The following is a 57,671-nucleotide window of genomic DNA, read 5'->3' as shown; positions in this document are numbered from 1 at the left end:
CGTCTTGCTTTCCTTAAGCCATGAGCTGATCGTACCCTTTTCCTTTTTAACCGCACCTTCTACCAAAGCGACATAGATTCGCTCCTGTACCGTATCCTGCCAGCTGTTTTGGAGCTGCTGCTGAACAGCCTCGCTCTTGGCAAACATCATGACACCGGAGGTGTCGCGGTCAAGTCTATGCACAACGAAGATTCGGTTTTTTGCGTTCTCTTGCCGCACATGCGCCATCAGCTGGCGGTAAGCGGTAATTTCATTCTCCGGCGCGGCGTCTGACGAGATCGAAAGCAGGCCCGAGTCTTTCTTGATGACGATAATATGCTCGTCCTCGAAGAGGATCGATAGACCTTCCAGCGGAAGTTTCTCTTGCGGACGGTCTTTGCCTACCGTAACGGTTTGGCCGGGCTGGAGCGGGTAATTATAGGCCGTGGTTGATTTTCCTCCTACGGATACCTGGCCATGGGCCAGAATCGACTTGACGACATTGCGTCCAGCACCTGATATGTTTTTTATAAGAAACGGGAGCAGCTCCATCGGTTCGGTAACCGGATAAGACTTGCTTTTATCCGCTTGTGATTGAGGAGCGCCGCGCTTTTTCCCCCTGTGCATGCTAAAAAACCTCCTAGATTCAATGTTCCTACTATACCACGAGTGCAGCCATCAGTTCTAATGTTCAATTTGCTTATGCAGCGGTACTCTATCAAATCCATTCTAATAGACAAAGCGTTAAGAGGAATGGTAGGATAATTGGTAGAATAACCAAATGGTGAAAATGGAAAAGGCTGGAGGAAACAATCGCGTGAATACAAAATTAGTAAAGTCTTTGCTTAGCCCCTTGCTTGTAGCGGGCTTGCTGTTTGCTCCTTTACAAGGGTTTGGCGACAGTTCCGTAGCGGCAGCGAGTGCTACGAATATGGCGGTTGCCTCCGCAACCGAGCAATTGCAGGTCGTCGTTGACGGGAAGAAGCTTTCTCTATCTGCAGCAGCTTATGCAGAGAAAGGCGTTACCTTTGTTCCGATGCGTGATATTTTCACGGCGTTGGGCGCTTCTGTAACTTGGGAGGGCAAGACGGGGACGATCATTGGCCGTAAAGGCAATATTACGATTTCTCTACAAGTTGGCAACAAGCAAGCGGTGATTAACGGAAAATCCGTGAAGCTTGACGCGGCTGCGGTCGTTCGCAAAGGGGTTACCTTTGTGCCGGTTCGTTTTATTTCCGAATCTTTGAACGCGACGGTCAAGTGGGACAGCAAGGCTAACACAGTAAGAATTACTTCGGTAGAGGCAGGAGAAGAAGCGGAATATCAGGAATGGCTGGAGCAGCAGAAAAATCTGCCTACGATGACAAGCAAAGAAATCGTTGATAAGTTTGATGCAAGCGTCGTGCTCATCATGACTAATCGTGCGCAAGGCAGCGGCGTAGTCATTGGCGATAATCTGATTCTTACGAATTACCATGTCATCTCGGATGCTTCTTCCGCAACCGCGCTTACGCTGCGGGGCAAGGAGCTGAAAATCACGGGTGTGGTCAGCTATGACGAAAATGCTGATCTGGCGATTGTCAAAACAGAAGCATCGCTTAATCTCCCTGTGGTAGAGCTGGGCTATGGCTTTAATTCTTATAAGGGCAGTAAGGTTGTTGCGATCGGAAGCCCATTAGGACTGCAAAATACGGTTTCGGATGGTCTCGTTAGCAACATTGCTTACGAGAATAGCATTCGCTATATTCAAACAAGCGCTCCCATCGATCACGGAAGTTCAGGAGGAGCATTGTTTAATGAATATGGAGAGCTGGTAGGCATAACTACGCTTGGATATTCCAATACGAACGCGGATCTCAACTTTGCCGTGTCCGTTATTCATGCAGCAAGCTTGTATAGCGAGGTCACGAAAGAAACGATTGCCGCTGCCAAGTTCTTGCCATCAAGCTTGCCGGATACGTTAGTTGGAGTGCCTGAGGCGGATATCGAGAAGCTGCTTAAGGATCAATATTCCGCAATTTCGACGACCGAGGGAGAAGCGAAAATGACCAATTGGTCGGCAAAACGCGACTCTGCCGGCTGGCTCGTGCTAACGGCTGATATCGATCCATTGTTTTATATGTACTATGGTCCGGCAACCGCGCAAGAGCTGCGGATGTGGACGATTAATTTAGGCTACGAGTTCCACGAGCTGCTGCCTGACGACAAAATTCAGGTCGTCATCTCGTTCCAACGCGATTATGGCTTTGAACCACGCGGCTTTGCTGCGGGCGAGGTAACCTCGCTTGGCAGCGATAAATGGCGGGTAAGGTACTCGGTCATCGATATGCAGCTGAAAAACGAGCTGTATATCAAGCTTAGAGGCTAGTCATTCAAAGAGGTATCCAGCAGAGGCGACCGCCGGCAAAGGATGCCTCTTCTTTTTTTCTTTTTTTTTCTGTACAATAGAAGGCATCTTGCTAGAAGCGACTAAGGCTACAAGGCTGTGTTGCTGGCTGGGCAAATGCTTATGTTAGAGAGGTTATGCTATGAAAGTGGTATTGTCCACCTTAAATGCGAAGTTTATACACACATCACTTGCGCTGCGCTGCTTGAAGGCGTTCAGCGGCGACAGATTCGATATCGATATTGCAGAGTATACGATCAAAGACCCGGTCATGAACATCGTTTCGGATATTTTCTCACGAAAGCCTGATGTCGTAGGGTTCTCCTGTTACATTTGGAACATCGAGGAGACGATTACAGTCATCAATATGCTGCGCAAAATTATGCCTGAAATTAAAATCATTCTTGGGGGTCCCGAAGTCAGCTACGATATGGATTATTGGATGGAGCGCGTCCAAGAGGTTGATTTCATCGTGGTGGGCGAGGGCGAAGAGACCTTTCATCACTTGCTGACAGAAATTGAGGGTGACGGCAAATATCACATGGTCTTCGGAGTGACCTACCGGAAGCAGCGCGAAGACCGCGTGGAGGTTCTCATCAATCCGCCGCGTCCGAAGCTGAATTTGAACGAGCTGCCTTCACCGCATCGCTTCGAGGAGGATATTCCTCATTTGGGCAGCCGGGTGGTCTATTTCGAGACGAGCCGCGGCTGTCCGTTCAGCTGCCAGTTTTGCCTTTCCAGTATTGAGGTTGGCGTGCGCTACTATGATATGGAGCGGACCAAAGCGGATATTTTGTATCTGATTGAAAAAGGCGCCAAGCTGATCAAATTCGTTGACCGTACATTTAACATCAAACGGGATTATGCACTTGAAATCTTTGAGTTTTTGATTAAAAATCATCAAGGCTGTGTGTTCCAATTTGAGATTACGGCTGATATTATGCGGCCTGAGGTGCTGGACTATTTGGCGGAAAACGCGCCTGCCGGGATCTTCCGCTTCGAGATCGGCGTACAATCGACAAATGATCCGACGAATGAAGCAGTTCAGCGGCGCCAAAACTGGATGAAGCTTGTGCGGACGGTCATGAAAGTGAAAAATTCGCAAAAGATCGACCAGCATCTCGATTTAATTGCCGGACTTCCGCTGGAGAACTATGATACGTTCCGTGGAACGTTCAATGACGTCTTCGAGCTTCGGCCAGAGGAGCTGCAGCTTGGATTTCTCAAAATGCTGCGAGGAACGGGCCTTCGGCGAGAAGCAGACAAATGGGGCTATATTTACATGGATCGCTCCCCGTACGAGATGCTAGGGAATGACCTGATGCCATTCGGCGATATCGTTCGGATCAAGCGGGTAGAAGATGTATTGGAGAAGTATTGGAATGCGCACCGGATGGACCATACGCTGCTTTATTTGGTTGACCGCGTCTTTCCGTCGCCATTTGATTTCTTTCAAGCATTCGGTGATTTCTGGGAGCGCAGCGGTTGGCAAAAGATTGGGCATCAGTTGGAGGATCTATACTCGCGGCTCTGGGCATTTCTTGAATCGCTGCCGCGCTCGGGTAAGAACGCAATCGGTTCATTGCCTACACTGCAGGAGGATTCGGAGAAGGTTTCCTTTACGTTTGACGAGGTGCTTGCCATTGCAGGCTCGCGCCTAGATTCAGACATTGTGCTGGGGCTTATGAAATATGATTATTTCCTTAACCATAATTACAAGCCGCGTAAAACCTGGTGGGAATTTACGATGGACAAGTCCATTTGGAGCGGTTGGATGCGCCGCTTGGCGGAGCGTCCTGAAGAGGTATCGCCAGCATTCGCCGCGCTTGGCTTTGGAGAGAAGGAACTGCAAAAACATGCGGTCATCGAGAAGCTTCCATTTGATCTCGCAACGTTCCTTGCAACCGGCGAGGTCGTGCGGGAGCAGCATACGCTGCTCGTTGTCTTGTATGCCTTGGAATCGGGCAGCACGAAGCCGAAGCCTCGTCCGTTCACGCTGACGATAGAAGCAAGCCGCGAGGTGCTTCAGGGCTAAGGCATGTTCAATTTCCAACTGGCAATGTTGTGATATTGGAATGAAAAAGAACCTTCAATTCCGCGTAACCGCGGAGCTGAAGGTTCTTTTGTTGCGTCCTTTAAAATATAGGGAAGTATATCATTCGCCATACGATCTCTATATTTCTCGGAATGAATCGCGCATCGCTGCCAAAGGACGGAGACAGTCGTTTCACCTTGTTCGATAGGTAAGCTTTACCTAGTTGCAGATTTACGCAGGGACTACGCTGCGAAGTACGGTGAAGCTGCCCGATAGCTCGTAGTCGCCAAGGTTAGCGGGTAGAAGGAAGCATTCGCCTGGTTTGATGGAGTGTTCGCCGTCTGCCCATTTCAACTGGCCTTCGCCTTCCGCAACAACGAGAATGACAAAGCTTTCAAGCGAGGTGGAGAGCTTCCAAGGCGCAGCTACGATTCCTTTTTCAACAACGAAATAAGGGGAGGTTGCGATCGTCAGCCACTCTCCTGCAATGGCACCATCGGTTGTCATTCGCTGTGCGCCAGCGCCTTCATAGGCGATGACATTCAGTGAATCCTCAATATGAAGCTCGCGAAGCTGTCCATCAAGGCCTGAACGGTCGTAATCATGCAAACGGTAAGTCGTATCGGAGTTTTGCTGAATCTCGGCAACGACAACGCCGGAGCATAGCGCATGCACCGTTCCTGCCGGAATGTAGAAGGCATCACCAGCCGATACAGACACTTCTTGAAGCGTGTCCATAATGCGGCCCTCAGCAATTGCGGCTTCCATCGCCGTACGGTCAACGCCGTCTTTTAAGCCATAAATGATTTTTGCGCCCGGCTTAGCGTCCAAGATGTACCACATTTCCGTTTTGCCGAGTTCTCCTTCGGGAAGGCCTTCATAAGCATCCGTTGGATGGACTTGAATGGACAAATCATCATTGCAATCGAGCAATTTAATAAGAAGCGGGAACCGTCCGTTTTTCTCGGAGAAGCCCTTCGTGCCGAACCAAATGCGGCCATAGGTTTCGCGAATTTCGTCAAGTCCTGTGCCAGCCAGTTCGCCGTTCATGACCTTTGTTGTACCATTCGGGTGATCGCCAATCATCCAGCCTTCGCCAATGGAGCCTTCCGGAAGCTCAAGTCCAAAGCCCTCCAGCGCTCGTCCTCCCCAAATGCGTTCTTTCATTTCTGGTTTGAATTGTAATGGATAAGGTTTTACTGTCATTTGATATCTCTCCCATGTCTATAATATGTAGTTAAATCGATTGTACCCTTTGTGGCTTCACAAGGATAGAGGACTCGCGACTAGATCAAAAGCCCATCCGGCTGCAGCCTATCGTTTCTCGACAGCCACAAGATAGGGAGCAGTTGACCGCTGCAGTTGACGATAGATAACCGTCTGAGCCGAGGTTTGCGGCTGCTCGGCTGCCCATTTCTCAACGGCGGCCGCCTCATCGCTGCCTCCGCTGTGGCCCGGATATAATACGCAAGTGACGATACCTCCCGGTCTTAGCAGCAGCATGGCGGCATCCAGCGCGGCAATCGTTGAGGCAGGCTCGGTTATAATCGTAAGATCACTGCTGCCTGGCAAATAGCCGAGATTGAACATGACCGCTGAAGCTTTGCTGATAACGTTAGGAGCAACAACCTTTGCCATATTGGCATGTGATTCTAGCAGCAGCTTGACTGAGGGACGCTTGTCCACGTCAAGCGCAGAGAGGCGTGCCTCCGTCCGATCAAGCGCTTCCTGTTGAATATCGAAGGCATAGACGGTGCCTTTAGGCCCGACAAGCGTTGCTAATGCCAGCGTATCGACACCGCCACCCGCGGTTGCATCAATAACGATATCGCCTGGCGCGGTACGCTCGGCAATCCACTTGTGGGCCATGCTCAGCATGGATAGGAAGCCCATAGGTTACCTCCATTCGGACAGAAAGTATAGGTTAAAGCCAAAGGAGGCAGAAGGAAAGCAGTTGTCTTAACACATATGCCCATTTATTAAGCCCCCGCCTTCCAGTGCTTGCCTTGCCATGTATTGCGGCGCTTAAGCTCATCGTCAAAGGCATTAAGCACTTCCCATTTTCTCATGCTCCACAGAGGGCCGATCAGCAGGTCGCGAGGCGCATCGCCGGTCAGGCGGTGGACAATCATCTCCGGCGGCAAAAATTCGAGTGTGTCTACGATCAAGCTGACATACTCATCCTTCTCCAGAAATTGCAGAAGCCCGGCTTCGTATTGACGAACCATCGGCGTTTTGCGCATCAAGTGAAGTAGGTGAATTTTGATTCCCTGAACATCCATGTTGGCAACGGCACGGCCGGTATCGAGCATCATTTCATGCGTTTCCTGCGGAAGCCCGTAAATAATATGCGCACAGACGCGAATGCCGCGTGCGCGCAAGCGGCGGACGGCATCCTCATAGCAGGCGGTATCATGCGCTCGATTAATCAGCTCGGAAGTTGATTCATGCACGGTCTGCAAGCCCATCTCCACCCACAGATAGGTGCGCTCGTTCAGCTCTGCCAAATAATCAACTACGTCATCGGGCAAGCAGTCGGGACGGGTGGCGATCGATAGACCGACAACGCCGGGCTGCTGCAAAATCACTTCATAATATTCGCGAAGCTCCTCTAAAGGCGCATAGGTATTGGTATAAGCCTGAAAGTAGCCGATATACTGGGCGTCCGGCCATTTCTGATGCTGGCGGTCACGTATCTGATTGAACTGCGTGACGAGGTCGTCCCGTCTGCTGCCTGCGAAATCACCTGATCCGCGTGCGCTGCAGAACGTGCAGCCACCCTTGGCGATAGAGCCGTCCCGGTTCGGGCAAGTAAAGCCGGCATCGAGCGTGACTTTAAATACTTTACCGCCGAATTGCTCCCGCATTTCGTAATTCCATGTATGAAATCGTTTATCGCTCCAAAGTTTGGGCAGCGCAGTCTGTGAGTCAATCATTATTTTCCCCTTCTTTCGAAACATACACCCTATATTTTAACGAAAAATGAGTGGAAAAGCCACGTTTGTTACACGTATGTCTAGGGAACGTTCGGGAAACGCTTTAATTGGAAATTATTTTTGAAATGGTGCATTTTGGGCTTGCATAACCTTACATGAAGTGTTATATTAAAAGTGCGACAAAACAACAAATAAACCTAACATAACCCAATTGCACTTGCATTCATGAAACGTCGATAAAATGGAAATACTTTTACAATAAATCGATGAGGTGATTAGAGATGAATCATGCAACGAAAATACCAAACGGCGACAACACAGTAACGGTTGAGCTTACGATCAAAGAATTAATGGCCCTTACGGGTGTCCGTTTTCACAATAACCATGGCGTAGAAATTTCAGCTCGCAAGAAGTTGAACGAAGTGCTGGTTGAGACGTATGAGCGTGATCAGCAAGAAAATGGTCCGATTGCTTACCAACTGCTGCTCTAAGCTTGACAGAGCATCGTATATACAGGAACAAAGCCGCAGTGCCGAACAAGGGCCGCGGCTTTTTTTAATCCAAGCACGCGGTTTTGTAGTGAAAGTGAGATAATAGCGGGCAGTGAAGCAGAATGACTTCTCAAATGTATAGAAGTTGGTTGCCATTCCTCTTTACATTGCGTCATTTCTTGGGCACAATAGGGACTAGTCTATTCGTTGCATCGTCTACGATAAATGGAGGAATCACTGCATATGCGTTTAAGAGGAAGAAAAGGGATACGTGAGAGTTTAGAGGGACAGCCGGAGCTGGTCGTGCTTGATGCTGCTCCGCACAAAGGCAAATGGCGTGAATTTTTTGGCAATGACAATCCGATTTACGTTGAGCTTGGCATGGGCAAAGGCCGCTTCATTAGCCAGATGAGCGCGCGTTATCCGCATATCAATTTTATTGGTGTGGACATGTACGATGAGCTGCTTCGCCGCGCAAGCGAGAAGGCACGTATTATTTGGGAGCAAAAAGGAGAATCGCATCCGCCGAACCTCGCTTTGCTTCGGGCCAATATTGAAAATATTGAGACCATGTTTGAACCGGGAGAACTTGAGCGCGTTCATCTAAACTTCAGCGATCCATGGCCAAAAAGCAAGCATGCCCGCAGAAGGCTAACTCATCCAAGGCTGGTTGCTAAATATATCGAGCTGCTTAATGAGCGCGGTGAGATTCATTTTAAGACCGATTCGCAATCGTTGTTTGAGTTTTCTTTGAATAGCTTTGCGGAAATGGAGCTGGTCATGCGTAATATTTCGCTCCACCTGCACAAAGAAGGCCCTCGAGAGGACCTTGTGTTTACGGAATATGAAATGAAGTTTATGGAAAAAGGTCAAAATATTTATCGCGTAGAAGCGGTTATCGGTGCCGAAGCTTTAAGGAAGCATCGTGAGGCGAAGCAGGAAAAGTTGATATTGGAAGAGGCTGAGGCCAGCGACACGGAATCGAATGATTCCGCAGACGAGGACAATTAGTTGAGTCCTGCGGCTGAGCTGACCCATGAATAGTTGACCGCAAGAGCTGTTACCGTTCCAATGAGTGCGCCTGCCGCAACATCGGAGGGGTAATGCAAGCCTAGATACATCCTTGACCATCCGACCGATACCCCGATAATCATGGCTGCTGGAACTAAGACAACCATCCATATGCCGCTAGTCAGCAGAATCGGGACAAGCCACGCGAAGATTGCTGTCGTATGGCCAGACGGGAAGGATGAGTCGACAAGTGGCTTATGGCCAATGTTCACATCAGGCATGGCCTGGTAAGGCCGAAGCCGCTTGAATTTTCTTTTGACGATGGCTACGGGCAAGTGGCTAATGACGACCGCGGTCAAACATTGCCAGCCCGTTAAGCTCCAAGGCGCAGGTGCCAATAGTGCATATAAGAGGGCGGTTGCTAGCGTGAAGGTGGCGCCGCCCATATGTGTTACTATGCTTAACCATCTACCAAGGAGTCGATGTCCTTTGCCCCCTGTAGGTCTCCGATTTGCCCAAATCAGCATCTTTTGCTCACTTGTTTTCAGCCAGCCTATCATTCGTTCCATCGCTGTTTTTCCTCCTTACGGTGGCTTTCTTTATCCCAGTAGATCTAAGTATTAATTATAAATTCTGTTGTTCTACACAGACAGAACCGGATTTTTTTTGCGAAATATAAGTGTGTTCATCGCAACCACTCTTATATTGTAATCTAATCAATTTTAACATGTTTTTGTTCGCGGGGCGTAAACTATTTCTTGTCCTATTATTAAAATAAGAAGTCAGTATTGTATCACATTTACAGAAATGATGCATTTTAATCCAATAAGCTTTTATAAATGCGTATCGACGAGCGGTTTCCGGCTTCCCAAAAAATTGTTTTCACAATCGTTTCTATTTGCTGTTTAATTTTGTGCAGTTGATGGTAAAACTGTAATGGACATATTTCAGCACGTTGAGAGGATTTTTGTCGAAACAGCAAAAGGTGTCGGAAGTAACGCGCTTGTTCACCTGTTCGTCACATACTGGCTCCACATTAGAAGCAACCTTTTCTAACTTCATATCGTAAATAAGGACGTTAGTGCTAAAAACTCAGCAATTGGTTGAAAATAAGGCTGAGTCGTCGTAAAAGGAGGTAATGTGTTCATTAATACGCTATGCAAGCGTTTTTCTGACGAGATTAAGCGTAATGGAGACTTATTCAACTTTTGACAAAGAAGTTGATTCTGTGGAGAATCAATTAAGGTTCGAGAGTGTTTGCAGAGAAACACTCATACAAAGAGAAGATATATAATAAAAAGCTTGCAGCAGCTGTTAGCAAGTGCTGAACAAAGCAAAAAAATGGGGTCTCAAGGGGGCAGTGCCGCATGGTTTTAAGTGTTGTTTTTATTGCTTTTCAAGTGGTGATGGCGTTAATCGCGGTTTATCAATTCAGTATTTCGATTTTTGGCTTTTTCAAAAACAAAAGCCGCAAGCACCATGCACCGAGTAAATCTTTTGCCGTGTTAGTTGCGGCCCACAACGAAGAACAAGTAGTCGGAGCTTTAATAGAAAATTTAAAAAAGATGGATTATCCAGAGGAACTCTACGATATATTTGTTATTTGCGATAACTGCACGGACGGTACGGCTGAGATCAGCCGCAGCCTGGGTGTGAATGCTTGTGAGAGAACAAACCAATTGCTGCGCGGCAAAGGCTACGCGATTGAGTGGATGCTTAAAGAGCTATGGGCGATGCCTCGCCAATATGACGCGGTTGTCATGTTTGATGCTGACAACTTGGTCAATCCTGACTTCCTTCAGCTTATGAACGATGACCTCTGTGAAGGCCATCAGGTTATCCAAGGTTACCTGGATACAAAAAATCCAGATGATTCGTGGGTTACTGCGGCTTACGGCATTACTTATTGGTATTGCAACCGTTTGTGGCAGCTTTCGAGAACAAACCTGAAGATGAGCAATTTCCTTGGCGGTACGGGCATGTGCTTTGATTCAGCTTTGCTTAAGGATATGGGCTGGGGAGCAACGAGCCTGGTAGAGGATTTGGAGTTTTCCATGCGCTGTGTACAGCGGGGAATCTATCCGATTCTGAACTATGACGCGAAGGTATACGATGAGAAGCCGGTTACATTTAAAGCATCAGCAAGGCAACGGCTGCGCTGGATGCAGGGACATTTCAATGTTGCGCGCAATTACTTTTTTCCGCTTCTGTGGGCGAGCATTAAAGAACGCAACTTTGTAAAGTTCGATTCCGCCATCTACACCATCTCTGTTTACAATACGCTGCTTGGCTTTATTTTGACGTTAGTTATTTGGATTGACATTGCCATACCAACTACTAATTATTTGGATTCACTCTATAATTATTTGCCTTGGTGGACGGTTGCCATTGCTGCTGTAGCAGGAATTGTGCAATTCCCGCTGGCACTCATGCTCGAAGGCGTGAAGTCGTGGAAAATGTATGCTCACCTGCTGACGCTGCCATTTTTCCTTATCTCTTGGTGGCCGATTACGTTTTATGCTTTCTTTACGCAAAACAACAAAACGTGGAGCCATACGCAGCATACACGTGTTGTACGCATAGAGGAAGTACAAAGCAAATAGCGATTTCGTGGCAGCAGTACAGTCTTTCGAGGACTTTTAATCCAGCTGTTGACACGACTCTGTGGGCCATGGTATAGTAACACGGTAACATTTTCAACTAACTTAATGACGCACAAGCAGAAGCACCCGCTTCTCACCTTTCGGCTCAAGCTGGCTGGTTCGCGATAATCGATTGGTCACTCCATTATTTCAACTAGAAATGATGCAATGACATACATGTACGGTTATGAGATGCGGGTTCGAGCGAACCCGCATTTTTTTATTGCGTGGAAACAGGAAACAAACTATTTTGGAGGTGGCACGTTATTAGCAGAGAACATCAAATCAATGATGAAATCCGGGCCAGAGAAGTGCGTCTAGTCGGCGCGGAAGGCGAGCAAATCGGTATTAAATCGATTCGTGACGCTATGCAAATGGCTATTGAGCTTAACTTGGACCTGGTAAACGTCGCTCCGACGGCTAAGCCGCCGGTATGCCGGATCATGGACTACGGAAAATTCCGTTATGAGCAACAGAAGAAAGAAAAAGAGGCTCGCAAAAACCAAAAGATCGTTGATCTTAAGGAAGTTTGGTTCCGTGCCAACATTGATGAAAATGATTACCAAACGAAATATCGTAACGTAATTAAGTTTCTGGGTGAAGGCGATAAAGTGAAAGCATCCGTAAGATTCCGCGGTCGTGAGATTGCCCATGCATCTCTTGGTCAAAAGATTTTGGATCGTCTTTCCAAAGAGGTTGCCGAATTATGCAGCGTTGAGCGCGCTCCTAAGCTGGAAGGCCGGAGCATGATTATGATTTTGGCACCCAAAACCAACAGCTAACAACTGATGAAGAACTTTAAGGAGGATAACTGATATGCCGAAGATGAAAACTCACAGCAGTCTGAAAGACCGCTTTAAAATTACTGGAACTGGTAAAGTAAAACGTTACAAAGCTTACCGTAACCACTTGCTTTCACACAAATCCGGTCGTCAAAAACGCGTACTTGCTGGTCAACCGCTTATGGCAGCTGGCGACGTTCGTCGTTTGAAGCAAGGCCTTTCCAACTTGTAATATGAAGCAACACCAAATAAGCTAATTCAACCTACAGGAGGTTTCCATTCATGGCAAGAGTCAAAGGCGGTTTTGTCCGCACTCGTCGTCGCAAAAGAATTCTAAAGCTAGCTAAAGGTTATTTCGGTTCGAAACATCGTCTGTTTAAAACAGCGAAGGAGCAAGTTGGTAAGTCCCTTATGTACGCTTACCGTGACCGTCGCAACAAAAAACGTGACATCCGCAGACTGTGGATCGTTCGTATCAACGCGGCAGCTCGTATTAACGGCCTATCGTACAACAAATTCATGCACGGCTTGAAACTTGCGGGCGTAGAAGTTAACCGCAAAATCCTTGCTGATCTTGCAGTTAACGATATCACTTCGTTCAACTCGCTTGCAGGCATCGCAAAAGAAAAAATTAACGCCTAGGCGTTATGTTATAAGGGCTGTCCGTGTCGTCATTCTGATGACGAGCGGACAGCCCTTTTTGGTTCCTTCAGCAGGTATCCGTACATTTAATTGCAGAGAGGACAAACAAACAGACGAAAGATGCTTTCCCGGAATAAGCTAAAGGACAACGGGAAGGAGGGATTTTACATGCGTAATGTTTCCAAACAGCAAGTGCGGAAACTGGTCGGGAAATCCATTTATGCAGTACGTCCAGACGGTTCAATCGTCACGGGCAAGCTCGTTCGGGTTCACCAAAATAAACTGATTCTTGCTCCGCTCAAAAAAGACAAGGGCAAGCAGGTGCAGACCAAAGCTTTTCTTTTGCCGCTCGTTTTATTTGATCTACTTGCCATCGGAACGATTCCGTTTTTTGGAGGAGGCTTCGGCGGAGGCGGCGGTGGATGTGGCGGCGGATACGGGGGCGGTTATGGTGGAGATTGTTGCAACAACAACTATAACCAAGGCGGCTATGGTGGAGATTATGGCAACCAAGGCTACGGCAACCAGGGCTACAACGGGTATTAATGGCGTTTAGATGATCATAGCGGGGTGAGCGGCTTGAGCAGCTCGTAGCAGCGAAGCTCGGGATAATACTGTACGGTGTAATAGCCAAGCTTGTTATAGAGCTTGTGGGCTTTATCATTGATTTGATCGACAAAAAGCCTGGCAATCCTGCATTGCTGCGATTTTCCGTAAGCCTCGCTATGAGCCATTAATTTTTTACCCCATTGTCTGTTTCGATGATCAGGATGCGTAACCATCATATCCAAATAGAGCACCTCGCCCATGATCTCAAAATGAATGAAGGAGATCGGCGCGCTTTTTTTGGACATGGCTGCTACATAAGTAACGCCGCTGCGAAAACGCTTCGGAAGCTCGCGAATCGTCTGGGCATCAAGCTGATGGACGGAATGTGATAAAGGAATCAGCTCGGTTCGGATGAGCCGAACAACCTCGGCTTCATCATATCTGGGCTCGTATAGCCGGATCATAATCATCATTCCGTTTCTGTGCGGCAAGCGAGCTGCGAGCTGCATGAGTTTGCCCTTTAGAGGCTAAACTAGTATATGTAGAGTTGCTGCAAAATGCGCCAAATACAAAATGTGCGAAGAGTTGCTTATGGTTCTTGACGAACGCGGATTCGGGGCATATAATAAAGAAAGTCTTATCTACCACGTACCGGTGTACGCACCATGTGGTAAATACACAATCAGCAATGATGAGGACGAAGTGCTTAGGGCCCTTTTGAACAGAGAGCGGATGGATTAGCTGCAACCATCGCCAAAATCCCTTTTCTACGAGCTCACCTCGGAGCTGTTTCCTTGAAAAGCAACAACGAAAGCTGTTGCGTATTAGGGGGAATCGCAGGGCAAGCGTTAAAGTGCCAATAGTATGAACGTATGTGCACGACGTTCTTACTTGTGGAGGTTATACATCGGGAGACGTATAACGAATTTGGGTGGTACCACGGAAGATATACCTTTCGTCCCTCGTTGCTTCGTTTGAAGCAAGAGGAGCGAAAGGTTTTTTTGTTTTTTCTGAGAGGAGGAAGACTGATGGTAACGCAAGGTGCAACACTGAAGTCAAAAGAGGAATTGAAGGAAAGGCTCTCGAAGCCTGAGGTTATATCTGGTTCTGAAATATTGCTACGCAGTCTGTTGCTTGAGGACGTAGATTGTGTGTTCGGCTATCCTGGTGGAGCAGTGTTGTACATTTACGACGCGATGCACGGGAACCCCGATTTCAATCATTTGCTAACTCGCCATGAGCAAGGCGCTATTCACGCGGCTGACGGCTATGCGCGCGCTAGCGGCAAAGTAGGCGTGTGTATCGCGACTTCCGGGCCGGGAGCAACGAATCTGGTAACGGGTATCGCAACGGCCTATATGGATTCGGTGCCACTCGTTGTTATTACAGGTAATGTCATTTCTAGCTTAATTGGCAGCGATGCTTTCCAAGAGGCGGATATTACAGGCATAACGATGCCAATCACGAAGCACAGCTATCTGGTTCGTGACGTAGAGGATTTGCCTCGTATTATTCATGAAGCTTTCCATATCGCCAATACGGGCCGTAAAGGTCCAGTATTGATCGACATACCGAAGGACATTTCAGCGGCGAAGACATTGTTTAAGCCTTCCACGGAAGTGAGCATCCGCGGCTACAATCCGACGGTGTCTCCGAACAAGAATCAAGTGGATAAGCTGATCAAGGCGATCGAGCAAGCAGAGCGTCCGATCATTCTGGCTGGCGGTGGCGTTGTTTACTCCGGCGCGCATGAAGAACTGTTCGAGTTCGTAACGAAAACACAAATTCCCATTACGACAACCTTGCTTGGTCTGGGAGCCTTCCCAAGCGGCAACGAGCTGTTTCTGGGCATGCCGGGCATGCACGGCACATACACAGCGAACAAATCGATTCAAGGCGCAGACTTGCTGATTAATATCGGAGCACGATTTGATGACCGTGTAACAGGGAAGCTTGCTGGATTTGCTCCACTGGCAAAGATCGTTCATATCGATATCGATCCAGCGGAAATTGGTAAAAATGTGCCGACGGACATTCCGATCGTTGGCGATGTGAAGACGGTTCTGGAAATCGTTAATAAGCAAGCGAAGCTTGCGGACAAAGCAGATGACTGGCGTGCGAAGCTCAAAGCTTCTTGTGAACAATATCCGTTTAGCTATAAAGACTCGGATGTGGAATTGAAGCCGCAATGGGTTGTGGAGCTTATTCACGAAACGACAAACGGTGATGCCATTGTAACCACTGACGTTGGCCAGCATCAAATGTGGGCTGCGCAGTACTACAAATTCAATAAACCGCGTTCATGGGTAACATCCGGTGGACTAGGCACCATGGGCTTCGGCTTTCCTTCAGCGATCGGTGCTCAAATGGCTAACCCGGACCGCTTAGTTGTTTCCATTAACGGAGATGGCGGCATGCAAATGTGCGCGCAGGAGCTAGCGATTTGCGCTATCAACAACATTCCGGTTAAAGTTGTTATTATTAACAATCAGGTGCTAGGTATGGTTCGTCAGTGGCAGGAGCTTATCTATGATAACCGTTATAGCCATATCGATCTCTCCGGAAGCCCGGACTTTGTTAAACTAGCGGAAGCATATGGTGTGAAAGGCTTCCGTGCGACGAACAAAGAAGAAGCTCGCGCCGTATGGGAAGAAGCACTTAATCATCCTGGTCCTGCAGTCGTTGAATTCGTCGTTCGTAAGGAAGAGAACGTCTATCCAATGGTTGCGCAAGGAAGTACCATCGACGAAATGATCATGGGGGATGCGGAATGAAAAAGCATACGATCGCAGTAATCGTTAATGATCAGCCCGGCGTTCTACAGCGTGTTTCCGGTTTGTTCGGACGCCGTGGCTTCAATATTGAAAGCATTACAGTTGGTTCAAGCGAAGAAGCAGGCTTGTCGCGTATGGTCATCGTCACTTCGGGTGATGACCATACGCTCGAGCAAGTTACGAAGCAATTGTACAAGCTGATTGACGTTATCAAGGTTATTGACCTTAGTTCGAATCCGATGGTAGGACGCGAGCTGGCTCTTATTAAAGTAAACGCAGAACCAAGCTCCCGTCCGGAAATTCTCGGCGTAGTTGAAACGTTCCGTGCAGCAGTCGTAGACATCGGCACTCATTCGCTTATGGTACAAGTTGTCGGAGATACCGAAAAAATCGATGCCATGGTAGAATTGCTTAAACCATACGGCATTCGCGAACTGTCGCGTACAGGCGTTACCGCACTAAACCGAGGCAACGCCAAGTAATTTTTCAATGCCCCTATTTGAGCGGGAGTTTAAGGGGAGAACCGCTGAATATGCGTCATTCTCTGCTTAAACACCCGCTCAAAAGGGTTAAATTAAAGGAGGCAATTATTAAAATGGCAGTTACAATGTACTATGAAAAAGACGCAGACCAAGGCGTACTACAAGGTAAAACAATCGCAGTTATCGGTTACGGAAGCCAAGGCCACGCGCAAGCGCAAAACCTTCGCGACAGCGGCTTGAAAGTCGTTATCGGTCTTCGTCCTGGTAAATCCGCAGACGTAGCTAAGAAAGACGGCTTCGAAGTACTTACTGTTGCAGAAGCAACAAAAGTGGCTGACGTTGTTCAAATCTTGCTTCCTGACGAAACACAAGCGAAAGTATATAGCGAAGAAATCGCTCCTAACTTGAAAAAAGGCGCGGCTCTTATGTTCTCACACGGCTTCAACATTCACTACGGCCAAATCGTGCCTAACGCGGATACAGACGTATTCCTGGTAGCTCCTAAATCTCCAGGTCACATGGTTCGTCGTACGTACCAAGAAGGCTTTGGCGTACCAGGACTAATTGCAATCGAGCAAGATGCAACAGGCAATGCTAAATCGATCGGTCTTGCATATGCTAAAGGTATCGGCTGTACACGCGCAGGCGTTATCGAAACTTCTTTCAAAGAAGAAACAGAAACAGATTTGTTCGGTGAGCAAGCGGTTCTTTGCGGCGGCGCTTCTGCACTGGTTAAAGCTGGTTTCGAAACGCTTGTTGAAGCTGGCTATGCTCCAGAAATGGCTTACTTCGAGTGCTTGCACGAGCTTAAACTAATCGTTGACATGATGTATGAAGGCGGAATCTCTTCGATGCGCGATTCCATCTCCAACACAGCTGAATACGGCGACTATGTAACAGGTCCTCGTATTGTTACTGAAGAAACGAAAAAAGAAATGAAACGTGTATTGGAAGATATCCAATCCGGTCGTTTCGCTCGTGATTTCATCTTGGAGAACCAATCGAACCGTGCAATGCTTACGGCTACTCGCCGTAACGAAGCAGCTCACCCAATTGAGCAAACAGGCGCACAGCTTCGCGAATTGATGCACTGGATCAAGAAGTAATAACAGATAGATGGATTGACCATATCCCGGCTCGCCGGATCGCTGGACGATACGGATTGCGTATCGCCCAGCGGCTTCCGTATGCGTGCCGGGATCATTCTGTTCACGGAGGTGCAATGCACAAATGCGGAAAATTTATGTTTTCGATACAACGCTTCGTGACGGAGAGCAATCTCCGGGTGTAAACCTGAACACGAAGGAAAAGGTAGAGATTGCTCTTCAGCTTGAGCGTCTCGGCGTGGATCGGATGGAAGCCGGCTTCCCTGCTGCTTCTCCCGGGGATCTTGCTGCGGTTAACGCAGTAGCACGCGCGGTCAAAAATTCCACAGTTATCGGCTTGTCCCGCTCGCGTGAGCAAGATATTGATGCTGTTCGTGAAGCGCTCATTGGCGCACAAGATCCTTGCATCCACGTTTTTCTTGCGACTAGTCCTATCCATCGCAAGCATAAGCTGCGCATGGAGAAGGAGCAGGTGCTTGAGACGGCAGAACGTTCCATTCGTTATGCGAAAAAATATTTTGACAAGGTTGAATTCTCAGCTGAGGATGCTGGCCGCACTGAGCTTGATTTTCTGTGTGAGGTCGTTGAGATGGCGATCAAAGCAGGAGCAACGGTTGTTAACATTCCCGATACGGTAGGTTATTTGAACCCGCTAGAATTCGGCAATATCTTCAAAACCTTGAAGGAAAACGTTCCGAATATCGAGAAGATACAGCTAAGCGCGCATTGTCATAACGATTTGGGCATGGCAACAGCCAACTCGCTGGCGGCTATCTTAAACGGTGCGGATCAAATTGAGGGAACCATCAACGGGATCGGCGAGCGTGCAGGCAACACAGCAATTGAAGAGATTGCAATGGCGCTAGCGACGCGTCCTGATTATTTTGGCGCTCAAACGACGCTGAATCTGAAGGAAATCGCCAAGACAAGCCGCCTTGTCAGCAAGCTGACTGGCATGGTCGTTCCAGGCAATAAGGCGATTGTAGGAGCTAATGCGTTCGCGCATGAATCAGGCATTCACCAGGATGGCATGTTGAAGGAAAAAACAACCTATGAGATTATTTCTCCGGACATGATTGGTTTGAAGGAGTCTAAGCTTGTACTTGGCAAGCACTCTGGACGCCATGCATTCCGTGAGAAGCTTATCGATCTTGGTTATGAGATTGAAGAGGAAGCAATGAATGCGGCCTTCGCTAAATTCAAGGATTTGGCAGATCGCAAGAAAACGGTAAGCGATGAGGATATTCTTGCTTTAATTGAAGAGAAACTCATTGATACGCCGGAAATCTTCAGCTTGGAAACAATTCAAGTAAGTTATGGCAACCAATCGACGCCAAGCGCATCCGTACGGATTCGCAAAGCCGAAGGTGAGGTTGTGGAGGAAGCGGCAGTCGGCAACGGCTCCGTGGACGCCATCTATAACGCGATTGATAAAGTGACACAGGAAGCTGTGGAGCTTGAAGATTATTCGATTAAATCCGTATCGCAAGGCAAGGACGCACAAGGCGAGGTTCATGTGGTTCTGAAGCAGGAAGATATTTCTGCTCAAGGCCGTGGACTTAGCACGGATATCCTTGAAGCGAGCGCACGGGCTTACATCGATGCTTTGAATCGATTGATCGATAAGCGCAAGACGCCAGGCCGCAGCGACAAGATGAGCCTGATTTAAATAACAACAGTCAATAAGGCAGTCCGCTAAGGGAAATTCCGCAGTGGACTGTCTTTATTCATGAAGAAGGCTAGTTATTGTCATTTCTTAGCATGCAATGGCTTGCTTGGCCACTCTATAGTCATAGGCTATAGAGCCAATAGATTTTATATCTTTGTAATCACTCCGGATTTGTGGTACAAATGATAATAGAATGAGAATGAGTCTATAAGCTCGTTCGTTTCACGGGCAGCCGCTCAATGAACGGACAAGCTTAACTGAAAAAGAGGAGTGTTACATTTATTATGTCAGACGTAAAAAAAATTGCAGTTATTGCCGGCGACGGTATCGGACCTGAGGTTGTTGGCGAAGCGCTTAAAGTACTTAAAAAAACCGAAGAGCTTTATGGCTACAAATTCGAAACGGAGCATGGCTTGTTCGGCGGTATTGCTATCGACGAGAAAGGTACGCCATTGCCGCAAGAGACGCTTGACCTTTGCAAAGGTGCAGACGCTGTATTGCTTGGTGCCGTTGGTGGCCCGAAATGGGACAACAACTCGAAAGAGCTTCGCCCTGAAACAGGCTTGCTTGGCATTCGAAAAGCACTTGGTTTGTTCTCGAACATCCGTCCTGCAACGGTATTTGACTGCTTGAAAGAAGCATCGACACTGAAGCCAGAAGTGCTTGAAGGTACGGACCTAATCGTTGTCCGCGAACTTACTGGCGGTATTTATTTCGGTGAGAAGTTCCGTCGTGAAGGTGCTGGCGGCGAAGAAGCGGTAGATACTTGTGTATATAATGTACAAGAAATCGAGCGTATCGTTCGTCAGGCATTTGATATCGCAATGACTCGCGGCAAGCGTCTTGCTTCCGTTGATAAAGCGAATGTGCTTGAAACCTCCCGTCTATGGCGTGAAGTGGTAAACCGGATCGCTCCTGAATATCCAGAGGTTGAGCTTGAGCACGTATTGGTTGATAACTGCGCGATGCAGCTGCTTCGCCGTCCTTCGAGCTTTGACGTTATCGTAACTGAAAATATGTTCGGCGATATCCTTAGCGACGAGGCTGCTATGCTTACAGGTTCCATTGGCATGTTGTCTTCCGCTTCGCTTGGCGAAGGAAGCTTCGGTTTGTACGAGCCGGTACACGGCTCTGCGCCTGACATTGCTGGCCAAGGCATCTCGAACCCGATCGCAACGATTCTATCGGTAGCCTTGATGTTCCGTCTGACATTTGGTTATCACGAAGCTGCAGCGGCTATTGAAGCGGCTGTAAAAGAAGTGCTGGATGCAGGTCACCGTACTGGCGATATCGCAGTGGATAAGAGCCAAGCGATCGGTACAACAGAAATGGGCGATTTGATCGTAGCAGCACTTAAAAAGTAATTCCAGTTTATAATTATTATAAATAAATATTGATTATAATATTGACTTCATTCTAGACTAGTGATAAGATTTACTAGGTAGTCACACAGATGAAGTAGCATAAACAATAAAAATTTATGGATAGGTCAAGGAGGTTTTCTATTATGGCAGAGCGTTTGGTAGGCCGTCAGGCCCCAGATTTTTCAATGGAAACAGCAACAGGAGACGGTAAGGATTTCGGTACAGCATCACTTGCAGATTACAAAGGCAAATGGCTGGTATTGTTCTTCTATCCACTAGATTTCACTTTTGTATGCCCTACAGAAATCACAGCTTTGAGCCTTGCAGCTGCTGAATTCAAAAAATTGGACACTGAAATTCTTGGTGTCAGCGTAGACAGCAAACATAGCCACCGTGCATGGATCAACACGCCGGTTAACGATAATGGCCTTGGCCAACTTGAATTCCCGCTTGCTGCCGATATCACGAAAAGCGTTGCTCGTGACTACGGTGTGTTGATCGAAGAAGAAGGTATCGCGCTTCGCGGCCTGTTCATCATCAACCCAGAAGGCGAAGTACAATACCAAGTGGTTAACCACAACAATGTAGGCCGCAGCGTTGACGAGACGCTTCGCGTATTGCAAGCTTTGCAATCCGGCGGACTTTGCCCAATCAACTGGAAACCAGGTCAACAAACATTGGTAGCGAAATAAGTATTTCCTGCCGAAACCCGCGCCATTTTATGGTGCGGGTTTCTTTTTTTATGCAAACCTATTTCAAATGACTAAGTAAAGCGCAGAATGGGGTTGTACATAGGCTGTTAAACTTGTTTATCACTCGTAATGAAAGGGGAGCTCGATTATTTAACCATGGACAATGGGATACGAAAGCAGGAATTTCGGCCATGCAGGGCGAATAGAATATACTTAACACCAATGATGAAGAAATGCTAGATTTGGACTAACTCTATCTATTGCTGATTACGAAATAGGTATAATGGTTAAAACTTAAATGATGCTTAAAGAATAGGTTTGCTTCGCAAACCTAAGTAGATGCTTACGAAGTTGGTTTGCTTCGCAAACCATTGAGGAGGGGTCGTCAATGAGTTTTTGCTGTGGAGCTAGTATGATCGGTACAAAAGGTACGTTGAAGCATTTCCGAACCCATATACATAATGTTCCTATTGTGTTTTGTCCAGTATGCCATCGCGTTGACATTCATTACTTAGTTGAAAATGAATATGAAATATTAGCCGAATATGCGCATGGAGATGGCGCGGCTGAAGTGGATTTCCAGGAATATGTTGAGCAAGAAGGCAAGGCGCTGCTTGAAAACTGCGTCAATCATGAGAATGAAGATCCGATGGATGTGGTCCATAGTCAAATTGATATGGCGCTTGATTTGCTTAGTTTTGCGAAGCAGATTGAGGATACGGAATGGCAGCTTGTGTTGAAGAAGCGTCTTGCGATGCTGAACAATAGAAGAAACAAGCTTCGTCAACGTCGTACCTCCGTTTAGTTTTTTAACTCGAATGGTGAGCCTCCACTCCGGAGGCTTTTCTTTTTTTCAATAAATGAAAATGTTCTCATAATGTACCCCCTGAAACCGGTCAGACAGAAACGAATCATACTAGTAGTGAGGTGGAGCGGTTGTTACTTGTATTGTTCAAACGCTTTCTGCGGAAGTCAGTTGCCGCAGACGTTGTAGAGGATGAGCGGAAGCTTGTTCCCGAACAATCTGTTGCTCGCATTCGTCAAGGTGACGAGCTGCTTCGCGAGCAGTTCATAGCAGATTACAAGCCTTATATATTGAAAGTAACAAGTCGATTTTGCAAACGGTACATCGATCCGAACCGAGATGATGAATTCAGTGTGGCGCTGTTAGCCTTCAATGAAGCGATCAATCAGTTCGATAGCGATGCAGGAAAATCCTTTATCGGTTTTTCTGAAACTGTCATTCGCCGTCGGCTTATTGACTATGTCCGAAAAGAACAAAGGCATGCGAAGGTAGTTCCTTACAGCATGTTCGACTCTGAGGATGAAGAGCAGCCTCATTATAATTCCGTAGAGACTAGGCAAGCGCTATCCGCATTTGAACTCAAGCGAACAGAGGACGAGAGACGGCTGGAGATCGGGGAGCTGAATCAGGAGCTCATTCGAGTTGGCATTTCCTTTACGGAGCTTGTGGAGCATTCTCCGAAGCATGCGGACTCAAGAAGGCTGCTGATCGGAATCGCACAGACGCTTGTCAGCGAAGCAGGCTTGATGGATTCATTAAGGGAAACGAATAAGCTAGCCGTGAAAGAGCTAACGGAAATGTGCGGTGTATCTCGTAAAACGATAGAACGGAATCGAAAATACATTATCGCCATCGCGATTATCATATCGGGTACATATCCATTTATGCATGATTATTTGGACATAGATGATAATTTCAACCAGACGAATAAGGAGGCAAGTAAATGAAACGTGGAGTTGTTATGAGCATTCATAAGCAGCATGCAGTAGTAATGACGGCTGACGGTCAATTTTTGCAAGCCCCTATTCAAGGTACGCCGCAAGTCGGTGAAGAAATTACGTTTGAGGAGGAGTACCGAAAGCTGCGAAAGTTTAAACCTGTTTATTGGTATAGCGGCGCAGCTGCAGCTGTTGTTTTGCTGATGCTCCTGCCGTTTTGGTTTTATATGCAAAAGGATATGCATCCTGTCGTTGCTTACATGAGCATGGATATTAATCCAAGTGTAGAGCTTGGAGTAGACAGCCAAGGAAAGGTGCGTGAGCTTCACGCGCTTAACGAAGACGGAGAGCTGATCATCCAAGGCTTGGAGTACAAAGGCGTGAATGCGGAGGAGGTAGCCGCTTCCATATTGCAAAGGGCTAAAGGCTCACATTATCTCGACACGCCGGACAAGGATATTTTCATAACAAGTATGCTCGTGGAAGGGAATTCCGCACTTCAGCTCGATTTTGAGAATATTTTGACGGGAAAAGTCGATCAGACGCTGCGAAGTTTGTTGGCTCAGCTCGCAGCGGAGGCAGTCAGCGCAAATGTTACGACTTTGTCGATACCAAGCGAGCTTCGGGACGAAGCGGCTGCAAACGGAATATCTTCAGGAAAAATGGCTGTTTATTTAATGGCGAAGGATGAGGGCTACGAGCTTGAATTGGAGCAGTTGAAGCAGCAATCGATCGATAAGGTTACCGAGCCGATTGGCGGCGTCAAGACTATTGTGGACAAAGCAGCTGACAAGAGCAAGGAAAAGCTGAAGCAGCTAGTTGAGCGTGAGAAAGAGGAAAAAGTAAAACAAGCCCAAAGCACCGTTAAGCCTGCTGCAGCGAAGCCAAGCGCGACGCCAAATGCGAGCAAGCCTCCGAAAGCGGCAAAGCCGCAGAAGCCCACGGCTAGTGAAATAAATAAAGGCGGAGCTACCGCGAAGCCTAATAAAAACGGGACATGGGGCGGCAATCAGCCGACGAAGCCCGACAAATCTAACAAGCCAAGTACGCCTCATAAACCGAATACAGAAAAGAATGACAACAAGAAAGACGATAAGAAGGATGATAAGAATAACAACAAGGATAAAGACAAGGATAAAGACAAGGATAAAGACAAGGATAAGTGGGGGAATTGGAAAGATTCCAATAGCAAGGATCATAGCGATAATGAAAATAGCAATTGGGGAAATGATGATAACAATGATCGTCAATACGACCGAAACGGTTGGAAAAAAGGAGATCGGAACAACGAAAAGTGGGAGGACAAAAGAAAGGAAACAAAGCAGGATAAAGAGAAGCACCGTGGTCGGGATGACCGATCACGTGCATGAATTTGTGCAGTACAAAGCTTCTAAATGAAGGAGTTTGGATGTGTAGGCTAAAGTCCTATTATGTGGAATGGGTGACTAAAAGCCTATCTCCGTAACAAAATTCGACAGGATTTCCGATTGACAGCTATTGTAAGCTCGCCCTATGATTAGTAGTAACTGTAACCGTTATCTTATCGACGTTGCCGGGGAGGAGTACATGATGCAGGCCATTCGAAAGCGCTATTTCCCGGCGCTTGCCGAGTATATACGAAGTGGTAAGGAAGTGTCGCTATTCCACGCCAATGAGCTTGGCAAGGAGCTTTACGGAATAAACCCTGAAGAAATTATTGCTGTACATGAGGAATGTATTCAAGCTTTGGCTGCCAATGTAGATTCTGATGAAGCTGTTAGGCTGTACAATCGCTCTTTCGTTTTTTTGATGGAAATCATGGTCTCATGCCGTTTTCGTTTGAGGCCAGAACAGACGACTGAACAGAAATTTACCGAAATGCGGGAAATGTTGTTTCGTTCCAACCGTTCGTTTGAAATGGTTAAGAACAAATATGAAAACGTACTTCAGCACATGGATAGTGGCATTGCTTTGTTCGACAATGATGGCATTTTGTCATTCATCAATGTGCAGATGGCCAAGCTGCTGGATATTCCGAGGAAGACGTTAATCGGCTGTACGATCAAGGAAATATTAAGGCATCGCCAACTTACGAGCACAACAAAACGAACGGTTCTTAGGCTTTATAAAGAAATGTTTCTGCTGCGTGGACGTTATTATGAATTTCAGCATAAGGATGGCAAGCATTTGCTAGTGACGGTCACCTATGGCGACCAATTAGATGGTGATTTTCTCATTAGCGTCAAGGATGTTTCGGAGTACAAACAGATTGAGCAGACGGCTCTGCAAAATGACAAGCTTGCCATGCTTGGTAAGATCGCGGCTGCAATAGCACATGAGATTCGGAATCCATTAACAAGCATCCGCGGCTTTATTCAGCTCCTTCGGCCTTATTTGCTGGAAGTAGGCAAGGAAGAATACGCAAGAATTATTTTAACGGAAATCGACCGGGCCAACGACATCATTTATGAATTTTTGAATTCTTCCAAGCCGTCGGCGCCAATGAAGCAATTGGTTCCCATTGATCATTTGATCAAGGAGGTCGTGCTGTTAACCGAGAGTGAAGCATTGATGCGAAATTGCGAAATCAAGTCGGAATGCTATTACCCAGGTCCCTTGGTATCCATAGACGTTAAACAGGTTAAGCAGGTCATCTTGAACATTGTCAAAAACTCTCTTGATGCCATTGAAGAAGTACAGAGCGAGCGAAGAGGCTTGATCGAAATCATTACTCGAAGCACAGGAAAAACCGCCGAAATCCTTCTTAAGGATAACGGAAAGGGAATGGACAAGGCCACGATGAGCAGACTGTTTGATCCATTTTTCACAACGAAGCAAGCGGGTACCGGTCTTGGATTATCGGTGAGCTACCGTATTGTTCGCAACCACAGCGGTACGATCCGGGTTGAAAGCGAAGCGGGGGTAGGAACGGAGTTTATTATTACTTTGCCATTGGCGGAATAATGGGCAGAGAGCGGCATATACAGGGTATATTAGCAGTCAGAGAGATGAAACCGGAGCTCTTCTCCCCTATGTGGAGAGGGCTTTTTGTTATGCTAAACTCGCAGATTGACATCCTCACATAGCGAATATAAACATGGAAATGTCAAAGGACGTTCGGTATAATGGGTTTGAAAATATGTTAATTATAAGTCATTAGGTTGGTTACATATTCTAGTTTATCAAGCTTAAACGGTTGCTGCTGCTCTTTGTTGGGATCGGCATGTTTCACGGAGAAAGATAAGAATTTCGTTAAGTTGATAAACGTTATCTATTCTAAATTTTCAAATCGGAAAGCGAGGCTACACTAATGAGCGTTCAATTGACTTATGGAGTACGAGGTTCAGAACACGCAGCTCCAGATGCTGTAGTGAGATTCGTTAGCAAGAAAGAATTGATTCACGGGGAAAATGCGGGACCCATTATCCAGCCGCAAATCGATGAAGCGCTTAGAGGGTTATATGCAAAAGGATTGTTTAAAGCAGATCCGGAGCAAACGGAAACCGTAACTACTTTAGGGCTATATCCGGCGGCACATATTGTTTTCGCCGGTGTTGATCAGGACGGGGGAGCAAGAGGGCTGCGTCTCGCCGCTGCAGCAGTAGCAAAGGCTTTGAAGAAATTTAAGGCTGAGCATGTTCAAATTCTGCTATCAGAAGCTTTGACGAATAGTGTAGGGAACGATATTGGTGCTGAACGTGCGGCTCAGGCGCTTACAGAAGGATTGCTGCTTGCCTTGCATGTGCGCCAACCGCTTAAACGCGAGCAAAATGAACGTTTCGGATTAAAGGATGTTGCTTTTGTACCACAGGGCACGGCGATAGCAGGACAAGATGCTCCATTGTGGGAGCAAGGGATAGCTAAAGGCAAGCTGTATGTCGAAGGGGTAAACTTGGCCCGTGATCTGACGAATTTGCCTGGCAATGATCTTACGCCTGAACGACTGGCCTATCATGCGGAAGAGCTGGCAAGGGAGTTGGATCTGGAGATTGAAGTGATCGATGAATGGAGCGCGGCTGAACAGCGGATGGGCGGATTGCTTGGCGTAGGCCAAGGCAGCATCAATCCTCCACGCATGATTGTGATTCATTATAAAGGAGATTCCAGCACGGAAGAAGCTTGGGGTCTCGTCGGAAAAGGCATTACGTTTGATACAGGCGGTATATCGTTGAAGCGGGCAGAGGGTATGCAGGAAATGATCTCGGATATGGGCGGAGCCGCCGCAGTGCTTGGTGCGATGCGTATTATCGGAGAGCTGAAGCCGGCAATTAATGTGATTGCGGTCATTCCAACTGCCGAGAATATGCCTTCCGACCGCGCGATTAAGCCTGGCGATGTCCTGCGGATGATGAGCGGCCATACGGTAGAGATCGTGAATACGGATGCTGAGGGTCGTTTGGTGCTCGCGGATGGTTTGACGACTGCGATTACCAGAGGTGCTACTCGACTAGTGGATGTAGCGACATTGACTGGAGCGGTTTCTGTTGCGCTTGGACTTGAGGCTACTGGTGCCGTAACGAACAATGATGAGCTGTTCAAACAGGTGCAAGCAGCGTCCGAGCGCTCGGGAGAAAGAATTTGGCAATTGCCTGCCTATCCGGAATATAAGAAGCAGATCAGGAGTGATGCAGCGGATTTAAAAAATAGCGGCGGCAGGTATGGAGGAACGATTACAGGCGGATTGTTTATCGGCCACTTTGCAGAAGGTTTGCCGTGGGTGCATTTGGATATTGGCGGTACAGCTTGGCTTGATACGAGCAGAGGCTGGGAGCCGAAAGGCGCTACCGGCGTCATGGTCAGGACGTTGGTTGAGCTGGTGCTGCAAAGTAAATAAACAGCAATGTATATGACAAAATAACAACTTAAGCGTGATTCAGTGGCAGCCGTTCAATCAATTGAAGTCTGTCAGTCTAATTAAAATCATGAAATAAAAGGAGGTCCGCTGCTTTCAGTGGACCTCCTTTATTTAAATATAAGTTTTTATAGGTTTCACGCGATAAAGTATCTTTCTATTTCTACGAGAAAGAAATGCGGGAGAATGGATGCTTGCTAATCCGATAAAGGTAGAGATTGTTTTTTTTGGAAATATGGCTTGACGGATTTCTTATACCATGTACTCTTATAGGTGTAGAAGGAGCAAGCTGTAAAACCTTTCTGTGCCTGGACGAAAAAACGTATGAGAAAAGGGGTATACTGAAATGAATGCAATCGATCGAAGGAGAAATGAATTGTTGGCGTACAACCCGCCTGCAACGCTTGGAGCGGATGAACTGGATCAATACTGGGATGCTGTTCTTGCCGGGTATCAGAATCAATCGCTTAATATCGAAAGAAAGAGAGTAGATACCCCGATCGCGTCTGTAAGAGCGGAGCGTGTAACCTACAAGGGCAGCGATGAAACGCCGATTCATGGTTTATACATCGTACCGCAGCAAGGTTTGGAAGGTGAAAAGCTTCCTTGTGTCGTATTGTTTCAGGGCTACACCGGCGATAAAGGGCTGCCGGAGCGCTATTCTTCATGGCTGCTGCTTGGCTACGCGGTATTCGTAGTGGACGCACGCGGTCAAAGCGGAGAAACCGGGAATTTATTGACGTCCGAGCAAGGCTCAGTCAAAGGCTGGGTAACTCAAGGCATCTCAGAGATCGAGAACAGCTATTACCGCGCGATTACGATGGATACGGTAAGGGCGGTTGATGTGGCTGCACTTCAGCCTGAGATCGATGCGTCGCGAATTGCAGTTGTCGGAGGAAGCCAAGGCGGCGGACTCGCGCTGCTTGCTGCAGCTTTGAACCCGAAAGTGAGTGCTGTCATTGCGGACATTCCGAATATGTGCCATATGGATCATGGTGTTTTGCATTCCACAGGCTCTTTGACGGAAGTTGCCCAGTATATCAAGCGCTATCCGGACCGGTTAAACGTCGTGATGGAAACGCTTGCCCATTTTGACCTACTGAACTTAGCAGAGCGCATTAAAGCTCCGGTGCTAATGTCGGTGGGCTGGAAGGATACCGTTTGCCTGCCGGAGACGGTTTATGCGGTTTATAATAAGATTCGTTCTCATAAACAAATCAATGACTATCCATTCTCCGGACATGAAGTGAGTGAATATCAGAATCGGAAGAGTATCGAATTTTTGCAAGAGATGCTGAAGTGAAATTGGTGATGTAACTCTGTCTTTTTGGAGCATAGGGACGGTGGCGGCAGGCTAGAAAGCCCGATAACGACAATCAATGCTTGAAATGGATGATATCAATGCTAATATGATTATGGATGGCGAGCTTACTATGTACTAAAATATAAGGGAGTTATCGCAGGTTGAAACCTTTGCGAGGATTTAACAGTATTATTAGAATATCCATGAAAATAAACGCAATGTGAAAACGATTTATGCAAGTGCAAGTTGGCGGGCATGCATGGCGCGCTTCGCCTTGGAAGATAATAGGATGGCAATGAATAGAGAGGGTGGAATTTTCTGCAATGAGCAACCATGATGAGCGTAATTATTCGCCTTGGCAAAGCTACTATGGTCCCAATCTGGGGTACGTGCAGGAGCAGTACGAACGTTTCTTAACCGATCCCGATTCCGTTGAAGCAACGGTTCGCGAACAGTTTGAACGTTTTGGAGAGCCGCCGGCGGTATCATTGGGAGCGACTCCAAGTCCGGCTAAGTCTAGCGATCAACAGGCTGCATCACCTGCAGCGACATCTGGTCCGATTGATTCAAATATGTTGAAAAAGGTTGTGGCTGCGCATCAGCTTATGCTGAACATACGCAGATACGGCCATTTAGCTGCGGATATTGATCCGCTTGGCTTCAGCCCTGCTGCGGATACGAAGCTGCTTGAACCGGAAACCTTTGGGTTGACGCAAGCTGATCTTGCCTCTATCCCTGCATCGCTTATTTGGGACAACGCGCCAGCGTCGATCTCTAATGGTTGGGAAGCAATCAGCCGTTTAAGAGAAATCTATACTCGTTCAGCAGCTTATGAATTTACACATATTCATGATGAGAATGAGCGGAATTGGTTGAACAAGCAAGCGGAATCGGGTAGTTTCCCTGCGCCGCTGTCGGCAAGAGAGCGTTCATCGCTGCTTGAGCGTCTGATGGAGGTTGAGTATTTCGAAAACTTCCTGCACCGTACATTCGTTGGGCAGAAGCGCTTCTCGATCGAGGGCGTCGATATGCTTGTGCCTGTACTGGACGAAATCGTTCGTTCCGTTGCGCATGACGGAGCCAATAACATTCTAATGGGCATGGCTCATCGCGGGCGTCTAAACGTATTGACGCATGTGCTTGGCAAGCCATATGAGAAAATTTTCTCTGAATTCCATCATGCACCGAATAAAGAGCTTATTCCGTCTGAAGGTTCCATGGGCCTTAATTATGGCTGGACCGGCGACGTAAAATATCATTTGGGTGCAGATCGTGCAGTGAAGGAAGGCGAAACGATCCGCGCCAACTTGACGCTTGCGAATAACCCAAGTCACCTTGAATTCGTTAACCCGGTAGTTGAAGGCTTTACGCGTGCTGCTCAAGAGGATCGCAGCAAGCCAGGTATGCCGCAGCAGGATCCGTCGAAAGCCGTTACGATTTGTGTGCACGGCGACGCGGCATTCATCGGAGAAGGCATCGTAGCGGAAACGCTCAACTTCAATAAACTACAGGGCTACCATAACGGCGGTACGCTACATATCATTGCGAACAACCGTCTTGGCTTTACAACGAACAGCATTGATTCGCGCTCGACGCATTATGCAAGTGATCTTGCGAAAGGGTTTGACATTCCAATCGTACACGTAAACGCGGATGAGCCGGAAGCTTGCTTAGCTGCAGTACGCCTGGCTTGCGAATACCGCCTTCGCTACAATAAAGGTTTTGTCATTGATTTGATCGGCTATCGCCGTTTTGGCCATAATGAAATGGATGATCCGGAAGTAACGCAACCTCTCATGTATGCAAAGGTTCGCAATCACCCTACGGTAAGCGTTCTTTACAGCGAGCAGTTGAAGAGTCAGAAAGCAATCTCGGAAGAGCAAGTAGAAGAGCTGCGCCAACGTACTAATGGCAAGCTTCAGGCTGCTTATGATGCCATGAAAGCGAAGGAAGACCAGCCGAAGGTGCGCGGAGAGCAACAGAAGCCGCCGCTTCCAGCAACAGAGGAAGCTCGTACAGCCGTGCCTCTCGAAACGCTTCGCGATATTAACCTGGAGCTGCTTAACCGTCCGGAAGGCTTCACCGAATATACGAAGCTCCAACGTATTTTGCAGCGCAGAGCTTCAGCTTTGAATGATGGGGAAAAAGTGGATTGGGCACATGCTGAGACACTTGCATTCGCTACGATTCTTGCGGATGGCACACCTATCCGCCTGAGTGGCCAAGATTCCGAACGCGGAACTTTTGCACATCGCCACATTATGCTGAATGATAATGCGAATGCAGCCAAGTTCTCGCCGCTGCACATGCTGCCGCAAGCGAAGGCGTCATTCGCCGTTCATAACAGTCCGCTATCGGAAACAGCGGTACTTGGCTTTGAATATGGTTATAATGTATTTGCGCCGGAAACCTTCGTTATTTGGGAAGCACAATACGGTGATTTCGCCAACGTTGCACAAGTTATATTTGACCAGTTCATTTCGGCTGGCCGCGCAAAATGGTCGCAGAAATCTGGTATTACGATTTTGCTGCCGCATGGTTACGAAGGTCAAGGACCTGAGCATTCCAGCGCCAGATTGGAGCGTTTCCTTCAGCTTTCCGCTGATAATAACTGGACGGTTGCGAACCTGACAACGTCCGCCCAATATTTCCATCTGCTTCGCAGACAGGCATCTATCTTAGGCACAGAGCATGTTCGTCCGCTCGTTCTTATGGCGCCTAAGAGCCTGATCCGTAATCCTCGCGTCGCTTCTCATGGCGTTGAATTTAGCGAAGGCTCATTCAAGCCGGTGCTGCCGCAATTCAGCCTGACGGAACCGAAGGAACAGAAGGATAAAGTGAAACGCTTGCTGCTTTGCACAGGCAAGGTTGCTATTGATGTGGAAGAAGCTCTTGCTTCCTCCAATGCAGAAGATTTCGAGTGGCTGCGCGTAGCGAGAGTAGAGCAGCTTTATCCATTCGCTCATGCAGAAATCGAGCGTATCGTGAAGCAGTATGATAAGCTCGAAGAAATCGTGTGGGTACAGGAAGAGCCGAAAAACATGGGCTCATGGAGCTTTATGGAGCCGCGCCTGCGCGCGTTGGCACCTAAGAAAGCCGCAGTCCGCTACGTCGGCAGACCTGATCGCTCAAGTACAGCGAGCGGTCATCAAGAGGTACATGCCGCAGAACAAAAATGGATCATTTCGACAGCATTGAACGGCAAACCAGTTGAAACAAGTTTGATAAGGGGGTAGCGACTAATGGCTGAAATTATAGTACCGGAATTAGGCGAGTCCATCTCGGAGGGCACGATTACCAAATGGTTCGTGAAGGAAGGCGACTCCGTTAATCAGGGAGATGTTCTACTGGAGCTTGAAACCGATAAAGTTAACATTGAAATTAGTGCCGATAACAGCGGCGTAGTATCACGCATCGCTAAGCAAGACGGAGATGTTGTTCTGGTAGGCGAAGCGATCGGTTCCATCGGCGAAGGAGTTGGTGGTGCAGTTGCACCAGCGGCTCCAGCAGTTGAACAGGCAGCGGCTACAACAGCACCTGCTGCTCCTGCGACGGCCCCAACCGCGCCAGCAGCAGCACCGACAGCAACTCCTGCAAGCGATAGCGCAGCAGCGATCAACGCTTCTCCAGCAGCACGCAAGCGTGCCCGTGAGCAAGGCATTGATCTTTCACAAGGACAAGCTCCTGCTCCAGCAGTAGCAACTCCTGTGAAATCAGCTCCGCTTACGCATGCTGAACCAGCAAGCGCAAGCAAAGATGCTAAACCGACAGAGCGCAAACGGATGTCGCGCCGCCGGGTAACGATTGCAAACCGCCTCGTAGAAGCACAGCGTACAGCTGCAATGCTGACGACGTTCAATGAAGTAGACATGACGGCGATCCTTGATTTGCGTAAACGTCGGAAACAAGCGTTCTTCGAGAAAAATGACGTAAATCTCGGCTTTATGTCATTCTTCACCAAAGCGGTAGTAGGCGCGCTTAAAGCATTCCCGCTGCTCAATGCTGAAATTGACGGCGAAGAAATTGTAACGAAAAAATTCTACGATATCGGTATTGCCGTTTCTGCGAAAGAAGGCCTAGTTGTTCCGGTCGTTCGTGATGCAGATCGCCTTAGCTTCGCTGAAATCGAGAAAAACATCGTTGAGCTTGCCGGCAAAGCAAGATCCAACACGCTTGCGATCTCTGATCTGCAAGGCGGCAGCTTTACGATTACGAATGGCGGCGTATTTGGCTCCTTGCTGTCAACGCCAATTCTTAACGCACCTCAGGTTGGTATTCTAGGCATGCACAAAATTCAAATCCGCCCAGTTGCAATTGATGACGTTCGTATGGAAAACCGTCCGATGATGTACATTGCATTGTCGTACGATCACCGTATCGTAGACGGCAGCGAGGCTGTCCGCTTCCTTGTAACGGTTAAATCGCTCTTGGAAGATCCGGAAGCATTGCTTCTTGAAGGTTAAATCACATAATCATGACCATAACGACTGCCTGGGAAGTAGAGTATTCTACTTCCTAGGCAGTTTTTTTGTACAAAGAGGCAGCTATGAAAAAAGATTTTCGAAACAGGAGCGAAATATCGATTACAATAATCGTAATATCGAACATGGAAGCAGATGTATTTTTGGCTTCGATAAACATTTGTCACAATCCATTGCCGATATTCCTTTATTTAGGATAGTGGCAATATTGTTTTTTTATATATTAATTTGATTACGGAGCAGGAAGAAGGCAGGCGATGTTGAAAGTAAACTAGCATAACGAGTGAATTGTTTGAATGAGGTGAAAAGTGCGGATGGAGATTGTTGGAGTTGGCGAGCAATTGAGACAAAGCGAAGAAAGGTATCAGCATCTCGTACATATGCTGCCGGATGGGCTTCTCGTTTATTCCGAGGGTGCAATTGTGTTTGCTAACCACGCGTTTCTTGGTATCGTAGGAGCGAGATCTTTAGAGGAAATCATCACGTTACCGATCAAAAGTTTTATTCATCTCGATTATTGGGAGCCGTTTGCCGCTACGATTAATTATTTAATAAGGGAAACGAATCCTACTAATTCTATTTACTATAAGTTGCTTAATATGAAACAGGACGCAATAGAAGTAGAATTGAGAGCGGTTTCAGTCAAGTTTGATGGTAAGCCTGCGGTACAGCTCATTATTCATGATGTATCCGATCAAAAAAAAATGGAAGCATCTTTGCAAGAGAAGGACTATTTGTACAAAAGTTTGATGGAAAATGTCGTAGCCGGTGTATTTGTTGGTCACAAAAATAATATCGTTTACGCCAATCCCTATTTATCGGAAATGTTCGGCTATAGCGAAGAAGAGCTTTTTAAGCTTAAGACGTATGATCTGGTTACCGAAGAAGAGTGCAACAAAGTCAAAGCGGTTGTTTTAGATGGGATGGAAAGGGGCATTGATCATTTTGCACTGAAATTTAACGGAATCAAAAAAGATGGCAGCTTTATTTATTTGGAGGGAAACAGTTCAATCATTATGTTTAACGGACAGCCTTGTCTGCTTGGTACCGTACAGGACGTTACTTTTAAGGAAGAGAAGGAGAGGATGCTGAGAGACAACGCCAAGCTCTATCAAAAAATGATTAAGTTTGTTCCAGAGCCAATTGTACTAACCGATGAGGGCGTTATCCTATATGTGAATAAGCTGGCTATGCAGATCATTGGCATCAATGATGATGCAGAGGTCATTGGCAAAAGCGCATTTGATTTTTTTCACGTGATGCACCACGATACCCTCAAAGAAACGATGCAGTCGATTATGTCGTCCGATGAAGCGACGCCTTTTCAAGAACGGGTTATTATTCGGCCAGATGGGCAATTAATGGATGTGGAATTATCGAGCATACGGATTAATAATTACATGGGCAAGGATGTCATGCTAAGTGTGCTGCGTGATTTGACTGACCGCAAACGTTCGGAGGAAATCTTAATCCGTTCGGAGAAGCTGTCCGCCATTGGCCAGCTTGCGGCAGGAGTTGCCCATGAGATCCGCAATCCGTTAACAGCGCTTAAGGGATTTACTCAGCTTCTGAGCACAAAATATCCGCAGCAGCCGCATTATTTTACGATAATGTCCAATGAAATCGACCGGATTACGCTAATCGTCAATGAGTTTATGACGTTGGCCAAGCCACATTTTTCGCAATTTCAGATTGAGCCGCTTGAGCCGATTTTACAAAGTGTAATTTCAATTTTGGAGACGCAAGCTATATTATTGAATGTGGAACTTCAGGTTCATTACGATCTATCTCATCCTATGGTATATTGCAACGTCGACCAATTAAAGCAGGTATTTTTGAATATTATAAAAAATGCGATTGAGGCGATGCCGGAGGGCGGAGAAGTTACCTTGTCTGTCAGTACGGAGGATGGTTATGTTCATATCCACATTAAGGATGGAGGCCCTGGCATTCCTGAAGAGCTGATCAAAAAAATCGGTGAGCCTTTCGTAACGACGAAAGAAAAGGGGACCGGGCTTGGAATTATGATCAGCACACGCATTATTGAAGCGCACAAAGGTACGCTTCAACTGAGGAGTGCGATAAACGAAGGGACTGTTGTTGAAATTACTTTGCCTGTTCAGGAGCTGCCGCCAAGCTCAGGGTGATACATAAACCGGCTCTTCGGCTGCTGCTGTTATCTTTTTGCGTTTGTGGTGAAGCACGAAATAAATAACAGAAGAAAAAGCAATAATAATCGCACAAAGGACATACATGACGCTGTAGCCATAGCCTGAGGCAAGGGAGCCCAGCGTATAAGAGCCGATGCCGTAGCCCAAGTCGAATAATAAATAGAAAGTGGCTGTTGCGAGTCCGCGTCGATGTGGTGGTGCGGCTAATACGGCTATCGTCTGAAAGCAAGGCAGCAAGGCGCCGTACCCAAGACCGATAACTGCACCGGAAATGAGAAGTAGTGCTGGGGAATGCGCTTGGCTTAGCAACAGCATGCCGATCGCAAATATGGCGATGCTCGGATAAACGATAACATGCTCGCCCACTCGGTCCAGCAATTTGCCGACAATGGGACGGGGCAGCACAATCATAATGCCGAAGCATACAAAGAAATAACTGGCGTATTGATCAATCGCCTGCTCATGGGCAAATACGGACATAAAGGTAACCAAGCCGCTGTAAGCGAAAGCAACAACGAAACCGCTGAACGCGATAGGGACGGCTTTCTTCTCGATAAGGTCACGCCAATTCAGCTTGCTTTTGGCTTGGGCCAATGGTTGCTTTGTAGCAGGCAGGCGTTTCGTTGATGCGCCGAGTATGAACGCAATCAAGGAGCAAACCGCACACAAAGCAAACATCGCTGTATAGCCGCCATGCGTCGTAATCGTTAACCCTACGAATGGTCCGATTACCATCGCAAGGCTCATAAACAAGCTGAAATAGCTTATGCCTTCGCCTTTGCGGTGCTCTGGAATGATGCCAATCGCGGTAGTATTGGTAGAAGTAGTCGCGATAGCGAATGTACCCCCATGGAAAAAACGAACAAGCAATAGCATGGCGTAGCCAAAAACGCCTAAGTATGCAATCGAAAACAACAAAAACAGCAGCAGAGAAATAACGACGATTTTTCGTTCGCCGTATCTAGACATTAGCTGACCAGCAAAAGGCCGGAGCAGAACGGAGGCTATGACAAATACGGTCATAGATAATCCGGCTTGCGTATCCGAACCTCCAAGCCCATTCGTTACATAAACGGATAGGGCAGTTGCTAATGTGTAAAATGAAAAAAATAGAAAAAAGCTGCTTAAACAAATTTTAATGAAGTCAGCGCTCCATAATTTGTTGGTGTTCATCTTATGTTCCCCTCTCAGTTGACGGCCGTGCATGCAGAAGGACCAGCATCATGCTACTCGTGCTGTTCTGCATTTTTGTTGATTTTAGCCATAAAGCTTCTAAAGACTTCAATTTCTTGCTCTGAAATATCGGCTAGCATACGCGATACAAAATCGGCTTCGATGGGAGCCAGTGCGTGAGCGCTTGTCTTGCCTTCTTCCGTGACATGCAGCAGCTGCGAGCGGCGATCATTTGGGTTCGAGACTCGGCGAACGAGCGCCTTACGTTCTAGCTGATCCACCAGACGGGTAATGTTAGCAGGATCTTTATCCGTGCGCTGGGCTAGATCCTTATGCGTAATCCCATCATGTTCCTCTAAGCACATTAACAGCGACCATTGCTCGGGCGTTACATCATAATCCTGAAAAAGCTGCTGGAGCCGGTGATTTAATCGCCGTCCTGTATTACTAATGACATATCCTACGGATTGCTTGAATTCCATGGTATCCACCTGCTTTGTTTATTTAGTTGTTATAACAATAATACGCTTATCAACTATATAGGTCAACTGCTCCAATCCAAAAAAACAGGATTGGAGCCTATATTAGTCGATTGGCATGGAGCTGATTCTGCTTGCGGTACTGTTCGGGGGTAAGTCCGGTATGGAGCTTGAATGCGCGGCTAAAATGGGAGGGATGCTTGAAGCCAACTTCATAGCCGACATCGGTAATCGGCTGCTGGCTGTCAATCAGCACGATTTTGGCCTGATAGATACGGCGCTGCATGAGAAATTGGAAGATCGTGTTGCCCGTCACCTCTTTAAAGGTTTTGGCCAAATAAAACTTACTCAAATGAAGTTCGGCCTGAATACCCTCCAGCGTAATATCCTCTTGGTATTGGCGGTCCAAATAAGAAATAATGGATTGAACATGATGCTCCTTTGAGGAAGGAAAGCTTGGTTTATCCTTTAGCGGCTTCTGGCATAGCTGGTTGATGAGAATAAGAAAATCAAGCAGGCGGGCCTTAAAGCGCTGCTGGGAGAATGAATCCTGCACGGCGTAAAGCTCTTTCAGCCGCAGGAGAGTTGCCTCCACTTCGTCCTTATCTGCTCCGCGAAGCTGTAATTTTATATTTTGCAGCTTCTGAAAGGGCTCAAGCAAATCTGTGGCAAATGGAGGCTGAATAAATTGCTTGAAATAAAACGGATCAAAATGCAGCGTTGTGCGGTGATACTCTTCGCTAGGATCAACATGGGCGCGGTGCAGCGTCATGCCGTGCATGAGCAATAGGTCACCCGGCTCCAGCACATGTATGCGATCATTGATCAGGTAATTCACTTTACCGCCATGAAAATAATAAATCTCGTAGTGAAAATGGGTATGGTAAGGAACTTGAACGTTAAAGTTCGAGCTGGTTCCAATCGTATAAGGCTCGCTGATTTGGTGCTGTGTGGCCATTATTTTGCCTCCCCCTGCTAAATATCCTCATTATACACCAACCAGAGTTAAATAAAAGCGCAAACAGGATAATGCGAATGAAGTCACTTAAAGCCCGAAGTGCTACCATAAAGACAGGTTAAAACGTTTGATCAAACAGCAGAAGATACATTCAAATAAAAGGGAGCAATCGGGATGCAGATCGTTCGTTTGGGAATTATCGGACTTGGTAATATGGGTAAGGGCCATCTGGGTTACTTGTTGAATGGTGAAGTAAGCGGTGTAGAGGTTTCGGCAGTTAGTGACTCTATCCCTGCGAATTTGGATTGGGCCAAAGAGAAACTTGGCGATCAAGCAGGTTTATTTTCCGATCCTTATGAGATGATGGATTCCGGTCTTATTGATGGTGTTCTTATTGCGACGCCTCATTACTCGCATCCAGAGCTTGCAATCGCTAGCTTCGAGCGCGGTTTGCACGTGCTTTGCGAGAAACCGGCAGGCGTCTACACGAAGCAAGTTCGTCAAATGAATGAAGCGGGAAGCAAAGCCAATGTGAAATTCAGCATGATGTACAATCAACGGACTAACCCGCTTTATGTGAAGTTAAAGGAACTGATTGACGCGGGCGAGCTAGGTGAGATAAGAAGAACCAATTGGATTATTACGAATTGGTACCGCTCCCAAAGTTATTATGATTCGGGTACATGGCGCGCGACATGGGGCGGAGAAGGCGGCGGCGTATTGCTCAACCAAGACCCGCATCAGCTTGATCTGTGGCAGTGGACGATCAGCATGATGCCAAAGCGCGTCCGTGCTTTTTGTTACTTTGGCAAGCATCGCAACATTGAGGTTGAGGATGATGTGACGGCGTTTGTTGAATACGAGAATGGCGCGACCGGTGTATTCGTAACAACAACAGGTGAGGCACCCGGCACGAACCGGCTGGAAATTAGCGGAGACCGCGGCAAGATTGTCATCGAAAATAATGAGATGACCTTTTGGAGGCTGCGGGTGCCTGAGCCGGAATTCAACCAACAGTTCAAAGGCGGCTTCGGGCAGCCGGAATGCTGGAAATGCGAAATTCCGGTCACAGGCAGCTATCCCGATCACAAAGGCATTACGCAAAACTGGGTAAACGCAATTTTGTATGAAGAGCCATTGATTGCACCAGGGGAGGAAGGGATTAAAGGCCTAATGCTTTCCAATGCGATGCTCCTGTCCACTTGGACGGATAACTGGGTTGATTTGCCGATTGATGAAGATTTATTTCTTCAGCATTTGGAGGATCGCATCAAGGCTTCGGCCTATAAGAAGGAGGAGCAGAGCTTATGAGTAAGGCAGATGGCATGAAGTATGCACCAAAAGGGAAGCCGAATAAAGTGATAGAGGATGGGCAGTTTGTCATTGCTGCTGTCAGTCTGGACCATGGGCATATCTATGGAATGTGCAATGGACTTGTCGAAGCGGGAGCAACCTTAAAATGGGTTTACGATCCCGACCCGGCTAGAGTAGAAGCCTTTATCCAGCAATATCCTCAGGCAAAAGCAGCAGAGTCAGAAGAGCAAGTGCTCGCTGATCCGGAGGTCCAGCTTGTGGCAGCAGCGGCCATTACCTCTGAGCGCGGTCCGCTCGGCGTACGCGTTATGAGGCATGGCAAGCATTATTTTACAGATAAAGCGCCGTTTACGACGTTGGAGCAGCTCGCAGATGCCCGAGCTGCTTACTCCGAAACAGGTAAAACATATGCGGTTTATTACAGTGAGCGTCTCCATGTGGAAAGCGCTGTGTATGCAGGTCAGCTCATTGAGCAGGGGGCGATCGGGCGAGTGGTGCAGGTGATCGGGCTTGGCCCTCATCGCTTGAACGCTCCCGCGCGTCCAGCTTGGTTTTTTGAGAAAGAAAAATACGGCGGCATTATTTGTGATATTGGTTCCCATCAAGTGGAGCAATTTTTATCCTTTACCGGCAACCGCAATGCGACGGTCGTAAACAGCAAAGTAGCCAATTACGCGAATAAGGACTATCCGGAGCTTGAAGACTTCGGTGATATGACGCTAGTTGGTGAGAACGGGGCTACGGGGTACTTTCGTGTAGACTGGCTTACGCCGAGCGGTCTAGGCACTTGGGGCGATGGCCGGACGATTATTCTCGGAACGGACGGCTATATCGAGCTGCGTAAGTATATTGATATCGCAAGGGAAAAAGAAGGCGATAACCTGTACCTGGTGAACGCCGATGGAGAGCAGCATATACAGTTGAGGGGAAAAGTGGGCTTTCCTTATTTTGGCCAGCTTATCCTGGATTGCTTGAACGGAACAGAGCTTGCCATGACACAGGAGCATACCTTCAAGGCAGCAGAGCTTTCGCTGCTTGCTCAGAAGAATGCTACGCGAGTAGAGTGATTTTACAGAATTGCAGAAGGAGCTGGATCAGGGAGAAGCCTGATGCGGCTCCTTTTTTGTGAGTAGGGGATGGCTGCGATTATGAGATGCGCAGCAAACGGACAATTTCACCGTCGATTAGCTCATCACTGACCTTATGGAATCCCAGCGATTCATATAAGTGAGCGGCGATGTGATTTTCAGCGCGATGTCCGATCATGATGGTCTTGCAGTTCAAGGTCTGGCGCATTAGCGCTATAAGCTGGATTAAGGCTTGTTTGCCATAACCGTTCCCTTGCTGCTTTGCATCGATCATTAAGGCGGGAATCCAGTAGTGTCCATTCTCATCTGGTTCTGTGCAATATACAATAATACCTGTGAGGGTTCCCTCAGAGTAAATGGAGAGCAAGGAAAACTCAACCATATATTTGGACTCCGCAATCCAGTAAACAACGGGCGCAGGAAACACATGGAGCTGCTGAGCTGTAACCTGAAGCTGAGTACAGTCATACCAATTTTCTTTGGACACTGGTTCTAATCGAATGCTTATGATTCTTCCCTCCTATTAGTGGGTGTTTTCTTATACATGCATCGATGCTTGATTGGTTCCATCATACAATATGGAAACCAAGCGCGCGGCATACCAATTAACTATAATTAAAGATTACAATCGAGTTGCGATAGCTATTCAAGCCGTTTGGAGGTTATTCAAGTTCAATAAGAACGTTTAGGTGCTTAAAGAGCCCGAATGAGGTTGCTCCTAGGCTGAATTGGAGGCTGTAAGTACCTTGGTGTGCTTTTTTATAAAAGAATAAATTGTAATCATTACTATCTTGACGCAAACGAATGGAGTTGCTATACTAATCAAAGCGTAAAGTTTACTATTAGTCGATGAGTGAGTCGGCTTTTTTAATGAATTATAATCGTAATAATTACGTTTAAATAAAATAATGAATAGAACAGAGGTGCTGCGGATGACAGCGAACAAAATTCCCGTAACCGTACTAAGCGGTTATTTGGGAGCGGGCAAAACTACGATTATGAATCATGTGTTGAACAACCGGGTGGGGCTTAAGGTTGCGGTTATAGTCAACGACTTAAGCGAATTGAATATTGATGCTAGCCTGATCAATGACGGTGGCGGCTTGTCTCGCACAGATGAGAAGCTAGTCGAGATGTCCAATGGCTGCATCTGCTGCACCTTAAGGGAAGATCTGCTGAAGGAAGTCGAAAAACTGGCTAAAGAGAATCGATTTGATTATATATTGATTGAATCCACAGGCGTTGGCGAACCGGTCCCCGTCGCTCAGACCTTTACCTATATTGATGAAGAGCAGGGCATCGACCTTACTCAATTTTGTAAGCTGGATTGTATGGTAACTGTTGTTGACGCGTACCGTTTCTGGCACGACTATTCCTCTGGTGAGACGCTGCTCGAACGCAGCCAAGCCGTAGGCGAGGATGATACACGTGAGGTTGTTGATCTGCTTATCGATCAAATTGAATTTTGCGACGTACTTATTTTGAACAAATGTGATCTTGTAGAGGAAGAAGAGCTGATGGAGCTGGAGGGTGTTCTTCGCACACTGCAGCCACGAGCCAAATTGATCCGTACAGCCAAAGGCGAGATCGATCCGAACGAAATTTTGAATACCTCGTTGTTCGACTTTGAGGAAGCCAGCCAATCGGCGGGCTGGATGAAGGAAATGGCGGCGCCAGCGCATACCCCGGAAACTGAGGAATTTGGCATATCCTCGTTCGTTTATGAGCGGACAAAGCCCTTTCATCCGCAGCGGCTGATGACCTGGATGGAGGAATGGCCGGAGGAGATCGTCCGTGCGAAAGGAATGGTGTGGCTCGCGACGCGCAATGATTATGCACAAAGCTTAAGCCAAGCGGGGCCTTCCATTCAGTTTGGCCCAGCGGGACAGTGGGCGGCCGCTCTGCCTGATACGGAGCGCGAGGCCGTATTGCTAGAAGATCCAGAACTGGCAGAGCTTTGGGATGACAAATATGGCGACCGCATAAACAAAGTTGTGTTTATCGGAATCGAAATGAACCGGACAAAGCTGATCGACTCGCTCGATAGCTGTTTGCTGAGCGATGGGGAGCTGGATGAGAATTGGGACGAGTTCCCTGATGAGTTTCCAAATACATCGTCTGAGCAGATGGAGCAGGCTCTGCATTAAACGATGTTTTAATTAGGTTGATGAAATCTTCTTACGTTTAGGAGGTGAATACAGTGAGAGTAATCGTGACGCTTGCTTGTACAGAAACGGGCGACCGCAACTATACAACGACAAAAAACAAAAGAACGACGCCGGAGCGGCTTGAGGTAAAGAAATACAGCCCGAGACTCAAACGGGTAACCGTTCACAGAGAAACGAGATAACAGCAGACCAGAAAGATCGGACACAGCATCCGGTCTTTCTTTATGCTTTATTCTTCAACTGTATGTCGGTAACCCAATAAGTAACGATAAAGGTTAATGAACTGATTTAGGTTCTTTCGATTCCCGAACGGCAATCTATTGAGCAGTTAGTTGTATTTCATGAAAAATATATGTTGAACAAAAGAAATGAAGTTTAAGCGAAGCGAGAAGATTGTTCTGGAGAAACGAAGTGTTCGCCTTTACAGTCATATTCCAATGTTTATACAAAAATTTGAAAGCCAGAAACACAAATTAATGAATTGTTGGCTTCCTCCTTGCAGTGCAAGATAGAGAAGGAGAGTCGATCTTCGAATCTCTAATTCGATGCTAGGGGAGGATAATAAAGAATGAAACTGAGTTCACGGAAAATGGTTCAGGTCATGGTCGTTTTTTTGCTGTTAGTTGCGGGGATGATTCCGTACGCAGCACTAGCAGCAGCTTCAGCTGTAACGATCTCTCAAGCAGGCAGTATTGTAACCGCTACCAACGGGAATTTAACGATTACGTATGACTTGGCGGATGGCAAAGGTCATTTCCAAGCCGGAAGCACGGTCATCATGTCGGATTTTTATTCGGATTACGGCATTGTCGGAAGCGGGGCCCGTATCAGCTCCTTTGATGCGGGGACGCGTACGGCAAGCTGGGCATCGATCGGTACAGATAACTACGGTATCAACGGGAAGCAACTGACGATTACGAATACCTTAAGCGCCGGGTCTACGATTATTCTCCGCATCGCTATGTATGAGAACCACTCGTATATTCTTGCGGATATGACCGTTAACAACGGTACGAGCAAAAGCATTGATTTTATGGAACCGATTGCGGCAGGAAATTTAGATATTGGTGCGGGCTCGGATAAACGCATCTATACGACGCCTTATACGAACAATTATGACTTTGGCGTGGCACCGGTTAATGATTTTGGCAACAGTCAAAATGGCTACGATAGGCCATACGGTTCAACCGAAAGCTGGGCACCCTTTAACGGGACGAGCTACTGGGTTGCCGCCATGTTCGACAATACGAACAAAAAAGGGTTTATAGCTGGAGCAGCGACGACATTCAAGTGGAAAAGCATGCAGTATCTGCGTCAAGCAGCTGCGGCCAACGGTCCTTTGACGGCGTTTTCCGTATATAATGCGGGTGGCCAGCAGAGAGGGACCTCGGTATCCTCTGACAAATTTTTTCTAGGTTATTTTGACGATTACCAGAAAGGGCTGGAGACGTTTGGCAGCACCTATGCCGTTGCGGAGCCTAAGCTGGAATGGAATGATGCCGTCCCTATCGGATTTAATACATGGTACGCCTATTATACTTATCCAACGGCGGACGCTATGTTTCCGATGACGGATTATTTCGAGAAGCACTTGAAGCCGCTTGGCTATAATTATATGAATTTGGATTGTTGTTACCAAGGTGTAGAGGGGAAGACGGACCTCGAGAATCTGGATGACTTTGTAGACTATGTCCATGCGAAAGGGATGAAAGCTGGCACATATTCCGCTCCGTTTGCTATTTTTGACGATTTGGCGGATACGGTACCAGGCACATCGTATACGTTCGGCAATATTGCCTTGAAGGATGCGAGCGGAAGTCCAATCAAGTCGTATATTAACACTTACATCGTAGATGCAACGCATCCCGGCGGCCAAGCCTATATCGAGTGGGTCATGGACAAGTATCACGTCGCCCCGGGCTTCGATTATGTAAAGCTGGACTTTATCGATTTGGGCATGTATGACGGGAAATTCTATGATACGACCAAAAATGGCATGCAGGCTTACCGTATAGGCATGGAGATCATGCGCGATACATTGCTGGCTGCCCCGCAGGATATTTATATTAACGAATCGATTGCCCCGCTGCTCCCTTCCGGTTATGCCCATGGCAGACGGACAGGAGTAGATACTACAATTGGGCTGGAGTCTTACCCGGGCATTGAGCGCCAGGCGCTGAATACAGCGGCATCTTGGTGGACGAACGATACGTTGTATGCGTATAACGATCCAGATATGATTTTTCCGGAAAGCGTCATCGACGGATTTGGTAAGGTAACATTAAACGAAGCTTCACTCCTAACGACAGCAATTATTATGGGAGGCGGCCACTGGCTGATCGGTGACAACGTGCCGTTTATCTCGGAGGACCGAATGGCCATTTTGCAAAACGAGGGCCTGCTGGATTTGGTGAAAAAGGGCAAGGCGGCAAAGCCGGTGAAGATGTCGAATTTCTATCACAAGCTGGAGCATTCGCCAATTGCTCTCTATTTGACGGATACGAACGGCGACCGTGTCGTGGGCTTATCCAATTGGGATATGAATAATCCGGCTTCCGTCTCGCTGTCCTTCAGTGATCTGGGCTTAAGCGCAACCACGAATTACACGTTAACGGAGATTTATAGCAAAACAAAAATCGGGCAGTTTACGGGAAGCTACTCGCGTACCTTAAAGCCTGGCGAATCGATTATCGTTCGCGTATCGCCGCAGCCGTCGTCGCTGCCGCTCGCACCTACGAATCTTGCGCTTGGCAAGACGGCCACGGCATCCTCTACCTGGTCGGGAAGCTCCGGATACGAAGCATCCAAAGTAACGGATGGAAATCTCGCTACCAGATGGAGCGCAGCGGGCGGTACAGCCAACAATCAGTGGATAGAGGTTAACCTTGGCGCAAATACGAACGTCAACCGCGTCGTCCTAAGCGAATACGGCTCAGGCAGCCAAAGCTACCAAATTGATACGTATGCGCTGCAATATTGGAACGGAACAAGCTATGTAGACCTAACGAAGGGATTTACGATCGGCGACCGCCGTATCTATAATTTCCCGACCGTATCCACTTCGAAAATAAGGCTTTATGTCAAAACGGCCAGATTCATTCCTTCCATTCAAGAAATTGAAATCTATAACGTACCGGGCAATACGGGTTACATGATTGATCAAGACAACAGCAATGGCGCCTATTCTACCTATTCGGATATTCGGGCGACTATTCAACGAATGCAAACCTTTACCTTGACGCAGTCGAGCTTGCCTAAAATGGATGTTTATCTGTATGAAAGCTACGTAAACAAAGTGCCAGAGGATAATCTCTATCTTGATATTGTCCAGCTGGATACAAGCAATAATCCGGTAAGCACCTTGTTCAGCGCAGCGCTTCAACCGAACAATGTACCGGGAGCGGCAACGCCATATTCGATTTACCCGCGCCTGAGCGGACTCGATACGTCGAAGAAATACGGACTGATTCTCCGTTCGCCGGAAACGCTGGATGACGCATCAACGAGCAATAAGTACGGTTTCGCTTATAGCGACAGCAATCCTTATGCGGGCGGATTTGAGCGGCTATCGACGAACGGCGGCATAACCTGGACAACGGAAAGCAGCGGCAACCGGGATTTGATCTTTACCATTTACAAATAAAAATTGAGAAAGACTCTTGCTCAGCTGAAAGTTAGGCTGGGCAAGAGTCTTTTGTCTGTTTAGAAGCATATCGTCCATCATGAACATGATATCGTCCATTGTTCGCGGCGGTGAAAATATCAATAATGAAGGTGTACGGTGAAGAAGTCCCGGAAATTCAGGAGGTGGGCGGATGCTTCGTTTTTTGCTTAATCGCAGCATCAAAACCAAGATTGTATGGAGCACCGTGCTGATTTCCTTAATTCCGCTGCTGATTCTCTCCTACTTATTTTATGATACGAATGCCCGTTCCTTGGAGAGGACGATGCTGCGCAGCTCGAATCAAAACGCCGATTACCTGTCGGATTATTTGGACAAATATTTTCAAAATGTATCAGCTTCCGCTCTTCAGGTCTACGGCTTTCAACGAATTATGAACTTGATGGAGCATGGCATTGATTACAATAATCCGGATATTCTTAACCTAAAGGATTCGTTAAATAATTATTACCGACTGGTCGAGAGCCGAAACGAGCATATCATGAAAGTGATGATCTATGGAAAAAATAATAGGCTGGCCGATAATTGGTCAAGAGCTTCCAGTTATGATGCGATTATGCTGGGCAAAGGCACGCCCTATTCAGATGAGATGCTGGACTTGCCTTTTCAGAACACGTTGATGTTCACGTATACGGAATCGCTGCTGAAGCAGTCATTTTTTGTGTATGGTGTAACGATTTATGACCCTTTCTCCAAATCGAAGGTGGGCACGCTCATCTTCTATATCCCTAGCAAAGAAATCGTGAAGATGATTGAACGATATAATTACGAGCCAAACGAAATTATTTTACAGAACAGGCGCGGGGATACGTTCTATCAAACCTCTGATCGTTATGCGGCATCCATCGACCCTTATGAACCGCCAAAGCTGCCCATAAGCAGTCAAAAGCATGATCTTCGTTTCTCAGACAACAAGGATCGGTTAACCAGTACCTCCTTCATTAACAATGGCAATATCCGTTTGTCCATTGTGTACCCTAATACGGAGCTTAGGCTAAACCGCGATCATTTGATGCTGATTACGATTGTTGCGCTCATTCTTGTGCTGTTGTTTATCTATATTTTTTCGTTTCTGTCACAGCGATTTATTACGAGGCCGCTGCTTATGCTGGGCAAAGCGATGAAAGCCTTTCGAAACGGAAATTTGCAGGCAACCGTCAAACAGCCGCAACTGTGGCGAGACGATATCTCGGAGCTGACGCGCAGTTTTAATTATATGACGGAAAAAATAAGAATGATGATCGAAACCGAGTTTCAAATGCAGCTGCGCAACAAGGAGGCGCATATTATGGCGCTGCAGATGCAAATCAATCCTCATTTTCTTTACAATACCTTGCAAACGATAGGCGGAAAAGCCGTCCTGATGGGAGATTATGAAATCCATGAAATGTGCAGGGCGCTGGGCGATATGTTCCGGTACAGCTTCTATGAAGGGAATATGGAGTCCACACTGCGCATGGAGGTAGTGCATGTAAACAATTATTTGTATATCCAGCAGCTGAGATTTGAAAATTCCTTGCGACTGGAAATTGATGTGCCTGAGACTTTTATGGATGTGACGATCATTCGATTCGTGCTGCAGCCCATTATTGAAAATGTCATCGTCCATGGGCTGGTCAAGGACGATGACACGCAGTTGCTGATCCGTATAAGCGCCGTTCGTGAATCGGATGATATCCTTCTTACCGTATGGGATAACGGACCTGGTATGGATAAGGATAAACTGGAAGCCGTCCGAAAGGATATTAGCCATCCATCAAAGGAAGTATTCGCTGGTGTCTCGATTGGCCTGAAAAATGTCCATGAACGCATCAAGCTTGTTTATGGTCCCAATTACGGCATAACGATTCATAGCGAGGAAGGAACCGAAACGTCAATCTCGATTCGAATCCCAAATAGAACGGAGGCTGGGGCAGATGTACAAGGTGATGGTCGTGGATGATGAGCCGTGGGGACGTAAATCCATTAGCAAAATGATCGGAGAGCTTCCGCTGGAATTGGAAGTAATTGCGGAAGCGAGGCATGGGGAAGAGGCGCTGGAGCTGATCCGAATGAGCAAGCCGCATATCGTGGTGACCGATATGAACATGCCGGTCATGAATGGGAAGTCATTTCTTGCCGAGCTGCATAGGGAGTATAGCGAGATCAAAACGGTGGTCATCAGCGGGTACTCCGAGTTCGAATACATGAAGGCTGCGTTAACCTACCAGGCATGTGAATACGTGATGAAGCCGGTCTCGGCTGCGGAGCTGAGAGCAGCGCTTGGCAAGGCTATCGCAGCCAGCCAGAGCCATCTCAGCCTGCAGCAGCAGAAGAAGCATAAAGAGGATATGCTGAGCTTGAAGCGGGAGGTGTTCCTTCAGCATGTGGTCAGCGGACGCATTAACAATCACGCTGACCTTTATGCCCAGGCCTCGGAGCTGGGACTTGGCTGTGCGAGCAGCAGGCTTCGATTGGCTGTACTTAAGCTGCGGCAATATCGCCGGATCGTAGATAGGAAGTTTCACGGCAATGCGGATTTGCTGATGTATAGCGTAGAAAATATCGTACTTGAAATGCTGCGCGGAGAAACGACGGTTGCCTTCAAATCGGATGACCGGGAGAACATTATCATTCTTTTTCCCGATTCGATGGATCACACTCCTTGTCTGCACTCATTCCTCGGCAAGTTCCATGAAGCTATGAAGCATATGTACCAAGCGGATGTTATCGTAGGGCTTAGCCCGGCAGATGAGCCCTTCGAGCAGCTTCCTGCGGCCTATCATGCCGCGCAGCAGGCGCTGCTTGCTAATCCGTTTCAAGGAATGGGGCTCGACGTTTGCGAAGCGCGGCGGCAAGCCCCCATCCTTGAGCAAGCCATACTCAGCTCCTTCGAAGCCCAGACGCTAAAGCAAGCTCTCGTGTCAGGCAAGAGCAAGGATATGCAGCGAATATTCAACCAGTTTGTTCATCAAATCCTGTCGGCGCATGGAGCATCCATCCAGTCCGTTCAAAGGGAGCTCGCCGGCGCGGTTGAGCTGCTGCCGATAGGCGACCAGCATCAGTCGGAATGGTCGTCCTTCCTTGAGCCTAAAGCGATCCTGCAGGTACTTGAACCGGCAGAGCTGCACATTTGGGCGGCGCAGGTCTGTGCCTTTGCTGAGCAATTGGCAACGAGACATGAGAAGCCGGATACCGATTACACGATTCGCGAGATTGTAGCCTTGCTTGATCAGCGTTATTTTGAGGATTTAAGCTTGGTCGACATTGCAACAAGGTACCATATCGATCCGAGCTATTTAAGCAAATTGTTTAAAACGGTGACGGGAGAAAACTTTATTGAATATGTGAGCCGCAAGCGGATAGAAAAGGCTTGTGAGCTGCTCGGGGGCACTGACCGGAAAATTATCGAGATTTCCGAGCTGATTGGCTATGAAAACCAGCGTTATTTCAGCCAGGTTTTCCGCAAGGTAATGGGGTTAACGCCCACAGAGTACCGGGAGTCCAGGGGACAGGATCATTCCGTAAGTATAAAAATTTGAACAATCGAAACACAAATTATTGGATTACGATTTTTCCTTCTGAATTCTATGATAGAGACAGAACGAGTGACAGCGTTCCAAACTCTTGATTATGAAAAGGGGAACCACAATGAACAAAAAAATGATCATAGGCTTGTGCTTAGCGATGCTCATGCTTCTGCTTGCAGCCTGCGGTAGCGGCAACAACGAGCCTGCGGCTACGAAAGATACGAACAAGGGGACGGAGCCGGCGGCCACGGCAGAGGACACGAAGGAAGAGAAGGTTACGATCTCGTTTATGCATTTTAAGAGCGATGTGACCGATGGCGTTGCAAAAATCGTAGAGCAGTTCGAAGCAGAGAACCCGAACATTACCGTTGAGGTTCAGCCCGTTAAATACGATGACTATTATACGCTGATCAAAACGAAGCTAGCGGGCGGCGATATCATTGACGTATTCACGCTAAATCCCGGCGGCCAAACGAAATTGTTTGCCGATGGCGGTTACATTATGGATCTGACAGGGCAGCCTTTCCTGGAAAACTTTGACGAGGATGTGCTGAAGGGTCAGGCGACAGACGGCAAAAACTATGTCATGCCAGTTAATGGCGGGCCGATTGCCGTATTTTACAACAAGAAAATATTCAGTGATCTAGGGCTGGAGGTTCCTAGAACCTATGATGCATTGATTGAAGCAGCCAATAAAATCAAGGAAGCGGGCAAGACGCCGTTTGCGCTAGGGTGGAAGGATGGTTGGACGCTAGGAATGTGGGCTTCACGCGATCTGCCAAGCTTAACGGCGCTTGAAGAGGGACAAACGGATTTCTTCCAGAAGCTTGAAGTAGGGCAAGCCAAGTTTGCGGATAACCCGGCAGTAAAGGTAACGATTGAACGGGCCAAGAAGCTGTTTGAGCTGGGCAACAAGGATCAGCTTGGCGTGGATTACAACGGTGTCGTAGATCTGTTCTCCAAAGGCGAGGTCGGAATGATGTATACCGGCACATGGCCGCTGCTGGATTTTGAGAAGAAAAACCCGGATTTCTACAACAACGATCTCGGCTACTTTCCTTACCCGTTCAGCAATGACGAAGCTTTGAACAAGCTGGAATTTAATCCGGATGCTTCGCTTGCCGTAGCAAGCAATACGCCGCATAAGGAAGCTGCGCTTAAATTCATGGAATTTATGTCCAGCAAGCAAGGCGGAGACGCTTGGGTTAACAACATTAAATCATTAAGCTATGTGAAAGGTTCCACAACAAGCATTGCTCCTGCCATGGATGAGCTGAAGCCTTATTTCGATCAAGGCCTGACGTATGACTCGCAAATTTATTTCGCGAACACGACGCTGGACTGGTCCACGCAATTCTGCCAATTGCTTCAGCAATATTTCTTCAATAAGACAACTCCGGACAAAATCATCGCGGATATGGATGATTGGATTTCCAAAAACCACAAATAATAGGCGGAAATAGGTTTGGAGAACGGCTGCGGGTGGGCGGGGCAAATGTTCCGCTCAGCCGCATTTTCGGAGGAGGAGCAGGAATGGGCTTGTTGAGACGAACGGTTAAAAATGAATTTTGGTATGTTTTGTTTTTAGTGCCCGGCTTCAGTTTATTTGCACTCGCTTTATTAATCCCGCTTGGGATGGGAATACGGTATTCCTTTACGGACTGGGACGGAATCGCCCAGACGCTCCATTATATCGGATGGGGCAATTACAAAAATGCTCTGACGGACAATGACTTATGGAAAGCGCTGCTAAACACATTCAAGTATGCGATCATTTTGACCATTGCGGTGAATTGCCTGTCCTTGTTATTCGCGCTGCTGCTTGATTCGTATTTAAAGTTTCGCAACGTATTTCGTACGGTGTTTTTTCTGCCGAGTGTCATCTCCATCGTTCTATCGGGCTTTATTTGGAGCTACAACTACAGCACGGGATTGCCCAAGCTGTTTCATTTTTTTGGTTTCGAAAACGTCACCAGCCCGCTTGGCAACCCTGACCATGCCTTATTTGGAATTATCATCATTGCCGTCTGGCAGGGCATCGGGGCACCGATGATCATTTATATCGCAGGTTTGCAGGGCATTCCCCAGGAACTGATTGAAAGCGCGAAAATCGACGGTGCGGGCACGGGAAGAACGCTTTGGAATATCGTGCTGCCCCTGCTTGCGCCTTCTTTTACGATAAATATGGTATTGACGCTAACGGGCTCTTTAAAGGTATTCGATCTCGTATTCGTTACGACGCACGGCGGGCCGGCTTTCGCCACCGAGGTCATGTCCACCTACATTTACAGAAGCTCCTTTGCCTCGTATAAAGGCGGATACGGGATGGCGCTATCGATGATTTTCTTTGTTGTGCTTGTTATCGTTACGATCATCCAGCTCTCGATCTTTCGCAGAAGGGAGGTTGAAATCTAATGAAAGTCAAGCATACGGCTGTGTTTAGCATTGTCTTGGTATTAGCGCTTGTCTTCTTGTTTCCTTTCTATATTGCGGTGCTTATGGCTTTCAAATCGGCGAAGGAAACGTATGATTCATTTTATGCGCTCCCTTCGGCGCTGGATTTCTCCAACTTTCTGCATGCCTGGGACACTTCCCGATACCCGACGGCATTCCTGAACAGCTTGATCATTACAGTAGCGGCCATCCTGCTGATCGTTATCATTTCAGCCATGGCAGGTTATTCGATCGCAAGACGGAACAAAAAGTTTTACCAAATGTTTTTTGTATTGTTTCTTGCCGGCATGATGGTGCCCTTCCAAATTACGATGCTTCCGATCTATAAGCTGGGCAAGACGCTTCATATGATTGATACGCATTGGGGAATTATTCTGATTTACGGCGGCGCGGGCATTCAGATGGGCGTGCTGTTCTATACCGGCTTTATCCGGGCGATTTCACAAGAAATTGAAGAGGCTGCCCGAATTGACGGCTGTACGACACCGGGCATCTTTTTCCGAATCATTATTCCTTTACTTAAGCCGGTAACGGCTACGGTACTTGTATTAAATGCGCTATATATTTGGAATGATTTTCTGCTTCCTCTGCTCTTCCTTCAGGATGTCTCTTACCGGACGATACCGCTGCAGCAATATTTTTTCTTTGGCCAATACAGCAGCGACCTGAACCTTGCTTTTGCTTACGCAGTGATGGGGATGGTCCCGATTATCATCTTTTTCCTATTTATGCAAAAATATATTATCAAGGGCATCGCGGCGGGTGCGGTCAAGGGCTGACAAACAGGTGTTTGTCGCGCCATTTCGTAAGTTTTAATAAAAGATTAGCAGCGTAGAGGAGTGTTACATTTGGCTATTACTTATTTGGAGAAAAGCTCGCTTTTTGAGCTTCGTACCGATCGGTCCTCGTATTTGTTCGGCATTAACGACAAGGGGGGCGTTCAACATGTTTATTGGGGAGAGCCGGTAGAATCCGAAGAAGCAGCGGAGCTGTTAAAAGGCTGGCAGCACAGCTCCTTCGATGCAAATGTAGAACGCGACATGGAAGAATACGGAGGATGGGGAGGCAGTCATTATTCCGAGCCATGCCTGAAGGCAACGTTCCATGACGGCGTCCGCGATCTGAAGCTTAACTATAAAAGCTACGAAATCGTAGGAGAAAACCAGCTTATTGTCCGATTGGCGGATCAAAGCTATCCTTTCCGGGTGGAACTGAGCTATACGGTTATTTCCCGGCAGGATCTGATTGAACGTTCTGTCCGCTTCTATAATGATGACAAGCTTCCCGTCGTCATTGAGCAGGGAATGGCGGCAGCGTGGTCGATCCCAGCGCTTCGCGATTACCGGCTGAAGCATGTGGCAGGCCGCTGGGCAGGTGAGTTCCAGCTTCGATCGGAGCTGCTTACGGAAGGCAAAAAAGTGCTGGAATCAAGAAGAGGCTTCACGGGCGCAAATGCGAACCCCTGGTTCGCCATCGATAACGGCAGGGCTGATGAAAAATCAGGAAACGTGTGGTTCGGCGCGCTGGGCTGGAGCGGAAACTGGAAAATCGTCGCAGAAAAATCAGTATTTGGCCGTCTGCGCGTGGTAGGCGGAATCAATGATTTTGACGGTTCCTTTACGCTGGCTCCGGGTGAGAGCTACAGCTCTCCTCTATTTACGGGAGGTTTCTCTTCGGGGGGCTTTGGAGAAATGAGCCGGAAGCTGCACAGCTATCAGAGCGAGCATATTTTGCCAGGCTCCCGCATTCGGAAGGTGCTGTACAATTCATGGGAGGCTACTGAGTTTGCCGTAACAGCGGCTGGCCAGAAGGAGCTGGCGCAGCGGGCGGCAGCCATCGGCGTGGAGCGCTTCGTCGTTGATGATGGCTGGTTCGGCAGCCGGCACAGCGACCGGGCAGGCCTTGGCGATTGGCAAGTCAATGCCGAGAAGTTTCCGCTTGGCCTGCAGGAGCTGATTGATGAGGTGAAGGGACTCGGCATGGAGTTTGGATTATGGGTAGAGCCGGAGTCGGTTAACCCAGACAGCGACTTGTACCGCAGCCATCCAGACTGGGTGTACCAGTTCCCGACCCGCGAAGGCACGTTATTGCGCAATCAGCTGTTGCTTAACTTGGGCAAGCCAGAGGTGAAGGCATTTGTGCTCGGTTTCATGACGGAGCTGCTCAGCACCTATGATATTTCCTTTATTAAATGGGATATGAACCGAACGGTGACCGAGCCTGGGAATACACCGCTTGATGGTGTAGCAGGAGAATCCGTATGGTTGAAGCATGTGGATCATCTCTATGATATATGGGCGGAGCTGCGAAGCCAATTCCCTCATGTTGAGTTTGAGACATGTGCGGGCGGCGGGGCGAGAATTGATCTCGGTATTTTACGTTTTGCGGACCAAGCATGGATTAGCGATAATACGGATGCGCGAGACCGCTTAACTATTCAGGAGGGCTTCTCATACGTGTACAGTCCTTCGGTGATGATGTGCTGGGTTACCGAATCGCCTCATAGCATGAATGGCAGACGCCTTCCGTTATCGTTCCGCTTTCACAGCGCCATGATGGGCGGCCTCGGGATTGGTGCCAATATTAGCCGCTGGTCCGCCGAAGAAGACGAGGAAGCGAAGCGGCATATTGCAACGTATAAGCAGATTCGCCATATCGTGACCGAGGGCAGCTTGTTCCGTTTGGCTTCGTTCGAGGAAGGCAATACCGCTGCTTACCAGTATATGAGCTGTGACGGGGATGAAGCGGTTGTCTTTGCTTTCCAGCAGGCACAGTATTTTGGTTATCAGGAGAGCCGGCTTAAGCTGCAAGGATTGGATGCTTCTTCCTCGTATGAAGTGTACGGGGAAGAAGGGCAGCCTGTCGTCAGACATGGCTCTACGCTCATGAATATTGGAATTCCTTATGCGCTGTCTGGCGACTATGCTAGCCGCCTCGTTCGGATTATGCGTATACGTTAGGAGGAGCAGCATGGAGATCAACAGCGGAGCGGAAATTCGGGAAGCCCTATATAAAGGCTTTCCTTCTGTAGTCATCGAGAGTGACAGCGTGCGCCTGGAAATTGTACCTGAGCTTGGTGCGAAGATTGTCTCCCTTATGTACAAGCCTACGGGCAAGGAGTGGCTGCTTGATTCCGGAACCCGCAAGCTGGAATCGGTTGCTCAGGCATCAAGCTTTACGGATGCGGATATGAGCGGCTGGGATGAATGTTTCCCTACCATTGATCCGTGCGTCATTGGTCAGGGGATTAAGCTGCCTGATCATGGCGAGGTATGGTCGCTGCCTTGGGCATCAGAGCTCGAGGGAAATACGATTGCCTGCTCCGTCAAGGGAGTGGCTTTACCCTACCGCTTCACTCGCAAAATCATGCTTTTGCCAAGTGGCACTATCCGCTTGGCTTATGAGACGGTGAATGAGGGGAAGGAAGCTTTCCCGTTTCTTTGGGCAGCACATCCGCAGTTCGCCATAACCGAACCGACGGAAATCTTGGTGCCGCAGGCCATGCATAAGCTCTTATGCGTTTATGGCGGCAAGCAGCTGACGCTTGGGGAGGAATACGATCTAGCCGAGCATAAGGTGATGCAGCCGGACGTCACTGGGGACGGGATCAAGTTTTATTATCCTGGTGTGATACCGGAAGGCTGGTCGGGCTTGTTCGGCCAAGCAAGCGGCAATTATTTGATGATAAGTTATCCGGTTGCGCAGGTTCCTTATTTTGGCCTATGGCTTGATAAGGGTGTCTGCAATGACCGGGCGGTTTGCGCTTTGGAGCCGGGAATCGGCTACTACGATTCCTTGGCTCGCGCAGCAGGCAATGGAACAGCCAAGCTGCTGGAGCCTGCGGAACGCTACGCTTGGCATATCGATCTCATGCTTGGTCAGGGCAGCTTAGAAGACGTGATGAGTTAGGCTTTTACACAACAAGAGTTTTAGAACATGATCCTCCGTTTGCTATTCCTGATCTAGGAAGTGCAGACGGGGGTTTTGCTTTATTCATAATATGAAATGAAATGAATGATGAACAAAATCGTTGGTGAAGATGTCTGGAATCTAAGCTGTTTTAGGTGAAGGGTTCCCTCAAAGCATCCTCGTATCGTCTTTGTTTATGATTTATCCCTAGCGAGGTGGAGTATGCCGTTAACGAAACGAATGGAGCGCTTAGCATTATGAAAAAATCTGCGAATGAGTAAGCTCTTAGAACCGCCTATTAAAAAAGCCTTGCCTATCCCGTATTCCTCCAATTATAATAAAGTAAATATTTGGTATGTGTAACTGGCGAAAACGTAGATCACTACGGGGGAGCACATATTTCATAGCAGCCGTTCGCCTGGGCAAAGTATTTGATCTAACGATCAGATGCTTTTTTTTGATTTAAGGGGGAAAAAGGCAATGGGAAAACCGAGGAATGTGGCCGTTTTCATTTATGAGCAAGTAGATGCGCTGGATGTTACGGGCCCATACGATGTGTTTGCCGTGTCCAGTAATTGGGGCAAGGACTTCTATGTCTACACCGTAGGCGAACGGGAATCGCCGGTGCATACGGTCAGCGGTCTTGCCATATGTCCAAAATACAGTTTTGACAATTGTCCTGGACCGGATATTCTAGTCGTTCCCGGAGGGTTGGGCGCGCGAAAAGAGATGAATAATGAGGCGATTACCGCTTGGGTTCAAAAGATGACTGCTTCCGCCGAGCATGTTTTATCGGTGTGTACGGGCGCGCTTCTTCTGGCGAAGGCAGATGTTCTAGACGGATTACAAATAACAACCAATCGCAGGG

47 protein-coding genes, 1 riboswitch and 1 other annotated feature (2 of these 49 running past the window's edge) are annotated in these 57,671 nt (G+C 47.6%); of the genes, 37 read left to right on the top strand and 10 right to left on the bottom strand.

Annotated elements, in window-relative coordinates:
- Nucleotides 1-606, bottom strand: partial view of an RluA family pseudouridine synthase gene (locus tag E0496_RS04920; RefSeq protein ID WP_141500532.1) — the 5' portion only. It extends 321 nt beyond the left edge of the window; only the first 606 of its 927 coding nucleotides appear in the window; it begins with the start codon at nucleotides 604-606; its stop codon lies off the left edge, out of view.
- A gap of 190 nt (nucleotides 607-796) precedes the next feature.
- On the opposite strand from E0496_RS04920, the gene E0496_RS04915 reads away from it, so the two are divergent.
- Complete coding sequence (locus E0496_RS04915; RefSeq protein ID WP_161601314.1) at nucleotides 797-2,347, top strand: stalk domain-containing protein; 1,551 nt, start codon at nucleotides 797-799, stop codon at nucleotides 2,345-2,347.
- 160 nt (nucleotides 2,348-2,507) lie between these two features.
- A complete protein-coding gene (locus E0496_RS04910) occupies nucleotides 2,508-4,400 on the top strand; it encodes a B12-binding domain-containing radical SAM protein (protein WP_141500530.1) in 1,893 nt (630 codons plus the stop codon).
- A gap of 231 nt (nucleotides 4,401-4,631) precedes the next feature.
- Here E0496_RS04910 and E0496_RS04905 read toward each other — a convergent pair whose 3' ends face one another.
- The 3 genes from E0496_RS04905 to mnmL all read right to left on the bottom strand — a co-directional run bounded on the left by E0496_RS04905 (nucleotide 4,632) and on the right by mnmL (nucleotide 7,336).
- Nucleotides 4,632-5,606 (bottom strand): type I phosphomannose isomerase catalytic subunit, encoded by a 975-nt coding sequence (locus tag E0496_RS04905; RefSeq protein ID WP_141500529.1) that lies wholly within the window; start codon nucleotides 5,604-5,606, stop codon nucleotides 4,632-4,634.
- A gap of 108 nt (nucleotides 5,607-5,714) precedes the next feature.
- Complete coding sequence (mnmM, locus tag E0496_RS04900; protein ID WP_141500528.1) at nucleotides 5,715-6,293, bottom strand: tRNA 5-(aminomethyl)-2-thiouridylate-methyltransferase MnmM; 579 nt, start codon at nucleotides 6,291-6,293, stop codon at nucleotides 5,715-5,717.
- Between the two features lie 86 nt (nucleotides 6,294-6,379).
- A complete protein-coding gene (mnmL, locus tag E0496_RS04895; RefSeq protein ID WP_141500527.1) occupies nucleotides 6,380-7,336 on the bottom strand; it encodes a tRNA modification radical SAM protein MnmL/YtqA in 957 nt (318 codons plus the stop codon).
- Nucleotides 7,337-7,617: 281 nt separating this feature from the next.
- Here mnmL and E0496_RS04890 point away from each other — a divergent pair, with 281 nt between their 5' ends.
- Together E0496_RS04890 and trmB are read left to right on the top strand one after the other, a co-directional pair.
- Nucleotides 7,618-7,827: a hypothetical protein gene (locus E0496_RS04890; protein ID WP_139993855.1), complete on the top strand. Its 210-nt coding sequence runs from the start codon at nucleotides 7,618-7,620 to the stop codon at nucleotides 7,825-7,827.
- A gap of 243 nt (nucleotides 7,828-8,070) precedes the next feature.
- Complete coding sequence (gene trmB, locus E0496_RS04885) at nucleotides 8,071-8,838, top strand: tRNA (guanosine(46)-N7)-methyltransferase TrmB (protein WP_141500526.1); 768 nt, start codon at nucleotides 8,071-8,073, stop codon at nucleotides 8,836-8,838.
- Here the strand turns inward: trmB and E0496_RS04880 are convergent.
- Nucleotides 8,835-9,407 (bottom strand): phosphatase PAP2 family protein, encoded by a 573-nt coding sequence (locus tag E0496_RS04880; protein WP_141500525.1) that lies wholly within the window; start codon nucleotides 9,405-9,407, stop codon nucleotides 8,835-8,837. The genes trmB and E0496_RS04880 overlap by 4 nt on opposite strands.
- A 798-nt stretch (nucleotides 9,408-10,205) precedes the next feature.
- Between E0496_RS04880 and E0496_RS04875 the strand changes: the two genes are divergently transcribed.
- The 5 genes from E0496_RS04875 (at nucleotide 10,206) to E0496_RS04855 (ending at nucleotide 13,450) form a co-directional block, all read left to right on the top strand.
- The gene (locus E0496_RS04875; RefSeq protein WP_141500524.1) at nucleotides 10,206-11,441 is read left to right on the top strand and encodes a glycosyltransferase family 2 protein; all 1,236 of its coding nucleotides are present in this window, start codon (nucleotides 10,206-10,208) and stop codon (nucleotides 11,439-11,441) included.
- 108 nt (nucleotides 11,442-11,549) lie between these two features.
- Nucleotides 11,550-11,708: a sequence feature (ribosomal protein L20 leader region), on the top strand.
- Entirely contained in the window at nucleotides 11,708-12,262 is a 555-nt protein-coding gene (gene infC / locus E0496_RS04870) for a translation initiation factor IF-3 (protein WP_241674596.1), read from the top strand. (Overlaps the previous feature by 1 nt.)
- A 34-nt stretch (nucleotides 12,263-12,296) precedes the next feature.
- Nucleotides 12,297-12,494: a 50S ribosomal protein L35 gene (gene rpmI / locus E0496_RS04865; RefSeq protein ID WP_053374531.1), complete on the top strand. Its 198-nt coding sequence runs from the start codon at nucleotides 12,297-12,299 to the stop codon at nucleotides 12,492-12,494.
- Nucleotides 12,495-12,544: 50 nt separating this feature from the next.
- Nucleotides 12,545-12,904, top strand: a complete 360-nt coding sequence (gene rplT, locus E0496_RS04860; protein ID WP_053374532.1) for a 50S ribosomal protein L20 — start codon at nucleotides 12,545-12,547, stop codon at nucleotides 12,902-12,904.
- A gap of 168 nt (nucleotides 12,905-13,072) precedes the next feature.
- Nucleotides 13,073-13,450 (top strand): hypothetical protein, encoded by a 378-nt coding sequence (locus E0496_RS04855; protein ID WP_141500523.1) that lies wholly within the window; start codon nucleotides 13,073-13,075, stop codon nucleotides 13,448-13,450.
- A gap of 14 nt (nucleotides 13,451-13,464) precedes the next feature.
- Here E0496_RS04855 and E0496_RS04850 read toward each other — a convergent pair whose 3' ends face one another.
- Nucleotides 13,465-13,923: a GNAT family N-acetyltransferase gene (locus E0496_RS04850; protein WP_206669708.1), complete on the bottom strand. Its 459-nt coding sequence runs from the start codon at nucleotides 13,921-13,923 to the stop codon at nucleotides 13,465-13,467.
- 558 nt (nucleotides 13,924-14,481) lie between these two features.
- On the opposite strand from E0496_RS04850, the gene ilvB reads away from it, so the two are divergent.
- The 15 genes from ilvB (at nucleotide 14,482) to E0496_RS04775 (ending at nucleotide 36,045) form a co-directional block, all read left to right on the top strand.
- Nucleotides 14,482-16,227, top strand: coding sequence for a biosynthetic-type acetolactate synthase large subunit (gene ilvB, locus E0496_RS04845; protein ID WP_141500521.1), 1,746 nt, complete (start codon nucleotides 14,482-14,484; stop codon nucleotides 16,225-16,227).
- The gene (gene ilvN / locus E0496_RS04840) at nucleotides 16,224-16,709 is read left to right on the top strand and encodes an acetolactate synthase small subunit (RefSeq protein WP_139993843.1); all 486 of its coding nucleotides are present in this window, start codon (nucleotides 16,224-16,226) and stop codon (nucleotides 16,707-16,709) included. Before ilvB ends, ilvN begins: the two co-directional genes overlap by 4 nt.
- 113 nt (nucleotides 16,710-16,822) lie before the next feature.
- Nucleotides 16,823-17,815 (top strand): ketol-acid reductoisomerase, encoded by a 993-nt coding sequence (gene ilvC, locus E0496_RS04835; RefSeq protein ID WP_139993841.1) that lies wholly within the window; start codon nucleotides 16,823-16,825, stop codon nucleotides 17,813-17,815.
- Nucleotides 17,816-17,939: 124 nt separating this feature from the next.
- Nucleotides 17,940-19,484 (top strand): 2-isopropylmalate synthase, encoded by a 1,545-nt coding sequence (locus E0496_RS04830; RefSeq protein ID WP_141500520.1) that lies wholly within the window; start codon nucleotides 17,940-17,942, stop codon nucleotides 19,482-19,484.
- Between the two features lie 284 nt (nucleotides 19,485-19,768).
- On the top strand, nucleotides 19,769-20,848 hold the full coding sequence (gene leuB / locus E0496_RS04825; protein WP_141500519.1) for a 3-isopropylmalate dehydrogenase: 1,080 nt from the start codon (nucleotides 19,769-19,771) through the stop codon (nucleotides 20,846-20,848).
- Between the two features lie 143 nt (nucleotides 20,849-20,991).
- Nucleotides 20,992-21,540, top strand: a complete 549-nt coding sequence (locus E0496_RS04820; RefSeq protein ID WP_139993835.1) for a peroxiredoxin — start codon at nucleotides 20,992-20,994, stop codon at nucleotides 21,538-21,540.
- A 388-nt stretch (nucleotides 21,541-21,928) separates the two neighbouring features.
- Nucleotides 21,929-22,345 carry a hypothetical protein gene (locus tag E0496_RS04815; RefSeq protein ID WP_139993833.1) on the top strand — a complete coding sequence of 139 codons (417 nt, stop codon included), beginning with the start codon at nucleotides 21,929-21,931 and terminating at the stop codon, nucleotides 22,343-22,345.
- A 122-nt stretch (nucleotides 22,346-22,467) separates the two neighbouring features.
- Complete coding sequence (sigI, locus tag E0496_RS04810) at nucleotides 22,468-23,292, top strand: RNA polymerase sigma factor SigI (protein ID WP_241674594.1); 825 nt, start codon at nucleotides 22,468-22,470, stop codon at nucleotides 23,290-23,292.
- The gene (locus E0496_RS04805) at nucleotides 23,289-24,653 is read left to right on the top strand and encodes an anti-sigma factor domain-containing protein (protein WP_141500517.1); all 1,365 of its coding nucleotides are present in this window, start codon (nucleotides 23,289-23,291) and stop codon (nucleotides 24,651-24,653) included. Before sigI ends, E0496_RS04805 begins: the two co-directional genes overlap by 4 nt.
- Before the next feature lie 199 nt (nucleotides 24,654-24,852).
- Nucleotides 24,853-26,226, top strand: a complete 1,374-nt coding sequence (locus tag E0496_RS04800) for an ATP-binding protein (protein WP_141500553.1) — start codon at nucleotides 24,853-24,855, stop codon at nucleotides 26,224-26,226.
- A 346-nt stretch (nucleotides 26,227-26,572) separates the two neighbouring features.
- On the top strand, nucleotides 26,573-28,096 hold the full coding sequence (locus E0496_RS04795; protein ID WP_141500516.1) for a leucyl aminopeptidase: 1,524 nt from the start codon (nucleotides 26,573-26,575) through the stop codon (nucleotides 28,094-28,096).
- A 364-nt stretch (nucleotides 28,097-28,460) separates the two neighbouring features.
- Complete coding sequence (locus tag E0496_RS04790) at nucleotides 28,461-29,417, top strand: acetylxylan esterase (protein ID WP_141500515.1); 957 nt, start codon at nucleotides 28,461-28,463, stop codon at nucleotides 29,415-29,417.
- Nucleotides 29,418-29,740: 323 nt separating this feature from the next.
- The gene (locus E0496_RS04785) at nucleotides 29,741-32,653 is read left to right on the top strand and encodes a 2-oxoglutarate dehydrogenase E1 component (protein WP_141500514.1); all 2,913 of its coding nucleotides are present in this window, start codon (nucleotides 29,741-29,743) and stop codon (nucleotides 32,651-32,653) included.
- 6 nt (nucleotides 32,654-32,659) lie between these two features.
- The gene (odhB, locus tag E0496_RS04780) at nucleotides 32,660-33,880 is read left to right on the top strand and encodes a 2-oxoglutarate dehydrogenase complex dihydrolipoyllysine-residue succinyltransferase (RefSeq protein WP_141500513.1); all 1,221 of its coding nucleotides are present in this window, start codon (nucleotides 32,660-32,662) and stop codon (nucleotides 33,878-33,880) included.
- A 332-nt stretch (nucleotides 33,881-34,212) separates the two neighbouring features.
- Nucleotides 34,213-36,045: a PAS domain S-box protein gene (locus E0496_RS04775; RefSeq protein WP_141500512.1), complete on the top strand. Its 1,833-nt coding sequence runs from the start codon at nucleotides 34,213-34,215 to the stop codon at nucleotides 36,043-36,045.
- On the opposite strand, the gene E0496_RS04770 is transcribed toward E0496_RS04775, so the two are convergent.
- From E0496_RS04770 to E0496_RS04760, 3 genes are all read right to left on the bottom strand, one after another.
- The gene (locus tag E0496_RS04770) at nucleotides 36,037-37,242 is read right to left on the bottom strand and encodes an MFS transporter (protein WP_161601313.1); all 1,206 of its coding nucleotides are present in this window, start codon (nucleotides 37,240-37,242) and stop codon (nucleotides 36,037-36,039) included. The genes E0496_RS04775 and E0496_RS04770 overlap by 9 nt on opposite strands.
- A 53-nt stretch (nucleotides 37,243-37,295) precedes the next feature.
- Nucleotides 37,296-37,724, bottom strand: a complete 429-nt coding sequence (locus tag E0496_RS04765; RefSeq protein WP_141500510.1) for a MarR family winged helix-turn-helix transcriptional regulator — start codon at nucleotides 37,722-37,724, stop codon at nucleotides 37,296-37,298.
- A gap of 97 nt (nucleotides 37,725-37,821) precedes the next feature.
- Nucleotides 37,822-38,679 (bottom strand): helix-turn-helix transcriptional regulator, encoded by an 858-nt coding sequence (locus E0496_RS04760; RefSeq protein ID WP_141500509.1) that lies wholly within the window; start codon nucleotides 38,677-38,679, stop codon nucleotides 37,822-37,824.
- A gap of 174 nt (nucleotides 38,680-38,853) precedes the next feature.
- On the opposite strand from E0496_RS04760, the gene E0496_RS04755 reads away from it, so the two are divergent.
- Nucleotides 38,854-39,990 carry a Gfo/Idh/MocA family protein gene (locus E0496_RS04755; protein ID WP_141500508.1) on the top strand — a complete coding sequence of 379 codons (1,137 nt, stop codon included), beginning with the start codon at nucleotides 38,854-38,856 and terminating at the stop codon, nucleotides 39,988-39,990.
- Nucleotides 39,987-41,060 (top strand): Gfo/Idh/MocA family protein, encoded by a 1,074-nt coding sequence (locus E0496_RS04750; RefSeq protein ID WP_141500507.1) that lies wholly within the window; start codon nucleotides 39,987-39,989, stop codon nucleotides 41,058-41,060. Before E0496_RS04755 ends, E0496_RS04750 begins: the two co-directional genes overlap by 4 nt.
- A 79-nt stretch (nucleotides 41,061-41,139) precedes the next feature.
- Here E0496_RS04750 and E0496_RS04745 read toward each other — a convergent pair whose 3' ends face one another.
- Nucleotides 41,140-41,568 carry a GNAT family N-acetyltransferase gene (locus tag E0496_RS04745; RefSeq protein ID WP_241674593.1) on the bottom strand — a complete coding sequence of 143 codons (429 nt, stop codon included), beginning with the start codon at nucleotides 41,566-41,568 and terminating at the stop codon, nucleotides 41,140-41,142.
- A 445-nt stretch (nucleotides 41,569-42,013) separates the two neighbouring features.
- Here E0496_RS04745 and E0496_RS04740 point away from each other — a divergent pair, with 445 nt between their 5' ends.
- The 11 genes from E0496_RS04740 to E0496_RS04690 all read left to right on the top strand — a co-directional run.
- Nucleotides 42,014-43,228 (top strand): GTP-binding protein, encoded by a 1,215-nt coding sequence (locus E0496_RS04740; RefSeq protein ID WP_141500506.1) that lies wholly within the window; start codon nucleotides 42,014-42,016, stop codon nucleotides 43,226-43,228.
- 53 nt (nucleotides 43,229-43,281) lie between these two features.
- Nucleotides 43,282-43,431, top strand: coding sequence for a 50S ribosomal protein L33 (gene rpmG / locus E0496_RS04735; RefSeq protein WP_053377650.1), 150 nt, complete (start codon nucleotides 43,282-43,284; stop codon nucleotides 43,429-43,431).
- Nucleotides 43,432-43,817: 386 nt separating this feature from the next.
- A complete protein-coding gene (locus E0496_RS04730) occupies nucleotides 43,818-46,892 on the top strand; it encodes a discoidin domain-containing protein (RefSeq protein ID WP_241674592.1) in 3,075 nt (1,024 codons plus the stop codon).
- A 172-nt stretch (nucleotides 46,893-47,064) separates the two neighbouring features.
- Complete coding sequence (locus E0496_RS04725; RefSeq protein ID WP_141500505.1) at nucleotides 47,065-48,873, top strand: sensor histidine kinase; 1,809 nt, start codon at nucleotides 47,065-47,067, stop codon at nucleotides 48,871-48,873.
- Nucleotides 48,848-50,452 carry a response regulator transcription factor gene (locus E0496_RS04720; protein WP_141500504.1) on the top strand — a complete coding sequence of 535 codons (1,605 nt, stop codon included), beginning with the start codon at nucleotides 48,848-48,850 and terminating at the stop codon, nucleotides 50,450-50,452. The genes E0496_RS04725 and E0496_RS04720 overlap by 26 nt, the downstream gene beginning before the upstream one ends.
- Before the next feature lie 109 nt (nucleotides 50,453-50,561).
- Complete coding sequence (locus E0496_RS04715; protein ID WP_141500503.1) at nucleotides 50,562-51,890, top strand: ABC transporter substrate-binding protein; 1,329 nt, start codon at nucleotides 50,562-50,564, stop codon at nucleotides 51,888-51,890.
- 83 nt (nucleotides 51,891-51,973) lie between these two features.
- Nucleotides 51,974-52,855 carry a carbohydrate ABC transporter permease gene (locus E0496_RS04710; protein ID WP_139993795.1) on the top strand — a complete coding sequence of 294 codons (882 nt, stop codon included), beginning with the start codon at nucleotides 51,974-51,976 and terminating at the stop codon, nucleotides 52,853-52,855.
- A complete protein-coding gene (locus E0496_RS04705; protein WP_141500502.1) occupies nucleotides 52,855-53,673 on the top strand; it encodes a carbohydrate ABC transporter permease in 819 nt (272 codons plus the stop codon). Before E0496_RS04710 ends, E0496_RS04705 begins: the two co-directional genes overlap by 1 nt.
- Nucleotides 53,674-53,733: 60 nt before the next feature.
- The gene (locus E0496_RS04700) at nucleotides 53,734-55,854 is read left to right on the top strand and encodes an alpha-galactosidase (RefSeq protein WP_338325819.1); all 2,121 of its coding nucleotides are present in this window, start codon (nucleotides 53,734-53,736) and stop codon (nucleotides 55,852-55,854) included.
- A gap of 10 nt (nucleotides 55,855-55,864) precedes the next feature.
- Nucleotides 55,865-56,803 (top strand): aldose epimerase family protein, encoded by a 939-nt coding sequence (locus E0496_RS04695; protein ID WP_141500500.1) that lies wholly within the window; start codon nucleotides 55,865-55,867, stop codon nucleotides 56,801-56,803.
- Nucleotides 56,804-57,152: 349 nt separating this feature from the next.
- Nucleotides 57,153-57,234: riboswitch (ZMP/ZTP riboswitch) on the top strand.
- Nucleotides 57,235-57,283: 49 nt separating this feature from the next.
- A protein-coding gene (locus E0496_RS04690) for a GNAT family N-acetyltransferase (protein ID WP_141500499.1) crosses the window boundary here: on the top strand, nucleotides 57,284-57,671 show its 5' portion. It continues 764 nt past the right edge of the window; the window shows 388 of its 1,152 coding nt (coding positions 1-388); its start codon is at nucleotides 57,284-57,286; its stop codon lies beyond the right edge, outside the window.

This window comes from Paenibacillus luteus (assembly GCF_006542765.1).
In the GTDB taxonomy this organism is placed as follows: domain Bacteria; phylum Bacillota; class Bacilli; order Paenibacillales; family Paenibacillaceae; genus Pristimantibacillus; species Pristimantibacillus luteus.
Note: the sequence above shows the minus strand (reverse complement) of the source record. Positions and strands in the feature narration are given on the sequence as shown.

Bases quoted from the DNA above. Each gene is read 5' to 3' on its own strand.
- E0496_RS04905 (WP_141500529.1), bottom strand. From the start codon at position 5,606: ATGACAGTAAAACCTTATCCATTACAATTCAAACCAGAAATGAAAGAA.
- E0496_RS04805 (WP_141500517.1), top strand. From the start codon at position 23,289: ATGAAACGTGGAGTTGTTATGAGCATTCATAAGCAGCATGCAGTAGTA.
- E0496_RS04890 (WP_139993855.1), top strand. From the start codon at position 7,618: ATGAATCATGCAACGAAAATACCAAACGGCGACAACACAGTAACGGTT.
- E0496_RS04705 (WP_141500502.1), top strand. From the start codon at position 52,855: ATGAAAGTCAAGCATACGGCTGTGTTTAGCATTGTCTTGGTATTAGCG.
- trmB (WP_141500526.1), top strand. From the start codon at position 8,071: ATGCGTTTAAGAGGAAGAAAAGGGATACGTGAGAGTTTAGAGGGACAG.
- rplT (WP_053374532.1), top strand. From the start codon at position 12,545: ATGGCAAGAGTCAAAGGCGGTTTTGTCCGCACTCGTCGTCGCAAAAGA.
- E0496_RS04790 (WP_141500515.1), top strand. From the start codon at position 28,461: ATGAATGCAATCGATCGAAGGAGAAATGAATTGTTGGCGTACAACCCG.
- E0496_RS04695 (WP_141500500.1), top strand. From the start codon at position 55,865: ATGGAGATCAACAGCGGAGCGGAAATTCGGGAAGCCCTATATAAAGGC.
- E0496_RS04775 (WP_141500512.1), top strand. From the start codon at position 34,213: ATGGAGATTGTTGGAGTTGGCGAGCAATTGAGACAAAGCGAAGAAAGG.
- ilvB (WP_141500521.1), top strand. From the start codon at position 14,482: ATGGTAACGCAAGGTGCAACACTGAAGTCAAAAGAGGAATTGAAGGAA.
- E0496_RS04785 (WP_141500514.1), top strand. From the start codon at position 29,741: ATGAGCAACCATGATGAGCGTAATTATTCGCCTTGGCAAAGCTACTAT.
- odhB (WP_141500513.1), top strand. From the start codon at position 32,660: ATGGCTGAAATTATAGTACCGGAATTAGGCGAGTCCATCTCGGAGGGC.
- E0496_RS04710 (WP_139993795.1), top strand. From the start codon at position 51,974: ATGGGCTTGTTGAGACGAACGGTTAAAAATGAATTTTGGTATGTTTTG.
- E0496_RS04720 (WP_141500504.1), top strand. From the start codon at position 48,848: ATGTACAAGGTGATGGTCGTGGATGATGAGCCGTGGGGACGTAAATCC.
- ilvC (WP_139993841.1), top strand. From the start codon at position 16,823: ATGGCAGTTACAATGTACTATGAAAAAGACGCAGACCAAGGCGTACTA.
- E0496_RS04755 (WP_141500508.1), top strand. From the start codon at position 38,854: ATGCAGATCGTTCGTTTGGGAATTATCGGACTTGGTAATATGGGTAAG.
- E0496_RS04725 (WP_141500505.1), top strand. From the start codon at position 47,065: ATGCTTCGTTTTTTGCTTAATCGCAGCATCAAAACCAAGATTGTATGG.
- rpmI (WP_053374531.1), top strand. From the start codon at position 12,297: ATGCCGAAGATGAAAACTCACAGCAGTCTGAAAGACCGCTTTAAAATT.
- E0496_RS04820 (WP_139993835.1), top strand. From the start codon at position 20,992: ATGGCAGAGCGTTTGGTAGGCCGTCAGGCCCCAGATTTTTCAATGGAA.
- E0496_RS04750 (WP_141500507.1), top strand. From the start codon at position 39,987: ATGAGTAAGGCAGATGGCATGAAGTATGCACCAAAAGGGAAGCCGAAT.
- mnmL (WP_141500527.1), bottom strand. From the start codon at position 7,336: ATGATTGACTCACAGACTGCGCTGCCCAAACTTTGGAGCGATAAACGA.
- E0496_RS04855 (WP_141500523.1), top strand. From the start codon at position 13,073: ATGCGTAATGTTTCCAAACAGCAAGTGCGGAAACTGGTCGGGAAATCC.
- E0496_RS04880 (WP_141500525.1), bottom strand. From the start codon at position 9,407: ATGGAACGAATGATAGGCTGGCTGAAAACAAGTGAGCAAAAGATGCTG.
- mnmM (WP_141500528.1), bottom strand. From the start codon at position 6,293: ATGGGCTTCCTATCCATGCTGAGCATGGCCCACAAGTGGATTGCCGAG.
- E0496_RS04800 (WP_141500553.1), top strand. From the start codon at position 24,853: ATGCAGGCCATTCGAAAGCGCTATTTCCCGGCGCTTGCCGAGTATATA.
- E0496_RS04760 (WP_141500509.1), bottom strand. From the start codon at position 38,679: ATGGCCACACAGCACCAAATCAGCGAGCCTTATACGATTGGAACCAGC.
- E0496_RS04910 (WP_141500530.1), top strand. From the start codon at position 2,508: ATGAAAGTGGTATTGTCCACCTTAAATGCGAAGTTTATACACACATCA.
- E0496_RS04815 (WP_139993833.1), top strand. From the start codon at position 21,929: ATGAGTTTTTGCTGTGGAGCTAGTATGATCGGTACAAAAGGTACGTTG.
- leuB (WP_141500519.1), top strand. From the start codon at position 19,769: ATGTCAGACGTAAAAAAAATTGCAGTTATTGCCGGCGACGGTATCGGA.
- E0496_RS04770 (WP_161601313.1), bottom strand. From the start codon at position 37,242: ATGAACACCAACAAATTATGGAGCGCTGACTTCATTAAAATTTGTTTA.
- E0496_RS04795 (WP_141500516.1), top strand. From the start codon at position 26,573: ATGAGCGTTCAATTGACTTATGGAGTACGAGGTTCAGAACACGCAGCT.
- E0496_RS04765 (WP_141500510.1), bottom strand. From the start codon at position 37,724: ATGGAATTCAAGCAATCCGTAGGATATGTCATTAGTAATACAGGACGG.
- E0496_RS04830 (WP_141500520.1), top strand. From the start codon at position 17,940: ATGCGGAAAATTTATGTTTTCGATACAACGCTTCGTGACGGAGAGCAA.
- E0496_RS04875 (WP_141500524.1), top strand. From the start codon at position 10,206: ATGGTTTTAAGTGTTGTTTTTATTGCTTTTCAAGTGGTGATGGCGTTA.
- ilvN (WP_139993843.1), top strand. From the start codon at position 16,224: ATGAAAAAGCATACGATCGCAGTAATCGTTAATGATCAGCCCGGCGTT.
- E0496_RS04740 (WP_141500506.1), top strand. From the start codon at position 42,014: ATGACAGCGAACAAAATTCCCGTAACCGTACTAAGCGGTTATTTGGGA.
- E0496_RS04715 (WP_141500503.1), top strand. From the start codon at position 50,562: ATGAACAAAAAAATGATCATAGGCTTGTGCTTAGCGATGCTCATGCTT.
- E0496_RS04730 (WP_241674592.1), top strand. From the start codon at position 43,818: ATGAAACTGAGTTCACGGAAAATGGTTCAGGTCATGGTCGTTTTTTTG.
- E0496_RS04850 (WP_206669708.1), bottom strand. From the start codon at position 13,923: ATGATTATGATCCGGCTATACGAGCCCAGATATGATGAAGCCGAGGTT.